Origin of the sequence: Paenibacillus xanthanilyticus, from assembly GCF_042682185.1 — a bacterium.
In the GTDB taxonomy this organism is placed as follows: domain Bacteria; phylum Bacillota; class Bacilli; order Paenibacillales; family Paenibacillaceae; genus Paenibacillus_Z; species Paenibacillus_Z xanthanilyticus.
Window position 1 is genome coordinate 2,130,688 of sequence record NZ_JBHUHA010000001.1, and the last position, 57,238, is coordinate 2,187,925.

At 56.8% G+C, this 57,238-nt stretch carries 53 protein-coding genes, 5 tRNA genes and 1 other annotated feature (2 of these 59 running past the window's edge); of the genes, 8 read left to right on the top strand and 50 right to left on the bottom strand.

The genetic code is table 11. The annotated features are described in order from the left end of the window. The 3 genes from ACFSKT_RS09040 to ACFSKT_RS09050 all read right to left on the bottom strand — a co-directional run. Positions 1–1,480 carry the start of an efflux RND transporter permease subunit gene (locus ACFSKT_RS09040; protein WP_377722425.1) on the bottom strand. It extends 1,529 nt beyond the left edge of the window, so 1,480 of the gene's 3,009 nt are visible here — the first part of the coding sequence; the start codon lies at positions 1,478–1,480; its stop codon lies off the left edge, out of view. Positions 1,481–1,732: 252 nt separating this feature from the next. Beyond that, positions 1,733–2,920, bottom strand: coding sequence for an MFS transporter (locus ACFSKT_RS09045; RefSeq protein WP_377722426.1), 1,188 nt, complete (start codon positions 2,918–2,920; stop codon positions 1,733–1,735). 19 nt (positions 2,921–2,939) lie between these two features. Then, positions 2,940–4,199: an MFS transporter gene (locus tag ACFSKT_RS09050; protein ID WP_465263320.1), complete on the bottom strand. Its 1,260-nt coding sequence runs from the start codon at positions 4,197–4,199 to the stop codon at positions 2,940–2,942. A 425-nt stretch (positions 4,200–4,624) separates the two neighbouring features. On the opposite strand from ACFSKT_RS09050, the gene ACFSKT_RS09055 reads away from it, so the two are divergent. Together ACFSKT_RS09055 and ACFSKT_RS09060 are read left to right on the top strand one after the other, a co-directional pair. Next, complete coding sequence (locus ACFSKT_RS09055) at positions 4,625–6,094, top strand: aminotransferase class I/II-fold pyridoxal phosphate-dependent enzyme (RefSeq protein ID WP_377722428.1); 1,470 nt, start codon at positions 4,625–4,627, stop codon at positions 6,092–6,094. Between the two features lie 122 nt (positions 6,095–6,216). After that, on the top strand, positions 6,217–6,639 hold the full coding sequence (locus tag ACFSKT_RS09060; RefSeq protein ID WP_377722429.1) for a DUF1885 family protein: 423 nt from the start codon (positions 6,217–6,219) through the stop codon (positions 6,637–6,639). A gap of 83 nt (positions 6,640–6,722) precedes the next feature. Here the strand turns inward: ACFSKT_RS09060 and ACFSKT_RS09065 are convergent, their stop codons facing one another. From ACFSKT_RS09065 to ACFSKT_RS09075, 3 genes are all read right to left on the bottom strand, one after another. Then, positions 6,723–7,031, bottom strand: a complete 309-nt coding sequence (locus ACFSKT_RS09065) for a DUF1292 domain-containing protein (protein WP_377722430.1) — start codon at positions 7,029–7,031, stop codon at positions 6,723–6,725. 118 nt (positions 7,032–7,149) lie between these two features. After that, entirely contained in the window at positions 7,150–7,713 is a 564-nt protein-coding gene (locus tag ACFSKT_RS09070) for a stalk domain-containing protein (RefSeq protein ID WP_377722431.1), read from the bottom strand. Between the two features lie 187 nt (positions 7,714–7,900). Continuing rightward, on the bottom strand, positions 7,901–8,113 hold the full coding sequence (locus tag ACFSKT_RS09075; RefSeq protein ID WP_377722432.1) for a hypothetical protein: 213 nt from the start codon (positions 8,111–8,113) through the stop codon (positions 7,901–7,903). Positions 8,114–8,311: 198 nt separating this feature from the next. On the opposite strand from ACFSKT_RS09075, the gene ACFSKT_RS09080 reads away from it, so the two are divergent. Then, entirely contained in the window at positions 8,312–9,025 is a 714-nt protein-coding gene (locus ACFSKT_RS09080; RefSeq protein WP_377722863.1) for an MBL fold metallo-hydrolase, read from the top strand. Positions 9,026–9,109: 84 nt separating this feature from the next. On the opposite strand, the gene ACFSKT_RS09085 is transcribed toward ACFSKT_RS09080, so the two are convergent. Then, the gene (locus ACFSKT_RS09085) at positions 9,110–9,355 is read right to left on the bottom strand and encodes a DUF3892 domain-containing protein (protein WP_377776330.1); all 246 of its coding nucleotides are present in this window, start codon (positions 9,353–9,355) and stop codon (positions 9,110–9,112) included. Between the two features lie 802 nt (positions 9,356–10,157). Between ACFSKT_RS09085 and ACFSKT_RS09090 the strand changes: the two genes are divergently transcribed. The 3 genes from ACFSKT_RS09090 (at position 10,158) to ACFSKT_RS09100 (ending at position 10,654) form a co-directional block, all read left to right on the top strand. Beyond that, positions 10,158–10,349, top strand: coding sequence for a DUF2524 domain-containing protein (locus ACFSKT_RS09090; RefSeq protein WP_377722433.1), 192 nt, complete (start codon positions 10,158–10,160; stop codon positions 10,347–10,349). 151 nt (positions 10,350–10,500) lie between these two features. After that, positions 10,501–10,576, top strand: a tRNA-Val gene (locus ACFSKT_RS09095). A 5-nt stretch (positions 10,577–10,581) separates the two neighbouring features. Further along, a tRNA-Val gene (locus ACFSKT_RS09100) sits at positions 10,582–10,654 on the top strand. 43 nt (positions 10,655–10,697) lie between these two features. Here the strand turns inward: ACFSKT_RS09100 and ACFSKT_RS09105 are convergent. Next, positions 10,698–11,000: a hypothetical protein gene (locus tag ACFSKT_RS09105; protein WP_377722434.1), complete on the bottom strand. Its 303-nt coding sequence runs from the start codon at positions 10,998–11,000 to the stop codon at positions 10,698–10,700. A 221-nt stretch (positions 11,001–11,221) separates the two neighbouring features. On the opposite strand from ACFSKT_RS09105, the gene ACFSKT_RS09110 reads away from it, so the two are divergent. Beyond that, positions 11,222–12,184, top strand: coding sequence for an S-layer homology domain-containing protein (locus tag ACFSKT_RS09110; protein ID WP_377722435.1), 963 nt, complete (start codon positions 11,222–11,224; stop codon positions 12,182–12,184). 114 nt (positions 12,185–12,298) lie between these two features. Here the strand turns inward: ACFSKT_RS09110 and ACFSKT_RS09115 are convergent, their stop codons facing one another. From ACFSKT_RS09115 to lspA, 20 genes are all read right to left on the bottom strand, one after another. After that, the gene (locus ACFSKT_RS09115; RefSeq protein ID WP_377722436.1) at positions 12,299–13,009 is read right to left on the bottom strand and encodes a uracil-DNA glycosylase; all 711 of its coding nucleotides are present in this window, start codon (positions 13,007–13,009) and stop codon (positions 12,299–12,301) included. Positions 13,010–13,345: 336 nt separating this feature from the next. Continuing rightward, positions 13,346–13,431 (bottom strand) — tRNA-Leu (locus ACFSKT_RS09120). Positions 13,432–13,451: 20 nt separating this feature from the next. Continuing rightward, positions 13,452–13,528 (bottom strand) — tRNA-Ile (locus tag ACFSKT_RS09125). A 22-nt stretch (positions 13,529–13,550) separates the two neighbouring features. After that, positions 13,551–13,627: transfer RNA gene (locus ACFSKT_RS09130), tRNA-Met, on the bottom strand. An 81-nt stretch (positions 13,628–13,708) separates the two neighbouring features. Next, complete coding sequence (locus ACFSKT_RS09135) at positions 13,709–13,876, bottom strand: hypothetical protein (RefSeq protein ID WP_187434105.1); 168 nt, start codon at positions 13,874–13,876, stop codon at positions 13,709–13,711. 295 nt (positions 13,877–14,171) lie between these two features. Further along, complete coding sequence (locus ACFSKT_RS09140; RefSeq protein WP_377722437.1) at positions 14,172–15,668, bottom strand: ABC transporter substrate-binding protein; 1,497 nt, start codon at positions 15,666–15,668, stop codon at positions 14,172–14,174. A 5-nt stretch (positions 15,669–15,673) separates the two neighbouring features. After that, the gene (locus tag ACFSKT_RS09145) at positions 15,674–16,558 is read right to left on the bottom strand and encodes an ABC transporter ATP-binding protein (protein WP_377722438.1); all 885 of its coding nucleotides are present in this window, start codon (positions 16,556–16,558) and stop codon (positions 15,674–15,676) included. A gap of 6 nt (positions 16,559–16,564) precedes the next feature. Continuing rightward, a complete protein-coding gene (locus ACFSKT_RS09150) occupies positions 16,565–19,486 on the bottom strand; it encodes an FtsX-like permease family protein (protein WP_377722439.1) in 2,922 nt (973 codons plus the stop codon). A gap of 3 nt (positions 19,487–19,489) precedes the next feature. After that, on the bottom strand, positions 19,490–20,575 hold the full coding sequence (locus tag ACFSKT_RS09155) for an efflux RND transporter periplasmic adaptor subunit (RefSeq protein WP_377722440.1): 1,086 nt from the start codon (positions 20,573–20,575) through the stop codon (positions 19,490–19,492). After that, complete coding sequence (locus ACFSKT_RS09160) at positions 20,541–21,347, bottom strand: ABC transporter ATP-binding protein (protein ID WP_377722441.1); 807 nt, start codon at positions 21,345–21,347, stop codon at positions 20,541–20,543. Before ACFSKT_RS09160 ends, ACFSKT_RS09155 begins: the two co-directional genes overlap by 35 nt. Positions 21,348–21,599: 252 nt before the next feature. Then, positions 21,600–23,339, bottom strand: a complete 1,740-nt coding sequence (locus ACFSKT_RS09165) for a methyl-accepting chemotaxis protein (protein ID WP_377722442.1) — start codon at positions 23,337–23,339, stop codon at positions 21,600–21,602. A gap of 214 nt (positions 23,340–23,553) precedes the next feature. Next, the gene (pyrE, locus tag ACFSKT_RS09170; RefSeq protein ID WP_377722443.1) at positions 23,554–24,201 is read right to left on the bottom strand and encodes an orotate phosphoribosyltransferase; all 648 of its coding nucleotides are present in this window, start codon (positions 24,199–24,201) and stop codon (positions 23,554–23,556) included. Next, positions 24,201–24,932: an orotidine-5'-phosphate decarboxylase gene (gene pyrF, locus ACFSKT_RS09175; RefSeq protein ID WP_377722444.1), complete on the bottom strand. Its 732-nt coding sequence runs from the start codon at positions 24,930–24,932 to the stop codon at positions 24,201–24,203. Before pyrF ends, pyrE begins: the two co-directional genes overlap by 1 nt. Before the next feature lie 102 nt (positions 24,933–25,034). After that, positions 25,035–28,244, bottom strand: coding sequence for a carbamoyl-phosphate synthase large subunit (gene carB, locus ACFSKT_RS09180; protein ID WP_377722445.1), 3,210 nt, complete (start codon positions 28,242–28,244; stop codon positions 25,035–25,037). Beyond that, positions 28,231–29,376, bottom strand: a complete 1,146-nt coding sequence (locus ACFSKT_RS09185; RefSeq protein ID WP_377722446.1) for a carbamoyl phosphate synthase small subunit — start codon at positions 29,374–29,376, stop codon at positions 28,231–28,233. Before ACFSKT_RS09185 ends, carB begins: the two co-directional genes overlap by 14 nt. Positions 29,377–29,517: 141 nt before the next feature. Then, positions 29,518–30,801 (bottom strand): dihydroorotase, encoded by a 1,284-nt coding sequence (locus ACFSKT_RS09190; protein ID WP_377722447.1) that lies wholly within the window; start codon positions 30,799–30,801, stop codon positions 29,518–29,520. 23 nt (positions 30,802–30,824) lie between these two features. Continuing rightward, the gene (locus tag ACFSKT_RS09195; protein WP_377722448.1) at positions 30,825–31,724 is read right to left on the bottom strand and encodes an aspartate carbamoyltransferase catalytic subunit; all 900 of its coding nucleotides are present in this window, start codon (positions 31,722–31,724) and stop codon (positions 30,825–30,827) included. A 17-nt stretch (positions 31,725–31,741) separates the two neighbouring features. Further along, a complete protein-coding gene (pyrR, locus tag ACFSKT_RS09200; protein WP_377722449.1) occupies positions 31,742–32,296 on the bottom strand; it encodes a bifunctional pyr operon transcriptional regulator/uracil phosphoribosyltransferase PyrR in 555 nt (184 codons plus the stop codon). Positions 32,297–32,744: 448 nt separating this feature from the next. Continuing rightward, positions 32,745–33,704: an RluA family pseudouridine synthase gene (locus ACFSKT_RS09205; RefSeq protein WP_377722865.1), complete on the bottom strand. Its 960-nt coding sequence runs from the start codon at positions 33,702–33,704 to the stop codon at positions 32,745–32,747. Next, positions 33,682–34,218, bottom strand: coding sequence for a signal peptidase II (lspA, locus tag ACFSKT_RS09210; RefSeq protein ID WP_377722866.1), 537 nt, complete (start codon positions 34,216–34,218; stop codon positions 33,682–33,684). Before lspA ends, ACFSKT_RS09205 begins: the two co-directional genes overlap by 23 nt. 198 nt (positions 34,219–34,416) lie before the next feature. Here lspA and ACFSKT_RS09215 point away from each other — a divergent pair, with 198 nt between their 5' ends. After that, entirely contained in the window at positions 34,417–35,127 is a 711-nt protein-coding gene (locus ACFSKT_RS09215) for a TraR/DksA C4-type zinc finger protein (protein ID WP_377722450.1), read from the top strand. A gap of 26 nt (positions 35,128–35,153) precedes the next feature. Here ACFSKT_RS09215 and ACFSKT_RS09220 read toward each other — a convergent pair whose 3' ends face one another. The 22 genes from ACFSKT_RS09220 to ACFSKT_RS09325 all read right to left on the bottom strand — a co-directional run. Further along, positions 35,154–35,459 carry a DUF5665 domain-containing protein gene (locus ACFSKT_RS09220; protein WP_377722867.1) on the bottom strand — a complete coding sequence of 102 codons (306 nt, stop codon included), beginning with the start codon at positions 35,457–35,459 and terminating at the stop codon, positions 35,154–35,156. A 183-nt stretch (positions 35,460–35,642) separates the two neighbouring features. Beyond that, complete coding sequence (gene ileS / locus ACFSKT_RS09225) at positions 35,643–38,738, bottom strand: isoleucine--tRNA ligase (protein WP_377722451.1); 3,096 nt, start codon at positions 38,736–38,738, stop codon at positions 35,643–35,645. A 56-nt stretch (positions 38,739–38,794) separates the two neighbouring features. Then, positions 38,795–39,079 (bottom strand) — a binding site (T-box leader). Positions 39,080–39,126: 47 nt separating this feature from the next. Continuing rightward, positions 39,127–39,624: a DivIVA domain-containing protein gene (locus ACFSKT_RS09230; RefSeq protein WP_377722452.1), complete on the bottom strand. Its 498-nt coding sequence runs from the start codon at positions 39,622–39,624 to the stop codon at positions 39,127–39,129. Positions 39,625–39,708: 84 nt separating this feature from the next. Further along, positions 39,709–40,488 carry a YlmH family RNA-binding protein gene (locus ACFSKT_RS09235; protein ID WP_377722453.1) on the bottom strand — a complete coding sequence of 260 codons (780 nt, stop codon included), beginning with the start codon at positions 40,486–40,488 and terminating at the stop codon, positions 39,709–39,711. After that, positions 40,485–40,763: a YggT family protein gene (locus tag ACFSKT_RS09240; RefSeq protein WP_377722454.1), complete on the bottom strand. Its 279-nt coding sequence runs from the start codon at positions 40,761–40,763 to the stop codon at positions 40,485–40,487. Before ACFSKT_RS09240 ends, ACFSKT_RS09235 begins: the two co-directional genes overlap by 4 nt. A 7-nt stretch (positions 40,764–40,770) precedes the next feature. Further along, positions 40,771–41,232: a cell division protein SepF gene (locus ACFSKT_RS09245; RefSeq protein ID WP_377722455.1), complete on the bottom strand. Its 462-nt coding sequence runs from the start codon at positions 41,230–41,232 to the stop codon at positions 40,771–40,773. 49 nt (positions 41,233–41,281) lie between these two features. After that, complete coding sequence (locus ACFSKT_RS09250; protein WP_377722456.1) at positions 41,282–42,007, bottom strand: YggS family pyridoxal phosphate-dependent enzyme; 726 nt, start codon at positions 42,005–42,007, stop codon at positions 41,282–41,284. Then, complete coding sequence (pgeF, locus tag ACFSKT_RS09255; protein ID WP_377722457.1) at positions 42,004–42,879, bottom strand: peptidoglycan editing factor PgeF; 876 nt, start codon at positions 42,877–42,879, stop codon at positions 42,004–42,006. Before pgeF ends, ACFSKT_RS09250 begins: the two co-directional genes overlap by 4 nt. Before the next feature lie 56 nt (positions 42,880–42,935). Then, on the bottom strand, positions 42,936–43,214 hold the full coding sequence (locus ACFSKT_RS09260; RefSeq protein WP_377722458.1) for a PRC-barrel domain-containing protein: 279 nt from the start codon (positions 43,212–43,214) through the stop codon (positions 42,936–42,938). A gap of 151 nt (positions 43,215–43,365) precedes the next feature. After that, positions 43,366–44,148, bottom strand: a complete 783-nt coding sequence (gene sigG / locus ACFSKT_RS09265; protein ID WP_183597804.1) for an RNA polymerase sporulation sigma factor SigG — start codon at positions 44,146–44,148, stop codon at positions 43,366–43,368. A gap of 203 nt (positions 44,149–44,351) precedes the next feature. Beyond that, entirely contained in the window at positions 44,352–45,074 is a 723-nt protein-coding gene (gene sigE / locus ACFSKT_RS09270) for an RNA polymerase sporulation sigma factor SigE (RefSeq protein WP_377491182.1), read from the bottom strand. 51 nt (positions 45,075–45,125) lie between these two features. After that, a complete protein-coding gene (spoIIGA, locus tag ACFSKT_RS09275; RefSeq protein ID WP_377722459.1) occupies positions 45,126–46,052 on the bottom strand; it encodes a sigma-E processing peptidase SpoIIGA in 927 nt (308 codons plus the stop codon). 472 nt (positions 46,053–46,524) lie between these two features. Beyond that, positions 46,525–47,658, bottom strand: coding sequence for a cell division protein FtsZ (gene ftsZ, locus ACFSKT_RS09280; protein ID WP_377722460.1), 1,134 nt, complete (start codon positions 47,656–47,658; stop codon positions 46,525–46,527). A 17-nt stretch (positions 47,659–47,675) separates the two neighbouring features. Further along, a complete protein-coding gene (gene ftsA / locus ACFSKT_RS09285) occupies positions 47,676–48,920 on the bottom strand; it encodes a cell division protein FtsA (RefSeq protein WP_148928424.1) in 1,245 nt (414 codons plus the stop codon). A gap of 252 nt (positions 48,921–49,172) precedes the next feature. Continuing rightward, positions 49,173–49,937, bottom strand: a complete 765-nt coding sequence (locus ACFSKT_RS09290; protein WP_377722461.1) for a cell division protein FtsQ/DivIB — start codon at positions 49,935–49,937, stop codon at positions 49,173–49,175. A gap of 121 nt (positions 49,938–50,058) precedes the next feature. Then, positions 50,059–51,339 carry a UDP-N-acetylglucosamine 1-carboxyvinyltransferase gene (murA, locus tag ACFSKT_RS09295; protein ID WP_377722462.1) on the bottom strand — a complete coding sequence of 427 codons (1,281 nt, stop codon included), beginning with the start codon at positions 51,337–51,339 and terminating at the stop codon, positions 50,059–50,061. Positions 51,340–51,354: 15 nt separating this feature from the next. After that, entirely contained in the window at positions 51,355–52,260 is a 906-nt protein-coding gene (murB, locus tag ACFSKT_RS09300; RefSeq protein WP_377722463.1) for a UDP-N-acetylmuramate dehydrogenase, read from the bottom strand. Between the two features lie 133 nt (positions 52,261–52,393). Then, positions 52,394–53,539: an undecaprenyldiphospho-muramoylpentapeptide beta-N-acetylglucosaminyltransferase gene (gene murG / locus ACFSKT_RS09305; RefSeq protein ID WP_377722464.1), complete on the bottom strand. Its 1,146-nt coding sequence runs from the start codon at positions 53,537–53,539 to the stop codon at positions 52,394–52,396. A gap of 10 nt (positions 53,540–53,549) precedes the next feature. Further along, positions 53,550–54,647 (bottom strand): stage V sporulation protein E, encoded by a 1,098-nt coding sequence (spoVE, locus tag ACFSKT_RS09310; protein ID WP_377722465.1) that lies wholly within the window; start codon positions 54,645–54,647, stop codon positions 53,550–53,552. A 44-nt stretch (positions 54,648–54,691) separates the two neighbouring features. Beyond that, on the bottom strand, positions 54,692–56,128 hold the full coding sequence (gene murD, locus ACFSKT_RS09315) for a UDP-N-acetylmuramoyl-L-alanine--D-glutamate ligase (protein ID WP_377722466.1): 1,437 nt from the start codon (positions 56,126–56,128) through the stop codon (positions 54,692–54,694). A 126-nt stretch (positions 56,129–56,254) separates the two neighbouring features. Continuing rightward, positions 56,255–57,211, bottom strand: a complete 957-nt coding sequence (gene mraY / locus ACFSKT_RS09320) for a phospho-N-acetylmuramoyl-pentapeptide-transferase (RefSeq protein WP_377722467.1) — start codon at positions 57,209–57,211, stop codon at positions 56,255–56,257. A gap of 17 nt (positions 57,212–57,228) precedes the next feature. Then, positions 57,229–57,238: the 3' portion of a UDP-N-acetylmuramoyl-tripeptide--D-alanyl-D-alanine ligase gene (locus ACFSKT_RS09325; RefSeq protein ID WP_377722468.1), read on the bottom strand. Its footprint extends 1,391 nt past the window's final position; only the last 10 of its 1,401 coding nucleotides appear in the window; its start codon lies beyond the right edge, outside the window; the stop codon is at positions 57,229–57,231.

Consider the following 57,238-nt stretch of genomic DNA (forward strand, 5'->3'; position numbering starts at 1 on the left):
TCGAGCCTTCATGCTCCACCATGCGCGTCCCCCTTAGGAACAAGGCGCTGAGCAGCGGCACGACCGTCAGGGCGACCAGCAGCGAAGCCAGGAGCGAATAGGTCACCGTCAGCGCGAACGGAAGCAGGAACGCTTGCAGCGATCCGCTGAGCAGCCCAAGCGGCATGAATACCGCGACGGTCACAAGCGTGGAAGACGTAATCGCCGACGCGACTTCCTTGGTCGAATCGATGATAAGCTGCGGCGAGAACGATTCCTTCTGCAGGCGGCGGTAGATATTCTCGATGACGACGATGCTGTCGTCGACAAGACGTCCGACCGCCACGGCGACGCCGCCCAGTGTAATGATGTTCAGCGTTACGCCCGAGACGTGCAGCAAATACAGGGTAATGCCGAGCGACAGCGGAATCGATACGATCGTGACGAGCGTCGCCCGAATATTGCGCATGAACAACAGGATGACGATCGTCGCGAACAGCGCGCCCATCAACACTTCCCGCATCATGGAATTGACCGAATGGACAACCTGTTCCGCCGTGCTAAGCAGCACTTTGGCCTCGACGCCTTTCATCTCCTCATTAATCTTCTCCACCAGCGCCTCCGCGTCGCTGCCGACCGTGACGGCGTTGGCGTTCGCCGTCTTGGAGATCGTCAGCATCAGAACGTCCTTGCCAGCCAAGCTGCTGATGCTCTCCAGCTGCTCGCTCTGCTTCACTTCCGCCACGTTGCCAAGCGCGACGCCAGGCGCGACCGGCAGCTTGCGCAGCGTCTCCAGATCGGTGATGCCCGCGCTGACGTTGATGTTGCTCGCCTCGCCGGCGATGTCCTTCTCCCCGACGGCGGCCTGCGCCGAGCGATTCTGCAGCACGCCCATGAGCGCTTGAACGGGAATTCCCTTCTCCGCCAGCTTCTTCGTATCCGGCACGATCGAGACCGAAGGCTGCGATTTGCCGCTCAAGCTGACCTCGCCCGCTCCGTCGATTTTTTTGAAATCGCTCACGATCTTCTTCTCGGCCTGTTCGCGCTCCGCCTTGCTCATGCCGGCATCGAACGCGAACGTGACCCACGAGATCGGGATCATCGACGTGTTAAATTGCACGACGTACGGCGGGGATACGTTCTCCGGCAATTGAACGGCCGCAACGGCGCGCTCGATCTCGGCTTTCGCATCTTTCATGTTCGTATCGGAATCGAAATTCAGATTCACCTGCGTAAATCCATTGCCCGTCGTCGACTCCATCGTCGTCTTGCCTTTCGTAAACTGAAGCGCCTCCTCCAGTTTGGCCGTGACTTGGGTTTCCATCGACTTCGCGTCGTACCCTTGCCCGATCACCGCCACCGTCACCTGCGGATTGTCCGCCTCCGGCAGAAATTCCATCGGCAAACGAAAATAGCTGACGACCCCCATGATCAGCGCCATCAGCACGACGATGATCATCGCCGCCTTGTTCTTGAACGCCCACTTCGTAATTGCTTGCATGCCTTTCTCGGCTCCCTTCAACATCGTTCTACTCGGAGAACTTCTTGCTAAAGCTTACCGTTTTCGCGGAAACGTCAAAAACGTCTGCAGACTAATCTTTGCCCCCGTCTCGGGACGGAGGCCTGCTTCCGGCTAAAGGTTGAATTGCGCAGCAAAAAAACCGTTATTCGGCCTGCCCGGGTAGCGGGAAAGCGGAATAACGGTTAAGGATGACGACGAGCGCTATGCAGCGTATAGAATGCCGAGCCGCTTCTATGAAGCGGCCGTCGTCTTGGCCGGCGCAGCCGAACGGTCGATCATCCGGAAGCGCATGAGCAGCAGCAGCGCAGCCAGCGACAGCAATCCGCCGGCCAGGAAAGGCAGCTGCAAATTAAACTTGAACAAAAACGTGCCCAGCAGCGGGCCGATAATCCGGCCGAGCGAATCCATCGAGGAACTGAGACCGGATGCGGCTCCCGTCCCTACGGTCGTCTTCTGCGTAATCAGCGACGTCACGCACGGGCGAATTAACGCGTTGCCGATGCCGAATATCGCCAGATAGGTCGTCGCCGTCCAGAAGCTGTGCGCCGTCATCAACAGCAGAAAGCCTACCGCGGATACCACCAGTCCGATCGCGATGTACTTGGGCTCGTCCCCTTTGCGGATCATGCGTCTGACGACGCCGCCTTGAATCAGCGCGCCGACCAGCCCGCAGATGAGGAACATGATGCCGACGTCAAGCGGCGTCACGTCGAAGCGTACGATGCCGAAAAGCTGGAGCGTCGACTCGAGACCTGCCAGCGAGAAGGAGACGAACAGCGCCAGCACGTACAAATATTTGACCGAACCCGTGAACGCCGACCAGCGCGACGCCTTGCGTTCGCCTTGCGTCCTAGCCTCCGGCGGATGCGATTCCGGCAGCTGCGTAACGGCCAGCAAGAAGGTGGCGAGCGCCAGCGCCGACGCGGCGTAGAAGGGCGTATTATTGGAAACCAAGCTTAGCAGTCCGCCGAAGCCCGGACCGATCGTAAAGCCGAGGCCGATCGACATGCCGACCAATCCCATGCCCTTCGTCCGCTGATCGGGCGGCGTAATATCGGCCACGTAAGCGACGATGACGGACGTCACCGCGCCGGAGAACAACCCGCCCACAATGCGGGAAACGTACATCAAGAGCAAATTGCCGTCGGCAATGCCGAACACGAGGAAGCTCGCGGCAAAACCGAGCACCCCGACGAGTATGACGGGACGCCGTCCAACCCGATCGGACAATCCGCCCCACAGCGGCGAAAGCAAGAACGAAATCGCCGAATAAATCGATAGCATCCATCCGGTATGCAGCTCGTAGGCACCCGGACTCGAGGCTTTAATCAGCTCCGGTAATACCGGGATGATGATCCCGAACCCGATGAAGGTCGTCATCAGGATCAGCATGACAACGAGAAGCCGTTTATCCTTCATTATCCATTCCTCCACCCATTTATCGTACCACAACCGCCGGGCGTCTGGTTATGAACAAATGAAGAACAAACAACAGCAGCATGACCGATCCGCTGACTAAGAAAGGCGCGTGCGGACCGAACGAATCGAATAATCTGCCCGACAAAATGCTGCCCGCGACGACGCCGAGTCCTTCAATTGTAAGGAAGAACCCCCATACCGCGCCGCGTTCGGATTTCGGAATCGCATCGGCGATCAGGGCGTTCCACGCCGGAATAATCATCGCGTAGCCAAGCCCGACGACCGCCACGATCGCAAGCACGAGCGGAAGAGAGCGCGTATAACCGAGCATAGGCAGCGAGATCGCGGACAGAATGAAGCCGACATGAAGAAACCATTTGGTTCCGACCTTGTCGACCCATTTGCCCACCGGAATCAGTCCCAACACCGTCACCGCGCCGCCCGCCACCAAATACATGCTGTACTGCTGCGGCGTAAGATGCAGCACCGTGCGGGCATACAGTGTCAGCACCGGCGTCAGCAGGCCGAGCGCGAAGTTCTGAATGAACATCGCCGGATAAAGCAGCCAGCTGGCGTGCATGGAGGCGCTAACTTGCGCAAAGTAGCTTCGGATGCGCTCTCCCAGCGGCGCTTTGCGCTCCGCGCCCGCATGAACGATCGCCGGCGCTTCGGTCCCTTCGATCTCGCGGGATTTGGAGCGGCCCGGCAGCAGCAGCGCGACGAACACGACGACGACCATCATGCCGATCAACAGCCGAAATGCCGGCGCGAAGGATTGTAGAATGAAAAAATTAATGACGACCGGTCCGATCCCGACGCCTGTCAACCATGCCATGTAGACGACGCTCATGATCGAGCCGCTCGCTTCGTTGCCCGCTACTGCCGTCGCACCCGTGATGACGCACGGCCACAACGGCGATGTACCCACGCCCAGCAGGAGACACGCCAATACGATCCAGCCTACGCCCTCGGTCAGTGACACAATCGCCACGGACGCGAAAGTCAGTATAACTCCGAACAACATAACCATCCTATAGCCTAGACGGTCGATGATCCACCCGAGCGGGCTTCGAAATGCGTTGTCGCCGATGTATTGAAGCGCAAGCGCCCATCCAATGGCGTAAGCCGAGAATCCGAGCACCGTCCCCATATAGACGGGCAATATGGACACCATGAGCGCGCCCTTGACGAACTCGACCAGAAACATGATGACAAGCAGTTGGAGGACAAACGGCGAACTCAGCACCTTTTTGCCTGCCCAGCCGGTGGAAATTTTCATATGAACTCCCCTTTCGGTACGATCGAGGCGAAACGGTTGTCGACGTCTTTTAACGGCGATATTCGTTTCGTTCCGTAGAAATACAAGATGACTTATAGGTGTGAAACATATAAATTCTTGTATTTCGAGGCGAAACGGTTGTCGCCGTCTTGTAGCGGCGATATTCGTTTCGTTCTGCAGCAATACAAGATGACTTATAAGTGTGAAACTTATGCATTCCTGTATTTCGGATAGAACGCGGACGACAAACGATCCGGTTCCGTCCGGAAACAACGGGGAAAGCCGCGCCGCTGCTGAAACTGCGCGATTTCCGATTCTCCTTCAGTGTCAACAAAAAAGTTGCTTGCAATCCCCCCTGATTTTGCTATACTCAAGCTTGTTTGCGAGTTAGACGATAATTTGACGAAAGGCTGGGATGAAGCGAAATGGATCATACCCGGACCCCGCTGTTCAGCGCGCTGCGCGAACATGCGGCACAGAACCCCGTGCAATTCCATATTCCCGGACATAAGAAAGGCCAGGGCAGCGACCCTGAGTTCCGGGCATTTATCGGCGATAACGCGCTGTCGATAGATCTAATTAACATCGCGCCCCTTGACGACCTGCATCAACCGACAGGCGTCATCGAAGAAGCGCAAAAATTGGCAGCCGATGCTTTCGGAGCCGATTATACCCTTTTTTCCGTTCAAGGAACAAGCGGCGCGATCATAACGATGATCATGTCGGTCTGCTCGCCAGGCGACAAAATCATCGTGCCGCGCAATGTGCATAAATCGATCATGTCGGCCATCATCTTCGCCGGCGCAAGACCGGTCTTCATCTCGCCGGCGCGCGACGCCAATCTAGGTATCGACCACGGCATTACGACGCGCTCCGTCAAACGCGCCCTGGAGAAGCATCCAGATGCGAAAGCCGTATTGGTTATTAACCCGACCTACTTCGGCATATGCGCGAACTTGAAAGAAATCGTCGATCTGGTCCACAGCTACGACATTCCCGTCCTGGTCGACGAGGCGCACGGCGTGCTGATCCACTTCCATGAAGATCTGCCTATGTCGGCGATGCAAGCCGGCGCGGATATGGCCGCCACCAGCGTGCATAAGCTCGGCGGCTCCATGACGCAGAGCTCCGTGTTGAACGTTCGCAAAGGCCGGGTCAACCAGCACCGCGTGCAGACGATCATCAGCATGCTGACGACGACTTCAACGTCGTACATCCTACTCGCTTCGCTGGACACGTCCCGCCGCCATCTGGCGCTGAATGGACATGCCATCGCCAGCAACGCGATCGAGCTGGCGGAAACCGCTCGCGCGCAAATCAACGAGATTCCGGGTCTTTACAGCCCGGGTAAAGAAATTCTCGGCGGGGAAGCGACGTTCGATCTCGATCCGACGAAGGTCATCGTCCATGTCCGCCATCTCGGCATTACCGGCTACGAATGCGAGAATTGGCTGCGCGACAACTACAATCTCGAGGTCGAATTGAGCGATATGTACAACATTCTCGCCCTCGTTACGCCCGGAGATACCCAGGACTCCGTGAATACGCTCGTCACGGCGCTTCGCGCTATGGCCGACGCGCACAATGGACGCAACGAAATCCAGGAACTCGTGGTCAAGATTCCCGAGATTCCACAGCTTTCCCTCACCCCGCGCGATGCGTTCTACGGCGATACGGAGGTCGTGCCGTTCAAAGAATCGGCGGGACGGATCATTGCCGAGTTTATCTACGTCTACCCGCCGGGCATTCCGATTTTGCTGCCGGGCGAGGTTATTTCGCAGGAGAATATCGATTACATTGTTGATCACGTCGAAGTGGGCCTGCCGGTCAAGGGACCGGAAGACCGCAGCATTCAGTTCGTGAAAGTGATCGTGGAAGAAGAGGCCATTTTCTAGGCCGGCCTTCATGGACTTGATCCGCCAGCCGAGAGCGCGATGCTCTCGGCTTTTTTGCGCGCGGCTCTCCATATTGTATCCTTTCGATACCTCGTGTAAGATGAGAAGGGGGTGAGGTTGGAATGAGTCAAAGCGCTTACATAACCTTGGTTAGCGGCTCCGCGATGGATCAGCTATCGCTAGAAGACGTGAAGGAACGACTGCACGCGTATCGCCAGCAGCTTGCCTTGACCGGCCGTCAGCTAGGCTGGTCCTATGCGGATGCGGCCTTCCCGTACACCATCGAGACGAAACCCGGCGAGGCTTGGTTTTATTTGAAAGGCTCCGACCCGCTTTACCGGTATATTGTGTTCGGCGTCGGCACCCGCTCCGATACGGAGGACACCACGCCGTCCGCGCACTATATTCAAGTGCTATTGCCCGACGATGCCACCCATGGCGACAAAGCCAAAGGCAATGAGCTATGCAAGTATCTGGCCAAAAGTTTGAAGGCGGAACTGCGCCTCTTCAACGGCCGTACCATCTATTACAATCCGCGCAAATAAACGTCCCCCTATCTGCCGCTCACGCGGGGACGACAAAAAACACCGGGAACCTGGGTTCCCGGTGTTTGCTGTTGTATCGCCTATTAAGCCTGTCCGTTCTCGCGCGCCGCGATTTCGTCGTAGATCGCCGTTACGCGATCCCACTCCGCATCGTCTTCGATACCTACGAGGAACGCTTCGTCATTCTCTTCTTCAATACGGAAAATAACGCCGTCAGCCTCCGGATCATTGCGGTCGATCAAGACAGCATATGCTTGCTCTTCCGATTCAAACGTGTAGACCATAACCATCTCACGCTCGGTTCCTTCTTCATCGGTTACGACAAAGACATGCTCCTCATGCTCGTGGTCTTCGCCACATCCGCAATTGTCGTCATGTTGATGTTCGCTCATGGTATACCCTCATTTCAAAGTCTGATTGCCTTTCTTTCGTATCGTAACATGAGACGCGTCGCCTGGTCAAACAAAAGAGCCTTCGCGGATTGCTCCCGCCAAAGGCTTGAATACCACGCTATTGCGCGGTAATAACTTTCTCCGATACCAGCTTCCAATCGTCGCCCGCGTTCAGTTTCATATAGAAACGTACCGCGTATTTGCCCGCTTGGTCGAAATTGTACTTCACGTCTCCCGTCCGGAACCAGAAGTTGTCCTTCGAAATCTTCTCGTTCTCGGATTGGATCACCTTCTCCGTGCCTTCGGGATCGAAGATCGACACTTTCACGGCTGCGATGTCCGTTGTCAGGCTGTCCACCTGCGCAAACACTTTGAACGTGTACTTGTTGCCTTTGTTGACATTGCCGAATATCGTAGAATCCTGAAAAAGGAACATATGCACATTCGGTTTAAAAATGGAAACCTTCTTCGCGTTCTCATCCCAAACGACGATCGACTGCAGCGTATTGGCTAGCTGTCTGACGGCTAAGTAAGTCTTACCCTCCGACATGATGCCCGCATCGTCCAATTCCGTACCGTTGAGGATGACTCTTACCTTTTGTGCTGCCGAGTCGGCAAAAATCATCGTACCGCCCCATAACGACATCACCAGCAGCAAGACGAGAAGCCTTCTGAACTTCATGATCGTAACCCTCCATCCCGTTTGTCTGGATGAAAGGTTATACTCCGGCGCGTCCCTAAAGTTGCGCGGCGACCAAACTTTTTTATTGTAAAATGCCGCCGCGGAAGACGCATATTCCAGTTGTAAACAAGTCTGGGCGGCCGATCCTTTACATGCACAATATTCCGTTATTTCTCGCCCCGGCAACCTACACGTAAGTGCGCGTTAAGATACACGGCACGCCCTTGCCGACCGCCCCCGGCTGCTTCATGCTTTCCAGGTAACGCATGCCTCTCGCGCAAGGCGTTTTGCATACCTCGCACGTACTCGATAATACGACCTTCAACACCGCTTGTTTCCGCTCATTGGCATGCTGATTTTTTTTCGCGGCTTTCGTGTTTTTTCCTTTTGTTTTGCTCATGACGCGCCCACCACCTGCCCCGGTTTCAATGAAAAGCTGATGTATTGTATGCGAGGGGGGACAATTGCGTACCGGGGCGGGGATGTCGACACGATCATTTATTTCTCGACAATTAACCTTTTCAATTTGCTGAGGAAATGATAAATTGGGTAATAATGCCCAACGCTCAAGGGGGAGCCATCGAAGTTGAACATCCAAATGCTCGGCACCGGATCGGCGTTTGCCAAACGCTACTATAATAACAACGCGCTATTGTTTTCGGATGGACAAACTGCCATGTTGGACTGCGGAATTACCGCGCCGATGGCCCTCCATCACCTCAACAAGACGTTTAACGATATTCATGCGCTCGTGATCAGCCACATCCACGCCGACCATGTGGGCGGCATGGAGGAATTCGCCTTCCAAATGAAGTTCGTGTTCAAGCGCAGCGTGCCCCTGTTTGTTCCCGCTCCGCTGATCGACCCGCTTTGGGAAACGACGCTGAAAGGCGGTCTGATGCAGGAGGAGTTTCAGTCTCTGGACGATTACTTCGATGTGCGTCCGCTTCAGGAGGGCCTTAGCTGCGAGATCCTTCCCGGTCTCGCCGTCCGTCCGATTCGAACGAAGCATATTGCGGGCAAGCCCAGTTATTCGTACTTAGTGAACGGCACCTTCTTCTATTCGGCCGATATGAAATTCGATGCCGACTTGCTCCATACGCTCGTCGATGAGGGCTGTCAGGTCATATTCCACGATTGCCAGCTGAAGCCGCCCGGCGCCGTTCATACGACGCTTGATCAGCTGCTAAGCCTGCCTTCCGCTTTGCAGGAGCGGATATGGCTGATGCATTATGACGATACAATGCCGCATTACGAGGGGAAAACGGGAGCCATGCGATTCGTCGAGCAGCACCGCGTATACTCGTTCTAATGACAAGCAGTCTGCGCTGGATCGCAGACTGCACACGAAGAAGGCCCGCGCCAAGGGTGGCGCGGGCCTTCTATGCGTCGAACGTTAGAACATCGGCAAGTTATCCAAATTGTTGGACGGATCGCCATCCGCGTCGCCGCGAATATACGTCTCTCCGTCTCGTCCCTTGAACGCGTTCACGCCCGCAATTCGGCCGGCCTGTACTTCTTGCAGCGCTTCGTTATACGCGAGCATTCTGCCGGACGACGTTTGAAACGCCGTCAAATCGCCGTCCCCGTTTTTTTGCACCGCCACGAAGGTCTCCCGGTTGTCTGCCGGAACGGCCCCCATAGCCGCCTGTGGGAAAGGATTGTCGCCTGCTTGCATCGTAATCTCCTCCTTCGGCCCGCAGCATTTCGCCGCTCGAGCTTCCATGAGTTAGGTTCCCCTATCGGCGCTTCTCTTATCCGATGGTTTCAAGTATGATAAGAGGAACATCGTTCACGCGCGTAAGGAGTTGAGATTCCGTTGACGACCGTATATGTGCTGGCCATCGTCCTTGTGTTGGGCTTGACCGGCCTTTTCCTCTGGGTCACCAGAAAAGCCTACTCCCGCAAATGGGAGGATGACGAATAAGTCCGAATCCGGTCTTCCTCCATGGATGCCGGATTTTCTCTTTTCACCCCGCAAGTGAATGTTCTTGAAGGCTGCACGTCACCTTGCGCTCTTAACTCTCTAGATCGCTGATCGCCAATCGATGCTCTCCCGCATGAAGGACGGGATCGTTCACGCGAGCACGCACGATCGACGATCCGCGGACAGAGCCTTACTTTCTGCTGCGCGTCTTCTGAGCACTCGTTACTTTGCGCCGCCATACGAATGCTTCATCATAAGAGAACGAGTCCCGGATGACCACCCTAGCCACGCCCCAGCTCACAACCCCGACAATGCCGAACAGCGCTATAAGCCAAACGACCAAATGGGCTGCTTCCTTCACCGCACCAACCTGCCTCTCGCCGCCGATAGTTGTATATGCATATGAGGGGCCCATGGAATTTAGTATTGGGCGAGACGTTATAGAACGTACATATTTGAACATTTTGCGACCATACTATGCGGGAACCCATTCTTACACAGGTCAGGAGGCTTTTTCGTGGTGGACCAATTGGAGAGCAATTACGATTGCGCGAACGCATCGGGCGATCTTCATCAACTGAAGCAGCAGCTGGATTCGCTGTATGCGGCAGGAAGCAGCTCGTCTGAGCAGCAAGAAGAAATCAACCGGATTGAAAATCAAATCCGTTTCATCGCCAACAAATGCGATATTCCAAGCGCCAAAGGCTAACGTTCTTTCCGTATCGCAAGGGCTCCGGCTGCAGATTTTTCTGCGGTCCGGAGTTTTTTATTTTTTCGTTAAAAAAGTGTTGACTTCGACTTTCGAACTTGATATATTATTACTTGTCACTGCGGAACACGCACAATTGAAGATACGAAATGATCTGTTAGCTCAGCTGGGAGAGCACCATCTTGACAGGGTGGGGGTCAGTGGTTCGAGCCCACTACAGATCACCATATTTGATCTGTTAGCTCAGCTGGGAGAGCACCATCTTGACAGGGTGGGGGTCAGTGGTTCGAGCCCACTACAGATCATATGATAACAAAACCCTTGATCATCAAGGGTTTTGTTTTTTTATTACCGCGGCAATAAACCAAACCACGGTTTCTCGTTCTCGCGTTCCGCAACCAAAACGCCCGCGACGATTTGCTCCATATGCACGATATGCTGCGCGATCGTATCCTCCTCGTCTTTGACACGCCCCGTCGCTTCCCTTCTTCTCCACAGCATATTCGACGTATCGAAATCCAGCAGCTTCCGGGCAAGCGTCCGCGCAGGATCCCGCTTGGCGGCCAAATCATGGAGCAAGTATCGATATTCCGGAATAATGCCGACGATGATTGCGTTCTCCTCCAGCGTCCAATGGGTATTTCCTGGCATTGACGTTACCTCTCCCCCATCATTTTTTCGTATTATAAACCGAATCGGAATATTTATCTACCTCTATCAGGACACCGTAACTATTCTGGTACGAATTATAGATGTCCTCTTTACAGCTGTTAGACACCAAATGACTAGTTAATTTTTGCAACATTCCCCGCCTCGCTCGCGTCTAAAAGTTACATTCGAATGGAAAACCATATAGATGAAGAGGTGTACGTATGAAAAAAACACTAATGACCGTCAGCCTCGCGCTGCTTGCATTCGCATCCGCAACCAGCGCCTTCGCGTTCTCGGATACGAAACAGGATCCCAATTCGGCTAAAATCGCGCAGCTCCAGCAGCAGGGCATCGTATCGGGAAATAAAGACGGGAAGTTCCTCCCGAAAGAGAGTCTTACCTTTGCCGCAGGGCTAACGCTGATCGCCAAAGGCCTGAAACTAGACTACGGCGATAAAGTATTCGTGAAGGCGCCGCAAGCCTCCGATTACTTTGATTCGGTTGCTAATAATGCCTGGTATGCGAACGCCTTCGTCTTGGCCGGCATCAACGACCTCGGCATTCCCCGCGACGTTAATCCGTCTGCCACGATGACTCGCGAGCAATTCGCACACTATCTGTTCCGTGCGATGATCGCCAAGCAAGATTTGGCTTTCATTGAAATTTACAAGCTCATTGGCGATGAAGAACAGATTACGGCAGGCTACAAGGGCAGCATTCAAAATTTGCTCATTGCGGGCATCGTCAAGCTCGACGCCAAACAAAACTTTTATCCGAATCAGCCGGTTACGCGCAGCGATGCGGCCGCTTGGACGCACGATGCTATCGCATATTTGAAGAAACACGGCGAGCATGGGCCTAAGGAAGAGGAAACGCCTCCATCTCCGCTGCATGATCTCGCGCTATCGACCAAAGCCGTGAATGAACGCGTTAACGAAGTGACGCTTACGGCTCAAGTACCTCATCCCGGATATGGCATGCGCATCGCCTCGATCACGTTCGAAGGCAAGCGGGCGATCATTCGGGTCGAACCGGTCCTGCCGGAGAAAGGTAAAATGTATCCACAGGTCATCTCTGACGTTCACGTTACAACGTACGTCGACGCTGCTTACAAACCTGAAGTCGCGGGCGGTTCAAGTTCTGCTTCTTCGTCAGCCGCGAGCAGCGACCTCACCACCCAATAATCAGACTCACGCGTAATTGCCAGCCAACGCGAATAACCCCCGATATCTGCTGCCATGCACAGATCGGGGGTTATTATTATGTAGAGGAGCTATTCGCTGACGATGATTCTCCTTCTACCCTTCTTCGCCTGCAGCTGCTTCCAGCTCCGCGAGCGTGGGTAGGCACCAATCGATCTCCTCCTGTCCGGTCTGACGCAGGAATGCATTCGCCCGCGAGAACGGACGGCTGCCAAAAAATCCGCGGTGCGCGGCGAACGGGCTCGGATGCGCCGAAGCAATCACGCAGTGCCTCGTTTTATCGATCGAAGCCGCCTTCTCCTGCGCGTGCTTACCCCATAACATGAACACGAGCGGCTTCTCCCGTTGATCCAATGCGGCGATTACCGCATCGGTGAAAGCTTCCCATCCGATTCCTTGATGCGATGCCGGCTTACCGGCCACAACCGTAAGGACATTATTGAGGAGCAGCACGCCCTGTTTCGCCCAAGGCAGCAGATGTCCATGATCGGGGATCGCACAGCCTAAATCGGCGTGAAGTTCCTTATAGATGTTCTGGAGCGACGGCGGCGTCCGAACGCCAGGCTTGACGGAGAAGCTAAACCCGTGCGCCTGCCCTGGCCCATGATACGGATCTTGGCCGATGATGACGACGCGCGCGTTCGAGTAGGAGGTATAATGCAGCGCGTTGAAGATATCGTGCATGTTCGGATAAACCGCCTCCGTTCGATATTGCTCCGCCAGAAACTCCCTCAGCTTTTGATAGTACGGCTTGTCGAGCTCCCCATTCAACACGGGAGCCCAGTCGTTTTTGAAAATCGCACTCATGCCGGCATCTTCCTTTCAACAAAAAACTCCCTCGCCTCTGAAGGCGTTCAGATCGGCGAAGGAGCAGTATGAATGATGAGTATTGCGTATGTAACGATACCGGACTTGTCCAAAAATGTCAATCGCGAAACGGACTCCGGCAGCGCGTTATAACGAATCCCAAAGTTCCCCGACCTGCTCCTTCTTCTTCTGAAGCTGGAGGCGCTCGACGGTCTGGAACGTACATTTCAATTGTACTGTTCCTCGGGAAGCTAGCATTACCCTTGCGCACTTACCGCCCTTCATTAAAGCACAAAAAAATAGAAACCTTGATTTCTCAAGGTTTCTACTTCGTGATGCCGAGGACGGGGGTCGAACCCGTACGGTGGTCACCCACCGCAGGATTTTAAGTCCTGTGCGTCTGCCAATTCCGCCACCCCGGCAAAGGTAAACGTTCTCTAGATGGTGGGCCCTGAGGGACTCGAACCCCCGACCAATCGGTTATGAGCCGACCGCTCTAACCAACTGAGCTAAGGGCCCTCGCGATATAATATCGAAAGGTTGGTTGCGGGGGCAGGATTTGAACCTGCGGCCTTCGGGTTATGAGCCCGACGAGCTACCGAGCTGCTCCACCCCGCGATAGTACCAACAAACTAGAACGTCATCAATGGCGACAAGATTAAATATACAACAGACGAAGCATGAAAGTCAACCATTTTTTCACGGCACGAAACGGACGCCGTATCTCCCTTTGCGGGACTGGAACACCTCGACTTCTTTCGGGCAGTCGTACCCGTACACCCACCAATCGTTCTCCATCCGCCGCACGAGGCATCCCGCTTGGAATTTCGTTTCGTACAACCGGACCCAGTACACCCAGCGCATCATACGCTTATCCCTCCTCTTCTTCTTGAGCTTAGATTACCCCAAGATGCGGAAAAACAAGCACTTATGCCCTCAATTCAATCGATCCCGATATCTCCCTCCATAGTGCCCCTAAGGGTTGGAATACGGCCTTCCACCGTGAAGTACCCGCGAATGGACTGCGACGGTCCTAACAGCGCGGCTAACGGGCTAACGGGCATATTAACGCGAGTACCCTCCGTTTAAAGAAAACGAGAAGACCGCGCTTGCGCGCGGTCTCTCGATAGGGCTGTATTGATCAGCGATGATCCGTTTGGGCTTAGCCGAGCGGCCGCGCGATCCCCTCGCCGGTTCCGTCGTTCGTCCGCTTAAGCGCCTCATTGCCTTTGGTCTCCCAATCCTTCAGCGCTTGCTGTACGGACATTTTGCCTTCGATTACCTGCTGGAGCGATTGGTTGCCCAAGTATTGCGCCTCATAGATGCCCGGCTTCTCGCGATACAGCTTCTCCAGATCCAGGCTCGTCGGCGGTACCGGCTTCAGCGTGTAGAAGGCCTCCACGTTGTAATCATGACCATCACGCGGCTTGATCATCGACTTGCGCGCGATGAGTTCATACGTGCTGCGGGACTTCAGCTTCGCCCATTCCTTGCTGTTATTGAACGAGATGAATTCCCACGCGTCGTCCGCATTCGCCGCTTTCGTGTTGATGCCCATAAGCGCGCTCAGATTGATCGCACTGCCATAGCCTGGATTCTCGGTATGCTGCGGAATCGTAACGACGCCCCAATCGACGGAAGGCACTTTGCTGTTCTTCGCGTTTTGTTCCTTTGCTCTCGTCAGCTCCGTAATATAGTCGTAGCCGGCGACGGTCATCGCAGCACGCCCGTTAATGAAGAGATCGCCTTGGTACGGATTCCATACTTGCTTGCCGTCGGTCGCTCCGTTATCGTACATGTCTTGGCCCGTCGGAATGATTTTGTCCTTGTAGAGCGGCGCGAATGTGTTGAAAATTTTCTCCCATTGCGGACCGGTGACGGTCATTTTCTCGCCTTTGTCGTCGAACATTTTGAGCTGCAGCGCAGGGAGGTAATACTGCTGCATGTCGTTGAACGCGTCGCCGCCCCAACGGTTCATTTGCAAGCCGAATACCCGTTTCGCGCCTTCGCCTTTGGCCAGCCGTTTCGCATCCGCGAACACATCGTCCCACATCATGCCGTCCTTCGGCACTTCGACGCCCGCGTCGGCGAAAATCTTCTTGTTGTAGTACAACGCCGCCGAGTTGAATGTCGGGGTCAGCGCATAGATGCCGTTGTCGCCCGCTTCCTTGATGCCATTGATGACGGTCGGGACGTAATCGTCGATATCGAATTCCTTCTCCTGGATGATCGTATCGAGCTGCTTCAGCATGTTGTCTTGGACAAGACGCTTCAGATAGTTCGTGCCCGAAGAATCGAGAACGACGACGTCAACCGGATTCGTCCCGTTCAGCATTTCCTTCAGCTTTTCGTATGGGTCCGGCTGCGCCACCGGCTTGCTAGGGTCCGGCTGCTCCTGGAAGCGCTGGTCGTCGTAGTTCAATGCGCTCACGATTTGAATATCGAGCTCGGGATGCATCAGCTCGTAGCTGTCCGTATACTGCTGGCGAAGATACTGTTCGCTGTCCTGGCTGGAATACAGGAACCCGATCCGCAGCACCCGTTTCTCCGCGCTCGTGTCCGACCCTTTGCTGCACGCCGCTAGCGCCGACCCCATCAGCGTCAGCGACAAGCCCAGCACTGCCGTCTTGCGCATTCTTGCTCCCCATGTCGTGTTCATATGCTTTATCCCTCCAATGATTTCGGCGTCGTGATAATAATCCGCTCGCCGTCGAATTCCATCGATGCTTTATCCGTAATGTTCAGCGCCGTCAAATAATGCTTCGGGATTTGCAGTCTCCCGACGCGGTCGACGACGACGTATTCCTCGTGCACCTCGCCGATGCCGCCGTGTCCGCCGTTACCGAGCGCCTCCGCCTCATCCAGATTCGGATTGCGTTTGATAAACTCGGTGCTCGTGAGACCGTCGCGGATCGCCACGACGCGGTCCACCTTGCCTGCCAGCGACAAATCATGCGTGACGATGACGATGGTAATTCCGAGTTCGCGGTTCAGCCTGCGGAAGATGTCCATAATCATGTCCGAAGTCCGCGAGTCCACCGAGCCGGTCGGCTCATCCGCCAGCACGAGCTTCGGCCGGTTCGACAACGAGATCGCCATCGCGACGCGCTGCTGCTCACCCCCGGAGAGCTGATGCAGCTTGTTGTGCATCCGTTCCTTGAGGCCGACCCACTCCAGCAGCTGGCGGGCATAAGCCCGGTCCAGTTTGCCGGAGAGCATCATCGGCATCTCGACGTTCTCGATCGCGGTCAGATATGGCAGCAGGTTGCGCGCATTATTCTGCCAAATGAAGCCGACCGTGTCGCGCTTGTACTCGACAAGCTGATCGTCCGTAATTTTGAGCAAATCCCAAGGTCCGACCTTAACCGAACCAGCGGACGGCCGGTCCAGGCCTCCCAGAATGTTCAGCAGTGTGGATTTGCCGCTGCCGCTGTTGCCGATGATCGCCATCATCTCGCCGTCCTGCACGTTCAAGTTCAAGCCTTGGAGCGCAACGACTTCCAGATCGTCGGATTTGTAAATTTTAACGAGTCCTTCGCATTCAATCACTTCGTCTTAACGCTCCTCTCCCATCTTCACGGCCTGATGCACGCGAAGACGGCGAATATGAACGAGCAGCAGCGACGCGCCCATGAGCATCATGCAGGCGACGACGATATACAGTTGATTCGTATCCTGCGAATCGAACACGACTCGGAATGGCGGCACCGAATTGGTGACGTTCTCCGCCGTCTGCAGGAATGGCAGGAACAGCAAGCTCGTAATTTTGCCGATGACGATACCGAGGATAATCGATAAGCCCGCGGTGAAAATTTGTTCGAGCAGCAGCATGCCGGTTAACTGCTTCCGCGACAAGCCCATCGCCCGCAGGACGCCGAACTGCACGATCCGCCCCGATAAATTAAAGAACCAGTACAGAATGTAGCCGACAAGCGAGATCAGAATCGAGACCAGGAAGCCTAAGCTCAAAATGCCGAATACGCCGCCGCGCGTCGGCAGCTTCGATTGCGTCACGAGCTCCTGGCGCACGTCCTGCACCGATGCAAGCTCGATCCCTTTGCCTTGCAGCGCGGTAATGATCGGCGCGGTCTTCGCGTCCGGCTTCATCTTCAGCCAGACGTCGTACTGGATGATCGGCACCTGATCGTAAATGTAATCCAGGTTCGCGATGACGAACGGCGACTGCTCCGGGTATTGGCTCGGCCAGTACGGCACGATGCCGACGATGACGAATTCGACCATGCCGTCGGTCAAGCCGACCGATACGCTGTCGCCCAGCTTCAGCTGATATTTCTCCGCGACGTTGGAGGGCACGATGGCCGCATGTTCATATAGCCCCAAGTAATTCAAGTAATGGAACGGATGCCGTTCGTATAAATCATTGCGGAACCAAGCTACTTTGGAGAAGTCGACGTTATCGATGCCGACCAGCGTGCCTTGACCAACGGATCGTCCGGACACGACCACGTTGCCTTTGGTCTGCAGGACGCGGGCAGCCGCCTCGACGCCGTCCAGCTCGCGGAAAATCTCAAACGGCGGTTCGGAGTAAATCGTGCGGGTCGGCACTATGCTGCCGCCACCTTGACCGCCTTGACCTCCGCCATTGCCTCCGTTACCGCCTTGCCCGCCGCCGTTGCCCCCTTGGCCTCCATTACCGCCTTGGCCGCCGCTGCCTCCTCCGCCTGGATTCCCCCCGTTATTCACGAGCTCGGTCGTCCCCTCCCAGACGGTCTGTACGACGACGTCCGTGCCGAACTTGTATAACGTGCGCTCCGTGGAGTTGAGATCGATCGTGCGGGCGGCAGAGGCGTTATAGACCCCAAGCCCGAGCGTTAGAATCAACAGAATCATGAGCGGATAATAGCCCTTGGACGAACGCGACAGCTGCGTAAGCGTCAAATAAAGCGGAACCGGCAGAAGCCTGCGTCCAAGCCAATTGAACAACTTCAGCATCCACGGGAAGATCCGCAGAAAGAATAATCCAAGCGCGAAAATCGCGATCGCCGGCACGAAGAACAGGAACGGCTGCACGTTCAGCTGATCTGTCGTCATGCCGCTTTTGAACGTGATCATTTGGCGTTCGTTGAAGAGGTACCAGCCATATGCGGCAACCCCCAGCAGCAGCACGTCGATGAACCAGCGCTGCCAGCCCGGCTTGCGGTCCGACCTTGCCAGCGCCTGCTTATAGCCGACGATCGACGAGCGCGCGTAAATGATGGCGGGCACGATCGTCGCCAGCATTGCAAGCACGACCGCGCCGATCCCCGCCACGATCGCTTCGATGCCGAAACCGATCGGAATCGATTTGCGGTCGACGAACGCGAGGAATCCGTTCGCCGAACCGATGCTCTTGGCCATGAACCAGCCTAGCGCCGGACCGATGACGAGCGCGATTATGCCTAGCAGCAGCCCCTCCAGGAAATAAATCCGGATGATCTGCCCCGTGCCTGCTCCCCGGCTTCGCAGCACCGCAATATCGCTGCGCTGTTTATCCAGCGATTGTCTGGCGTTCATGGCGATAAAGTAGAACACCATCGCGATCATCGGCGCGGCAAGGGTGAAAAGCAGCGCCTGCAGCTGCAAGCTTTGCGTCCGGAACTGGCCCAGCAGCTTCGCGAACGAAATCTCGACCTTCGTATCCTTCAGCTTCTGATATAGCTCTACGTTCAGCCTGTCAAGCGTGCGGCCGAGCGGGGATAGCTGACTCGTCTGAATGTCTTTCAGATCGAACGCATAATACCAATTGGCGGTATGCACCGGAACTTTGCGCTCCGTCACCAGCCCTTTCGTAAATGCGTTCTCGCCGATGATGAGCGTATTCATAATGCCTTCCAGTCCCTGATACCAATAGGCGCTCGTATCGTCGAGGGGCTTGTAAGCGCCGACGATCTTGACTCTCAGGTTCAGGTTGAGCCCGCCGTAGATCGGATAATTGAAGACGTCCCCGATATGGATATCGCTGCGATACATGGCCTCTTCCATCATGACCGCCTCGATCAAGTCGCCTTCGCCTACGGAGTCCGCGAACCAGCGCCCCTGCGCCAGCTCCGCGTTCTTCTCCAGCTCCGACATCGTCATGATCGACATCTGTCTGACCCGGCTCGCATCGACCTTCGCGGGATCCTCTGGCGTAATCTCGGTGCTGCGAATCAGCATGTTCTGCACGAACATGTGCTGCGGGAACCCGATTTCCTTTGGTACATCCTCCTTGATGTAGCGCGTTACCTCGGCGAGACTGGCCGGATCCGTCTTGGCGCCGCCTACCGACTGGTAACGCATCAGCAGCGACCCTGCGGGCAAGCCGCCGCTCTCCTGCTTCAGCGATTCGCCGACGACGCGCTTGAGCGCGCCGTCGGCATACATCGGGATGCTCGTCGCGAACGCTACCGCGATGATAAGGCCGACGAGGGAACTAAGCGTCAGCCAACGGGTATTCCACATTTTGCGAAACAAAAATCGGATTAACGGCATCCCCATCAGCTATCGACCTACCACTTTCTGCCCTGGCGTCAAGCCTTTCACGATTTCGATTTCCGTCGCGGTTTGCTGGCCAACCTCCACGTCGACTTCCCGTTTGCCCTCCGCCTCCACGACTTGCACGTAGGTGCGCGAGCCAATCGTACGCAGCGCAGATGGCGGAATGACGATCGCGTTCTCTTTACGCTTTGTAATGATATTGAGCGACAGCAGGCTGCCTCTCGTGACGCCGGCCGGGATTTTATTCAGGGAGACGAGCAAATATTTCTCCGGACGTTCAATGTTCTGGCCGTTATTGCCGCCGATGCCTCCATTGCCGTTGCCGTTCCCGTTGCCGTTCTCTTCCGTAACAATCGGCAGCTGCTTCACTTTGCCCTCGACCGTGCCACCGTTATTGATTTCGACGGAAGCCGGCATGCCGACGGTGACGCCTTTCAGCTCGTCTTGCGTCATGTTCACGGCCGCCACGAGGTCGCTGCCATCGGCAATGATGCAGATCGGATCGTAGGCTTTGATCTGATCGCCCTTCATGACGTTGAGCTGCACGACCGTCCCGGCGAACGGGGCGACCAAGGTCGCCTTGTCGATCTCTTCCTGCATGTCGGCGAGCTTCTGGCGATTCTCCTCGAAGTTAATGACGGCCATCTCGTACGCGATCGGATCCATCGTATCGCGCTCGCGCAGCGTCTTCTTCATCTCGACTTCGGCTTTCTTGAAATTCAGCTGCTCGGTTCGCAGCGTTTTCTTCAAATCATCGACGTCGAGCGATCCGATCACCTGCCCTGCGGTTACCTTCTGGCCGGCCTTGATGTTCAGCTCCTTCAGCCGCTTGCCGTCGAGCGTAAAATAGAGCGTCTCCTCTTTCAGCGAAATCAGCTTGCCGCTGCCCAGCACCTTCGTCTCGAGCGTCGTCGTCGTTACCTCGTACTCCGGTTTCTTCGCGATCGCCGGCGGGTTTATCTCGGGCAGCACTTCCTCCTCCGCCTCCTTCGGCAGCAGCGAACAGCCGCTGGCCAGCAGCATGGACGCGCCGAGCAGCACGGCAGCCGTTCGCTTAAATGAATTTTCCGTCAACCATTTCGTAAACATGATCGGCAACCTCCAAAATCGTGGGATCGTGCGTAGTCATACAAATCGTAACCTGCTCCGTCTGGATGATCGTCCGAAATACGTTCATCACCTGCGCGGCCATTTGCGAATCGAGTTCGGCCGTCGGTTCGTCAGCCAGCAGCAGCTTCGGCTTATGCGCGATGGCTTTGGCGATCGCCACCCGCTGCTGCTCGCCCCCGGACAGCTCGAAGGGACGGTGGTGCATCCGCTTGGCCAAGCCGACCAGCTCCAAGCATTCCGTCACCCGCTCCTTCCACTGGTTCCCCGGCACGCCGGCCATGCGCAGGGACAGCTCGACGTTCTCGTAAGCGGAGAGCAGCGGCATGAGCGCGAAAGCCTGGAAAATAAACCCCATCTGCTTGCGCCTGACGACCGTTCGCTCGTCGTCGCTCATGTCATGGAACGGCAATCCGCGAAAAAATATATGCCCCTTCGACGGCTGGTCCAGCCCGCCGATCATGTTCAGCAGCGTCGTCTTGCCCGACCCGGAGCGTCCGCGCAGCATCACCAGCTGTCTGGGTTGAAGCTCCATGTCGATTCCCTTCAATACATGCAGCGGCGATCCGCCTACTTGGAAGGTACGCTCGACCGCTTCCACGGTCAGAATCGGCCCGGTCTCGACGGACGATTCCTCCATCTGAGGCAGCATCGCCGTCGCCGCCGTCTCCACAGCCGCGGCGGGTTCCGTTTCAGATGTGCTCGCGTTCTGGGCAACCGCCATTTGCGCCTTGCTTTTCTTGAACCATGCCATGGCTGTATCCCAGGACTCCCTTCGCATTAAAATTTTTTCATAAAATGAAAACTATCTCTTAGACGGTCCAATTACCAAAAAAGTTACGCTAGAAGAGAAAAGAAAACATAAATATTTGCTAAAGCAAACTTTTGTTGCCTTAACCGCCTCGATTCGACAACGATCGACCAGGACTGGTTTTTGACGGACGTAAAAAAGCCCGGGCAGATCAGAACGGCTCTTGCCATTCGTTTCTACCAGGGCAAATGTGAATTAATTCACTTTAAAAGAAGCGACGGATTCTGTCAGCTGTGAAACGATTTGCTGAAGCTGGTCCGCGGCCGACGTAATGTCGTCCATGAGCGCCAGTTGCTCCTCGGTCGCCGCAGCCACGTTACGCGTGCTGTCAAGATTTTGCTGCGCCGTTTCCGCCGTTTGCTCCATCGTGGCGCTCACTTGCTCGGAACTGGCCGACATTTGCTCGGTGATCGCCGAGTTGTCGTGAATCTGCGAAGCGATGTTCTGAATCGAGCCGCGAATTTGCGTGAAGCTCTCCGTCACATTCGCGAGCAGCTTACTGCCCTGCTCGACTTCCGCCAGCGTCTTGGTCATGACGCCGGTCGCGTTCGTCACTTCTCCCTGCGTCGCCGCAACCAACTCGTTAATCGTGGAAGCCGATTGCAGCGAGGCTGCCGCCAAATTGCGGATCTCGCCGGCCACGACCGTAAAGCCACGGCCGTGCTCGCCTGCCCGCGCCGCCTCGATCGAGGCGTTCAGCGACAAGATGTTCGTTTGGTTCGAGAAGGACGTAATCTGTGCGGCGATCTGGCCGATCTCCCGGGAACGCTCGTTCAAGCTGTCTACGATGCCCGAGAGGCTCTGAATGACGTTCTTAACGCCTTGCATCTGGCTGACGAGCTGATCGATTTGATGCTGCCCTTGTTCCGCCTTCTGCGAGGTCGAAGCCGAATATTCCGAAATCGACGACGTATTCTCGGCGACGCGCGCGATGCCGACGGCCATCTCTACGATCGCCCGCGCGGATTCCTCGGCTCCTCTCGTTTGCGATTCCATGCCGTCAGTTACGCTCTGGATGTCCACAGCAACGCTGGAGGCCGCTTCCGTCGATTGCTTCGATACCAATTGCATTTGGATCGAAGAGGCACTAACATGCTTGGCATTCTCCGAGATCGTGCCGATCAAGTCGCGCAAGTTGCCTGCCATCTTCTCAATCGATTCGGCGATTTTGCCTAATTCGTCATTCCCCCGCTTCAAGGCCGGACGCGGTCTCAAATCGCCTTCGGCTACCGAACGTGTTAGACTCATCATATAATCCACCACGCGGTACAGGTTACGGATAATGAAGTAGCTGACCAGGCCGATCACGATGATGCAGACCGCGATCCCGACATACATTTGAAGTTTGAAATCTTCCCGATGCTGACTAGATAAATCAACCTGCGTGGCCGCATACTCGTCCAATATCTCGCCGATCGTATCCAAGCTGCCCCGCAGCTCGTTGAATCGGTTCAGGAAGTCCTCGCTCGGTGCGGTGCTGTCCTGAACCGCGAGTGAAGTCCCCAGATCGTCCACCCATGCCTTGAATCCGTCTGCGAAGGAAGCGATAACCTCTTTGACCGACGTATCGCCGGCGCTGTTCTTCAGGTCCATCATACCCGCGGCCTTCGCGGCCTCTTCCGCCTTCTTGAGCCGTTCGGACGCCTGCTTCACGTTGTTCAGCATGTCTTCTTGCGCGAGGGCAGCCCGCTCCTGGTTCAGTCCGCCGGATTTCAAGAGCTGGTAGGACGAGATCGCCTGATAGAGATCCCGATCGGCATTCAACACGTTCGCGGTGATTTCGTTCGTCTGCTCGAATAACCGGTTGGCGTCGGTCATATCCGTGTCATACGTGTTCAAAATATAGACGTTGCTTCCGGCGTACATGGATATCGGGAGCGCGATCAAGAGCAGCAGCTTGGCCCTCAAGGAGAGAGAAATACGTTTTTTCGGCATTGCGGTTCATCCTCTCGTTAGCGTTAGACTTGAAAAACATCATTTACTAACTACATCGGAATAACGGCTAGGATTGATAATAGCAATAGTCGAAAAACGATGAATTTTGTCGATAATTCTGAAAATCATTCCACTAAAAAACTCCTTTTCCGCAAAACGGGAAAAGGAGTAGGTATAGGTTCTTTGCCTAAAATGCATCATTCTCGGATTGGGATTACAGGCCGAATGCCTGCGGATTCTCGCGCCACTTGCGCAGCAGCGACACGTCCGCCTCTACGATTTTGCCTGCGGCCAGCGCCGAATCGATCAACGCCGAGTAGTTCGAGAGCGTGAAGAGCGGAATTTGCTGCTCCGCGAACGCCGCTGCCGCCTGCGGGAATTCATAGGTGAAAATCGCGACGGTACCGAGCACTTCACAGCCGGCTTCGCGTACGGCCACGGCCGCTTTAAGCGAGCTGCCGCCCGTCGACACCAGATCCTCGATCAACACGACTTTCTGGCCGGTCTTGAAGTGACCTTCGATTTGGTTCGTTTTCCCATGCCCTTTCGCCTTATCGCGCACATAGAGCATCGGCAGGTTCAGCTTGTGCGCCACCCAAGCGGCGTGCGGAATGCCGCCCGTCGCGATGCCCGCTACGGCTTCGCAATCCGGGAATTGCTCGCGAATGACGGTGGCGAAGCCTTCGGCGATCGCGTCGCGGACTTCCGGATACGACATCGTCAAGCGGTTGTCGCAGTAGATAGGAGACTTCATGCCCGAAGACCAGGTGAACGGGTCGTTCGGACGGAGCGCAACTGCTCCGATTTCCAGCAGGTTAAGCGCAATATGCTGCGGCAATTGTTCCAGTTTGATCGTTGTCATTAGCGAATCAGCTCCTCAATAATCGATTCCATGGCTGCGCGCGGGTCCGGCGCTGCCGTAATCGGACGTCCGATGACCATGAAGTCCGTTCCTTGGTCAAGGGCTTGCCTCGGCGTAAGAATGCGCGATTGATCGTTCACATCGGCCCCTGCCGGGCGAATGCCGGGCGTCACCGTCTTGAACGCGGCGCCGCATGCGTTTTTGATCGCCGTTACCTCTTGCGGGGACGACACTACACCGTCCAGTCCGGCCGCAAGCGCCAGCTTCGCGTACCGGATCACCGCGTCTTCCACACTGCCTGCGATGCCGATTTCATCGTTCAATACGGCTTGATTCGTGCTCGTCAGCTGCGTCACCGCGATAACCAATGGCCGTGCCGTTCCTCCGCCCAGTGCGTTGTCGACGCCTTCCAACGCCGCTTCCATCATGTGTCGTCCCCCGGCTGCATGAACGTTGAACATATCGACGCCAAGACGCGCAATGCTGTTCGCTCCGCCTTTGACGGTATTCGGAATATCGTGCATCTTCACGTCTAGGAATACTTGATAGCCGCGCTCTTTCAAGCTCGCTACGAAAGCAGGTCCCGCAGCGTAAAATAACTGCATGCCCACCTTCATATAACAAGGAATGCCGCCGAGGGAATCCAGCAATCGTTCGGCTGCCGAAGCGTCCGGATAATCCAACGCGACCATGATTTTACCTGCCGCATCATTTCGTGTAAGGCCGCTCATCGTATCCCTCCTCATCCAAATGTCCATAAAAAAGGCGTCCCGTAGCGGGCATTGCCGGTTGGCAGATGCCCGCGGCCAGGACGGCCCGTTGATCGTTCAAAATTAAGGCTGCAGCACTGGCATCGGACGCGAGGAGAAATTGATCGCCTCGAGCATGTTGAGCAGCGCGCGAACCGTATCCAGGCTCGTCATGCAGACGACACCGTTCTCGACCGCCTCGCGGCGGATGCGGAAGCCGTCGCGCTCCGGCGTTTTGCCTTTCGTCAGCGTGTTGACGACGAAGTGCGCCTGCCCGTCGCGGATGAGATCCAGAATGTTCGGCGTGCCTTCCGTCAGCTTGTTGACGCGCTTCACGCGAAGTCCCGCGCCTTCCAGCGCATCGGCCGTGCCGCCCGTAGCGATGATGTTGTAACCCAGCTCGTAGAAGCCGCGGAGAATCTCGATCGCTTCCGGTTTGTCCTTATCGGACACCGTGGCAATGATCGCGCCCGTAGGCGGAATGCGCATGCCCGCGCCGATCAAGCCTTTGTACAACGCCTTCGCATATTGTTGATCGCGGCCCATGACTTCGCCCGTCGATTTCATCTCCGGCGTCAGTGTTGGATCAACGCGGCGCAGCTTCGCGAAGGAGAATACCGGTACTTTGACCGATACGTAATCCGTTTCTGGCGCGAGTCCTTCTTGGTAACCCAAGTCGGCCAGCTTCTGCCCGAGGATCGCTTTGGTGGCCAGATTCGCCATCGGGATATTCGTTACTTTGCTCAGGAACGGTACCGTACGCGAGGAACGCGGGTTGACCTCAATGACGTATACTTGATCCTGGAAGATGACGAACTGGATGTTGACCAGACCAATTACGCGCAGTTCTTTCGCGATCTTGATCGTGATGTCAACCATTTGCTGCTTCAACTCGGCGGACAGATGCTGCGGCGGGTACACCGCGATGGAGTCGCCGGAGTGAACCCCCGCGCGCTCGATATGCTCCATGATGCCCGGGATGAGCACCGTCTCGCCGTCGCAGATCGCATCGACTTCCGCTTCCTTGCCCAGCATATAGCGGTCGATCAGGACCGGATGCTCCGGATTGATCTTTACCGCTTCGACCATGTAGCTCAGCAGCTCCTCGTCGGAGTAGACGATTTCCATCGCGCGGCCGCCAAGGACGTACGACGGGCGGACGAGCACCGGATAACCGAGTTTCTGCGCCGTGCCTACCGCCTCATCAACCGACGTTACCGTGCTGCCTTCCGGCTGCGCGATATTCAGTTTGCGAAGCAGCGCTTCGAATTTCTTCCGGTCTTCCGCCGCATCGATGCTCTCGAGATCGGAGCCGAGGATGCGCACGCCGGCCTTGGTCAGCGGAGCCGCGAGGTTAATCGCCGTTTGGCCGCCGAACTGCACGATGACACCGATCGGCTTCTCTTGCTCGATAACGTTCATGACGTCTTCGAAGAAGAGCGGTTCGAAGTAAAGGCGGTCGCTCGTCGAGAAGTCCGTCGAAACCGTCTCCGGGTTGTTATTGATAATGACCGCTTCGTAACCTGCATCCTGGATTGCCCATACCGCGTGAACCGTCGAGTAATCGAACTCGATGCCCTGACCGATACGGATTGGACCAGAGCCCAGTACGAGCACCTTTTGCTTCGTCGTCTCGGTGACTTCGTTCTCGGTCTCGTAAGTCGAGTAGTAGTAAGGTGTTGTCGCTTCGAACTCGGCCGCGCACGTGTCGACCATTTTGTAGACCGGCTTCAAGCCTTGCGACAGGCGCAGTGTGCGGATGTCGTGTTCATTCAACGCATTGCCGCCTTCCGTCCGGATCTCAGCGATCGAACGGTCGGAGAAGCCTTTGCGCTTCGCTTGGTACAGCAGTTCCGGCGTCAGGCTTGCCGCCGCGCGAAGCTCGTTCTCGAACTTCACGATGCCTTCGAGCTTATCGAGGAACCACCAGTCGATCTTCGTCAAATCCTGGATTTCCTGCAGCTGGTAACCGCGGCGGAACGCTTCCGCCACCAGGAACATGCGCTCGTCGTCGGGCTTCTGCAGACGGGTACGCAGCACGTCTTCCGACAGCTCGTGCGCATCTTTCAGGTGAATGCGGTGCACGCCGATTTCGAGCGAGCGTACCGCTTTGTGCATCGATTCTTCGAACGTGCGGCCGATCGCCATGACTTCGCCCGTTGCTTTCATCTGCGTCCCAAGTTTCCGGTTCGCGTTAATGAATTTATCGAAAGGCCAGCGAGGGATTTTCGATACGATATAGTCGAGCGTCGGTTCGAAGCAAGCATACGTTTGACCGGTGACCGGGTTGACGAGCTCGTCGAGCGTGTAGCCGATTGCGATCTTCGCCGCCATCTTGGCGATCGGGTAACCAGTCGCTTTCGAGGCTAGCGCGGAAGAGCGGCTGACACGCGGATTCACTTCGATGACATAGTATTGGTAGCTGAACGGATCCAGTGCGAACTGCACGTTACACCCGCCCTCGATGTTCAGGGCGCGGATGATCTTGAGCGACGCCGAACGGAGCATCTGGTACTCGCGGTCGGACAGCGTCTGACTTGGCGCCACGACGATGGAGTCGCCCGTGTGCACGCCGACCGGGTCGAAGTTCTCCATGTTGCAGACGACGATACAGTTATCGTTCGCATCGCGCATCACTTCATATTCGACTTCTTTCATGCCGGCGATCGATTTCTCGATCAGACACTGGCTGATCGGGCTGTAGCGAATCCCGGAAGCAACCGTCTCCAGCAGTTCCTCTTCGTTCGCACAAATGCCGCCGCCCGTGCCGCCGAGCGTGTACGCCGGACGTACGATGATCGGGTAACCGATTTCGTTCGCGAATTCAACCGCAGCTTCGACCGTCGTGACGATCGTGCTCTCCGGAACCGGTTGCTCCAACTCGCGCATCAGCTCGCGGAACAGGTCGCGATCTTCCGCTTTCTCGATCGCCGTCAGCTGCGTGCCGAGCAGCTTCACGTTCTCGCGCTCCAGCACGCCGGCGCGCGCCAGCTCAACCGCCATGTTCAAGCCTGTTTGGCCGCCGAGCGTCGGCAGCAAGCCATCCGGACGCTCTTGGCGAATGATTTGGGTGACGAAATCAAGCGTAATCGGCTCGATGTAGACTTTGTCGGCCATGTTCGTGTCGGTCATGATCGTTGCCGGGTTGCTGTTAATCAGGACGACCTCGTAGCCTTCTTCCTTCAGCGCTTGGCAAGCTTGCGTGCCGGCATAATCGAATTCCGCCGCTTGACCGATAACGATCGGACCGGAACCGATAACGAGAATTTTTTTGAGTTCATTATTTTTGGGCATATTGCAGTTCTCCTCTCCATGCCTGTGCAAGCTGTGCTTGACGCGGTTGTTGCGGGGTGCTCATCTTATGGTTGCGGATCATATCCAGGAATTGATCGAACAAGTAGCTGGAGTCGAAAGGCCCCGGCGCCGCCTCTGGATGGTATTGCACCGAGAATGCCGGGAATTCCGCATGCTTCAAGCCTTCGATCGTCCGGTCGTTGTTGTTGATGTGCGTCACTTCGAGCTTCGTGCCGGCAATCGTGTCGTCGAGAACCGTGTAACCATGGTTCTGCGAAGTGATGTAGCAGCGGTTGGTCGCCAGCTCCTTCACCGGATGGTTGCCGCCGCGATGGCCGAACTTCAGCTTCGACGTATCAGCGCCGCATGCGAGGGCGAACAGCTGATGGCCAAGACAGATACCGAAGATCGGATATTCGCCAAGCAGTTCTTGAATCATCTTCACCGCGTAAGGAACGTCTTTCGGGTCGCCAGGTCCGTTGGACAGCTGGATGCCGTCCGGATTAAGCCGGCGGATCTCGTCGGCCGTCGTATCATGCGGCACGACGACGACGTCGCAGCCGCGTTTGGTGAGCTCGCGCAGAATGCCGCTCTTTGCGCCGAAGTCGACCAGGACGATCCGCTCACGGTCGCCAGGGCTCGAGAAGACGCTCTTCGTCGACGTCCGAGCGACCTGATCGCGCATCAGCGTCGTGCCGAGCAGGCGTTCTTGCAGCTCTTCAATGCGCTCGTTGCCCGTTGTGAGCAGGCCCTTCATCGTACCAAAGTGACGCAGTTTGCGGGTCAGCATGCGCGTGTCGATCTCGCTAATGCCGGGAATGCCGTATTCTTTGAGCAGACGTCCGAGCGTGTACTCCGCGCGCCAGTTGCTCGGCACCTCTTCGTGACGGCGCACGACAAAGCCGTGGATGAACGGGCGAACCGCTTCGAAATCATCGCGCGTGATGCCGTAGTTGCCGATAAGCGGGTACGTCATCGTGACGATTTGACCGCAGTAGGAAGGGTCGGACAATACCTCCTGGTAGCCTGTAATCCCCGTATTGAATACAACCTCGCCTGCGGATTGCGCTTCGGCGCCAAACGAAGTGCCTGTGAACAGCGTTCCGTCTTCGAGCAGCAGTCTTGCTTGCATGCTTATCACTCCTTCTGATTTCTGTGCCTGCTTGTTATGCACGCCTTGCCCGGAGCGGCGCTCCGCCCGGCACTCGGCGCTTTTGTACCCATTTCATCTATAAGGACTGCCGTTGCCGGCTAAATCTTGAATCGTTCAACCTTACTCGGACCAAACCAGCTTTCCGTTCACGATTGTTGCCGTCGGCCAGCCTTGCAGCTTCCATCCCCCGAACGGCGTGTTCTTCCCTTTCGAGAGGAACGTCTCCGGCTGCACCTCGCGCTCGCTCTCCAGATCGACGATCGTCAGATCCGCGGGCGCTCCCGCCGCAAGCTTGCCTTCAGCCAAGCCGAATACGCGAGCCGGGTCTTGCGTCATCCGCTTGAGCAGGAAGCCGAGCGTCCATTTGCCCGTGGCAACGAACTTCGTGTAGAGCAGCGGGAACGCCGTCTCGAAGCCCGTGATGCCGAATGGCGCCAACTGCATCCCGCGCGCTTTCTCTTCCGCGCTGTGAGGCGCATGGTCGGTGACGACGATGTCGAGCGTGCCGTCCTCCAACCCTTCGATGACCGCTTGCACGTCGCGCGGCGACCGAAGCGGCGGATTCATTTTCCAATTGGCGTCCATGCTCGGGATGTCCTCGTCCGAGAGGATTAAGTGATGCGGGCAAACCTCGGCCGTGACATTGATGCCGATCGCTTTCGCTTGGCGGATCAAGCGAACCGACTGCTCGGTGCTGACGTGGCAGACATGGTAGTGCACGCCCGTCGCCTCCGAGAGCAGAATATCGCGTCCCACGTGAATCGCTTCGGATTCATTCGGGATTCCTTTGAGGCCGTGCTTCTCGGCGAACTTGCCTTCCGTTACGGCAGCGCCTTCCACGAGCGAATCGTCCTCGCAGTGCGCGATGACCGGCATCCCCATCGAGTGCGCCAACTTCATGGCGTTCTTCATCATTTGGGCATTCTGCACGCCTACGCCGTCGTCCGTAAAGCCGATCGCGCCCGCTTCCTTCAATGCTGCGAAATCGGTCAGCTCGCGGCCGAGCTCGTTCTTCGTGATCGCCGCGTACGGCAGCACCTTGACGATTCCTTCGCTCTTCGCTTTGTCCAGTATGTACCGAATCGTCTCCGGCGTGTCGATGACCGGCCGCGTGTTCGGCATGCAGGCGATCGTCGTGAATCCGCCTTTGGCGGCCGAGCGAGTGCCGCTCGCGATATCTTCTTTATACTCAAAGCCTGGTTCGCGAAGATGGACGTGCATATCGATAAATCCGGCCGATACGAGCTTGCCGGCCGCGTCGATCGTTTCGTGCCCGTTCGTATCCGGCGCCTCGCTGCCCTCTACGATCGCTTCGATCATGCCGCCTTCGATGCGCACATGCTTCTTTACCAGTTTCGCTTCATTCTCGTCCCAGATGCTTCCGTTCAATACCCAAAGTGCCATGCTTGTCTATCTCCCTTCCTTAATTAGCTGAGCGCCCGTTCAATGACGGCCATTCGGATCGGCACGCCGTTCTGCATTTGCGGGAAGATTCTCGACTGCGGCGATTCGACCAGCTCGTCGTCGATTTCGACGCCGCGGTTGATTGGGGCCGGATGCATTATAATCGCGTGCGGAGCGATCCGCTTGGCGCGTTCAACGGTTAGACCGTACTGCTGGCGGTATTCCTCCGCGGACTTGATCAAGCCATTCTCGTGTCTCTCCAGCTGCACACGCAGCATCATGATCACGTCGGCTTTCAGCGCTTCGTCGATCGAGATATGCGGCGCATCAAGCTCCGCGGCCGTCATGCCTTCCGGTGCGCAGAAGGAGACGTTGGCGCCGAATTTGCGCAGCGCCCACAGATTCGAGCGAGCTACGCGGCTGTGTTGTACATCGCCGATGATCGAAACGTTGAGGCCGCGAAGTTCGCCGAACTGCTTGCGCATCGTGTAGAGATCAAGCAGCGCCTGCGTCGGATGCTCGTTGTTGCCATCGCCTGCGTTAATGAGGGGAATGCGAATCTTCGTTGCCAGATCCGCGAGGACGCCGATCGGCTTCAGCCGGATGACGCCAGCGTCGATGCCCATCGATTCGAGCGTACGCACCGTATCATAGATCGATTCGCCTTTCTGTACGCTCGAGACGGCTGCGGAGAAATTCAGCACTTCCGTCCCTAGACGCTTCTCGGCGACTTCGAAGGAGAAGCGTGTTCTCGTGCTGTTCTCGAAGAACATGTTAGCGACGAATTTCCCGGGCAATACTGGTTTCACCTTTTCCTGCTGCGCTTCCCAATAAGCGGCCCGGTTGAGGATGGAGAGAATTTCTTCCCGATCAAGTTCTTTTAAACCGAGTAAGCTGCGTTGTTTCAATTGTGTCGTCGTCATCTTCAGCTTGCCCCCTTTTAATGCAGTATCGTTACTTTATCTTCTTGGTCGATTTCCATCAGCGACACTTCGATTTCCTCTTGCTTGGAGGTCGGCACGTTCTTCCCGACGTAATCCGGTCTGATCGGCAGTTCCCGGTGTCCCCGGTCTACCAGCACGGCCAGCTGGATCGTCTGCGGACGGCCGCAGTCCATGACGGCATCCATCGCGGCGCGAATGGTTCGTCCCGTGTACAGCACATCATCGAACAGGATAACGCGCTTGTCCTGCACATGATTACGACGCATGGCTTGCTCGGATGCAGCGGCCGTCTCTGCCGAAGCGGAGCTGCCAATTCCGGAGTTGCGGTCGTCGCGATAAGAGGTGATGTCCAGCTCGCAAACCTCGATCGGAAGGCCTTCGATTTCTTGAATCCGTTCGGAGATCCGCTGCGCCAGATAAATGCCTCTTGTCCGAATGCCGACCAGCACGCAGCCCTCGATGCCTTTGTTCTTCTCCACGATCTCATGCGCGATTCGCGTTAGCGCCCGCCGGATTGCCGTTTCGTCCATCAGAATGCGTTCATTGCTCAATGCATTCCCTTCCTTCCGTTCTTCTGCTTGGTCTGGAAACTTATTCACTGCTTGCTTACGCGCGAACAAAAAACTCCTTGCCATATCGGCAAGGAGTGTGCGAGTCAAATCTGAGCATGCGAGGCAGACAGAATACACCAATGTACGAGGGTTCGACAAAGGAATCTGCCATGTCGCCGCAGGGGCTCAACTATTCACGCTACCTTGCCAGCCTCTCTGGACTGATCTTAAAGGTACTGAAGTTCATTACTGGAATTATGCCATGGTTCGTTAGGGATGTCAACTATATCATCCCCTCAATTTCGACAAACTCTTGCAAGCGAAATGCTGGGCGCCTCTTCTTCCCTTATAAGTTAAAAGCCTCCAATCAGCCGATTTCTCGACGATTAGAGGCTTGCTTGCTTCACAACTACGTATTGATCCTACCTTCATGCACGTGTTGCCACGATTAACGTTTGCGGAGAATATCAAGCTCATGTTCCATATCAGCCGGCATTGGCGCTTCGAAGACAAGTTCCTCCCCCGACCGCGGATGGACAAAGCCCAGTACCGCGGCATGGAGCGCTTGACCTTTCAGCCCGATCGTCTTGCTGCGGCCATACACCGGATCGCCCGCCATCGGATGACCGATATATTTCATATGGACGCGTATCTGATGCGTACGTCCCGTCTCGAGCTGCAGCTCCATCAGCGTATAATCGCCGAATCGCTCGACGACCATGAAATGCGTCACCGCGTGCTTACTGCCCTTCTCCGTAACCGTGAACAATTTGCGGTCTTTCGGATCCCGGCCGATCGGCGCGTCCACGGTCCCTTGATCATGCGGCACGTTGCCATGGACGAGCGCGATATACTTCCGCGTCACCGAATGCTCCTTCAACTGAGCCGCGAGCGAAGCATGCGCAAGGTCGTTCTTGGCCACCATGAGCAGTCCAGACGTATCCTTGTCGATGCGATGCACGATGCCTGGACGCAAAACGCCGTTAATGCCGGACAGGTCCTGGCAATGGTGCATCAGCGCATTGACGACCGTACCGGAGGAATGGCCGGGCGCGGGATGGACGACCATGCCGCGCGGTTTGTTGATGACGATCACATCGCGATCTTCGTACACGACCTCAAGCGGAATCGCTTCCGGCTCGATGACCGCACTCTCCGGCTCGGGAACCGTCACCACGATAACGTCGCCATCCGCAATTTTGTAATTCGGTTTCACGGTACGGCTGTTCACGAGCACATTCCCGTTTTTAATCCAATCCTGTACCTGCGTGCGGGAGATGGCATCATCGTACATGTTCTCCGTTACGAATTTATCCAGGCGTTCCCCGGCTTCTTCGCCGCGAATGACGAACTCGACCGGTTCTTCGCCGATGTTGTCATCTTCATTATTGAATAGGTTGCTGTCCATCATGTTCACGCGTGTCACTCGTTTCTTGGTTCTCATTCTTCATCGACAGGAACGAATCAAGCAAAATCAGGCCGACGCCTACGCAAATGCCGGTGTCCGCAATATTGAAGATCGGAAATACATAGCTGCCGAACGTAAACTGTAAAAAGTCCACGACTTCGCCATAAAGCGCGCGATCCAGAAAATTGCCAACCGCGCCCCCAAGGACTAGCCCCAGGCCGACCAGCAGCAACGGACGCCCGTTCCGGTTACGGTGAATATACCAGACGATCGCGCTTACGACGACAAGGGTTATCGCAATAAAGAAAAATCTTTGTTCCTGAAGGATGCCGAATGCCGCGCCCCGGTTACGGATCGAAGTAATGACGAAGAAATCGCCGATTACCGGAATGATCTCGTGAAGCTCCAGCTTGTTTTCGATCACCTTTTTGGTCACGTAGTCAATGACAAATACGAACAATGCGATCCAGTAGTAATAAAACCGCAAGACACCACTCCCCCTCGTCCCAAACATTGTAGCATAATCATCAGTCCATCGACCAGCGATTACCGGGCTGCGGAAGCGAATTCGGCTTATTTTCGTCGATAGGCGGCAAAATCCCCCTGCCATGCCTTCAATTGAGGGTGCTGCAGCATTCTAAAACGAACCGGCGAAGACCAGACTAACCATCGTAACGAGTTCCGCTACGCCCGACGAAAGGAAGTGCTTCGATTGACGGATTTGACGGCTGTTCAGCTAAGCGAACTTAGAGCCCGGCTCGAAACGGAGAAACGCCGGATCGAAGAGAGGCTCGCCAATAATGAACATTACGGGCTCGCCGGATCGCAGCGCGACGAAAGCGGCGAGCTGTCGACCATCGATAACCACCCCGCCGACGTGGCGACCGAAACGTTCGAACGCGCTAAAGACATCGCCCTGCTGGAGCAGGAGGATCTTCGCTTAGCTCGGATTACGGCCGCGCTGGCCGCCATGGACAACGGGACGTACGGCGTGTGCCTGGCATCCGGCCAGCCGATCCCCTACGAACGTCTGCAGGCGATACCCGAGACGCTGTATAGCGTTGAACACGCACCGCGCCAGGAGCTGTCGTCCAATCGTCCGGTGGAGGAAGAGTTCTTATATCCGCCGTTCGGACGGTCGAGTCTCGATGAACATGAATACAACGGCTTCGACGGCGAGGATGCCTGGCAGATCGTCGAAAGCTGGGGCAACTCCGATTCGCCTGCTTATTCCGAGAACCGCGACGTCGACTCGTATGATTACGTCGGCATCGAGGCCGGCGAGCCGGATGGCTATGTCGAGGCCATCGAGAGCTTCTTGGCGACGGATATTACGGGCAGCCAAGTGAGCGTCATCCGCAATCGGGAATACTACAATTATATGGAGAACGACGAGGGCGATCACGGTCTCGAATCTTCGTAACAGTAGGCCGGGCAGGCAAGCCCGGCCTAATACGTTTTGACATCCAGTTGATGCTGCACGATTCGCACGATATCCGCGATGTAGTCGCCAATAATCGGCAGATTCAATGCGCCGAGCAGCTGCAGGACGTAAACGATCGTGGCGGCGAAAAACGTAAATCCGACCGCGATACCGACGCCTCTTGCCGTACCTGCCAGCACATTGCGCCAAATCAGCGAGAACGGCCGATTAAGCAAGTCCACGTAGTCGGCCATCTGCGACCGCTCCATGTCTTCAGCAATCTTCATTAACCTGCGGTCCAGCAAATCCATCGAACGCCGAATCGCGCTCATATCCTTTACTTCGTCGGTCAAGCCAAGCTCCCCTCCCGCCAAAAAACGCCCATGCCACCATGCCGCCGACGGCCTCTTGCCGCGGGCAGGCATCGTAGCATGGGCGTTCGTTATCCCTGGCCTCCGATGATATGCATAAGACGGTCGACCGGAGCCTGGTTGTTACAGGTTACTATGCCCGGATTAACCGATTTGAATCCCGATTTCTTTGTCGCCTGCCTGCACACGCTCCATAGCTTCGGCTTTCTCGTAACGAACGCTGCTTAGCAAGACGTTCTCGAACAACACCGTCTCGAACGCTTCCAGCGCGCTGCGCAGCTCGCCGTCCACGTCCAGCACGAGATCAATCCGCTTCTCGATCGGCAAATCCAGCTTCTTGCGCGTATCCTGTACGGCGCGGATGACTTCGCGGACATGGCCTTCTTGCACCAGCTCCGGCGTGATGTCGGTGTTGAGCGCAACGGTCAGCTGATAACCCGATGCCGAGGCAAAACCGGCCTTCGCCTGTTTTTCCACCAGCAGCTCGTCAATCGCGATCGTCAACTCCTCACCATCTGCCGCCGCGTAAGCAAGTTCTCCGGCTTTGACTACAGCGGATGTTTGCTCGGACGAAAGCGACTTCAGGTATGCTTGGATCGGTCCGACGTGTTTACCGTACTTCTTGCCGGCGACCTTCAGGTTCAGCTTGAAGGCAAAATCAACGAAGCCGCTGTCGCCGCTTGCGATCGTGATGGTCTTGACGTTGATCTCATCCTTGATGATCGCTTCGTATTCGGCAAGCGCGAAATCGCGGTCGAGCGCGACGATCAGCTCGGAGAGCGGCTGCCGCGTCTTCAGTCCCGTCTCGTTGCGGACGTTGCGAGCCAGCTCGACGATTTGGCGCGCGGTCTCCATGTCCTGCTCGAGCGCGGCGTCGATCGCCGACTCGTCGGCTTTCGGGTAGTCGGTCAGATGCACGCTGCCGCCGCCGCCCAGGTTCGTGTATACGTCGTCCGCCACGAGCGGCGCGAACGGCGCGATCAGCTTGGCGAGCGTCACGAGCACATGCTGCAAGGTCGCGTAGGCATCCAGCTTCTCGTCCGTTAAGCCGCTTCCCCAGAAACGGTCGCGGGAACGGCGGATGTACCAGTTGCTGAGCTCGTCGACATACGCTTCGATCGCTTTGGCCGGGTTGAGGAAGTCGTTCACGGCCAAGCCTTTCTCCACGGTCAGAATCAGGCTGTTCAAGCGCGACACGATCCATCGGTCGAGCTTCGCGTTCGACACGCGAGGAGCCGCAGTCGCCGGATCGTACCCGTCGATCGACGCGTACAGGGCGAAGAACGCGTGCGTGTTCACGATTGTATCGATGACTTTGGACTTGGCCTCCCCTACGATGCCCCGCGAGAAACGCTTGCTGTTCCATGGCGCGCTATCGGCGAGAAGCGCCCAACGGAACGCGTCCGTGCCGTATTCCTCAATGATCTCCCATGGATCGATGACGTTGCCTTTGGATTTGGACATCTTCTGGCCGTTCTCATCGAGAATATGTCCCGTCGAGAGAACCGCTTTATAAGGCGCTTTGCCATTGAACAGCGTCGATACCGCGAGCAAGCTGAAGAACCAGCCGCGCGTCTGGTCGATGCCTTCGCAAATAATGTCCGCCGGATATTGCTCCTCGAACTTGGATGCGTCGCCGAACGGGTAATGCTGCTGAGCGAACGGCATCGAGCCGCTGTCGAACCAGACGTCGATGACTTCGGATGTGCGCGTCATGACGCCGCCTTCGCAATGCGGGCAATTGAGCTTCACGTCGTCCACGTACGGTTTGTGCAGCTCGATATCCTCGGAGATCGGGTGAACCGAGCGCGCTACCAGGTCGGCCCGGCTGTTCGGCGCATGCTCTTGGCCGCAGCTGTCGCACACCCATACGTTGAGCGGCGTTCCCCAATAGCGGTTGCGGCTGATGTTCCAATCCACCAAATCCTCGAGGAACTTGCCGAAACGCCCCTCGCGCAGATGGCCCGGGTACCAGTCCACCGTATTGTTGTTGGCGATCAGCTGATCGCGAACGGCCGTCGTCTTGATGAACCAGCTTTCCGTCGCGTAGTAGATGAGCGGCGTTTTGCAGCGCCAGCAGAACGGGTAGCTGTGCTCGTAACGCTCCTTCGAGAACAACAGGCCGCGCTCGCTGAGCATTTTGACGATCTCAATGTCCGTGTTCGGGTCCTTGACGAAGCGACCGGCCAGGTCGGTCACGACGTCCATGTACTTACCGGCGTTGTCGACCACGTTCAGGAATCCTACCTCGCTCTGGCGGCAAACCTTGTAATCATCATCGCCGTGCGCAGGCGCGATGTGGACGATGCCCGTACCGCTCGATTCGGTGACGAATTCGCCCGGGATGATGCGGTGTCCGTTCTCGACCGTAGCATATTTGAACGGCGGCTCATAAGCCAGACCGATCAGGTCAGCGCCTTTCACCGCGGAAAGCACTTCGTGCTCGCCTTTAAACACGCTCTCGACGAGTCCCTTCGCCACGATATACGTCTCGCCATTCGCCTGCACGCGCACGTAATCGAGCGCCGGGTTGACGGCAAGCGCCACGTTCGCCGGGAGCGTCCACGGCGTCGTCGTCCATGCGAGCACGAACGCGTCTTCGCCCGCCAGCTTGAACTTCGCCGTCGCGCTCAGGTCCTTCACGTCCTCGTAGCCTTGCGCCACTTCGTGCGAGCTAAGCGTCGTTTGGCAGCATGGGCAGTATGGGCTTACGCGGTGGCCGCGGTACAGCAAGCCTTTACCGTGAATCGTCGAAAGGATATTCCATACGCTCTCGATGTAGTTGTTGTCGAGCGTGATGTATGGATCGTCCATGTTCGTCCAGTAGCCGATCGCCTCGGTCAGCTCGCGCCATTGACGCTCGTATTCGAACACGCTGTCCTTGCACTTCTTGATGAAGGCTTCCACGCCGTAGTTCTCGATGTCCTGCTTGCCGGAGATGCCGAGCTGCTTCTCGACGCCCAGCTCGACCGGCAGGCCATGCGTATCCCAACCTGCTTTGCGGACGACCCGGTAACCCGACATCGTCTTGTAGCGGCAGATGAAATCCTTAATGACGCGACCGAGCACGTGCCCGATATGCGGCTTGCCGTTCGCCGTCGGCGGTCCTTCGTAGAAAACGAAATTCGGTCTTCCTTCGCGGTTATCCACCGATTTCTTGAATGTGTCGTCCTGCTTCCACTGCTCCAGTACCCGAAGCTCGCGGGCTCTGGCTTTCTCTTTCACGTCTACGCGCTGCATGATGTACAACTCCTTTGACCATTTTGCTTTCCGGGCATAAAAAAAAGCCCATCCCTAAAAGGGACGAGGCTTGGCTCGCGTTACCACCCTTGTTCCGGCGCGTCTGCACTCGTTAATTATTGACGAGACGCTTGCGCACGGCACCTTAGCAAGAAGACCGCAGTCTTCCGTTCCTTGTAACGGCGGACACCCGGCATCGCTTACTCCCATGCCCGTGGCACGGCTTCGGCGACGCGTCTCGGAGAGGATATTCGGCCACGGCTTGAACGCCGGCTCACAGCAGCTGCCGGCTCTCTGGGGATCAAACCCATTGGCGTACTCGTTCTCGTCATCGACGGTAATTATTATTGTTATTTATACGTTATTCTTCGTCAAAAGTCAATGCGGATTAGCCGCGCGTAAATTCGCCGGCGCCGGCCGCAGGGCCCGCGTCAAGCGAGTCCCAGCCCTCTTGGCTGAGCAAGTCCAGCTGTGCTTCGACCAGCGTGCGGAATCTCGCGCGGTAAATCGAAGCCTGCTTCTTCAGTTCGTCGACTTCAAGCGAGACTTTGCGCGACTTGGAGAGCGATTCGTTGATGATCCGGTCGGCGTTCTTCTCCGCTTCCTTCACGATCAGCTGCGCTTCCTTCTTCGCGTTGTTCTTCACCTCGTCGGCAGCTTCCTGCGCGACGATAATCGTCTTGCTGAGCGTCTCTTCGATATTGCTGAAGTGGTTCAGCTTCTCTTGAAGCGCAAGCGCCTGATTCTGTAATTCCTTGTTCTCCCGAATGAGCGATTCATAATCTTTAATGACCAAATCGAGGAACTCGTTCACTTCGTCTTCGTCGTATCCGCGAAAACTTCTGCTAAATTCCTTGTTATGTATGTCCAACGGCGTAAGCGGCATTGGCGCACCTCCAGAATGTGATGGGCATAAATCCGAATTTTACCTGTAGGATTCGACAGATTCATTCAAATTCCTGCATCTGTCTTATAGATATTTGCCCACGTTGACGCGCTGACGGCCTTTTTTCGTCATCCCTTCGACGCTCAGGATCTTGAATCGACCCAGCCCTTGCATCGAGACGACATCGCCTTCCTTCAGCGGCGTCGACGGATCCTCTTCCACTTTCCAGTTCACGCGGCAGCGTCCCGCCCGGATCGGATCGACGATTTTGGTCCGGCTAATCCGGTGTACGTCGCTGGCGATTCCGTCTAATCGCATCGACGCCACGGATAAGCTCATCGTCTCCAGCTGCGTCTGCGCCGGCTGCAGCCGAGCAAGCGGGAGCAGCTCCGTCAAGACATGGACCCGGTGCACCTGGCGCAAGTGAATGTTGACGTATTCCGCTATCGCTTCGTCCAGCAGACAGTGGCAAAACTCCGGATGCACGTGAAGATCGCCGACCCGGTCTCGTTTAATGCCGAGTCCGAGCAGCGCCCCCAAGTAATCGCCATGATCCAGCTCCAAATGACCTTGCGTGTCGCTCGTAATCTCGAGCAGCGCGATGCCTTCCGGCTCATCGTCCAGAAAACGGTAATCCGGCGCGATCAGCGCCCTGCGCCGCTCCGCGTCCTCGTAGCCTCCGGACAATCGGACGGTCACATCGTACCGGTTAGCAATCGAGCTTACGATCTCGATTTGCCGCGGATCGAGGAAATCCGTTCGTGTCAGCTCGTGACCATGCGCGGCCCGCTCCATCCATTCGACGACGCGATCCACGAACGGACGCTCATCCGGATGAAAATGAACGTAGGCTTCCTGCTTCATACGAACAAATTCGCGATGAACTGCACGATCGCGATAATGCCGTACGTCACGAAATGAAGCGCGAACAAGGCGACGATGGGTGAAATATCGAGCATCCCGCCAATTGGCGGAATAATCCGCCGAAACGGCGTCAAGTACGGCTCGACAAGCTTAGCCAACCATTCGCCGATGAAGCTCTCGCGCGCGTTAGGCAGCCAGGAGAGCAGAATATAACCGATGATCATATATCGATAAATCGTTTCTAGATAATAAATAACTCTTACGACATCTTCCAATCCAAGGTCACCTCATTTTTTTGTAGTCGGCCTCTTCCGTCAGCATTTCCGATATGGTGCCTTGAATATCAACCGAATCCGGCGTGCACAAGAAAATATTCGGGCCCAGCTTCGACATGTTGCCGCCGAGCGCATACACGGTACCGCCCAAGAAATCGACGATCCGTACGGCGATGTCCATTCGAACCCGCTGCAAATTCACGACAACGGAACGGCGGCTCTTCAAATGGTCCGCGATGTCCTGCGCTTCGTCGTAGGACCGCGGTTCATTCAGCACGACACGGACGTTCTTCTGCGAGTGAATGCTGACGACGTTGTTCGCCTTTGCAGTATGTCTACGCGCTTCGAACGGGGTGGTTTCATGTTCCGACTCCTCCTGATCCGCGCGCGCGTCTACCCGCTCCTTCTCGATAATCTCTTCTTCCTCCTGAAGCCCGAGAAAATTCATAAATCTATTAATCATGCTCATTCACGCTCCTCCTCCGGTTAACGGAAGTGTAATAGTCCTTGTTCCCTCATTACCCGTTCTTGCCCACGAGTACCGTGCCGAGCCGCAGCCAATTCGCCCCTTCTTCTACCGCAACCTCGAAATCGCCGGACATCCCCATCGACAGCCCGCGAATGGGCTCGCGGAGCAATGCTTGTCCGTTCAGCGAATCCCGCAGCTCGCGCAGCGCGCGGAAGTAAGGCCGCGATTGTTCCGCCTCCGCATCCAGCGGCGCCATCGTCATTAACCCGACAGGCTGGATATGCCTGCAATCTGCCAATTGACGGGCAAAGGCCGGAAGCGCTTCCGGCGTCAGACCATGCTTGCTTTCTTCTCCGGAGACGTTCACCTGGATGAAGCAGGGCACGACGATGCCCAGCTGCTCCGCCCGTTTGTCGATGGCTTCCGCCAAGGATTCACGGTCCAGGGAATGTATGTATGTGAATTTGCCTATGACGTCCTTCACTTTGTTCGTCTGAAGCGAACCGATAAAATGCCAAATCGCCTGCTCCCCGGCAGCCTCGTATTCCGCGCCGCCATCCCCTGCTCCGCTTATCTCGCGCCACTTCGCGGATGCATCCTGCCAGCGGTTCTCGCCCAGATGGCGAAGTCCCTGCCGAAGCGCTTCCCGGGTCGTGTCCACGCCAACGTATTTCGTGACGGCGATCACCTCAATCTCTTCCCGTTCCCGGCCGCTTCTGCGGCAAGCCTCGACGATCCGGCGCTCTACCGATTCGATCCGCTCTGCCATTGTCATGCGCGTGCTGCACCTCTTCCTAATCCGATCCAACTGGCCATCCGGCCGGTTCGCCCCTGCTCCGTTCGATGCGAATAGAACAGGTCCGTCCGACAGCCGGTACACCACTGTGTTATTTCGATATGGGTCGGCAAAATTCCTGCTTTTATCATAATCTGTCGGTTTATTTCTTTCAAGTCGATCCGCGCCTTGCCCGGTGACGACGGGAGAACAGCCCGCTCCTGGCTGTCTGCCTCCACGATGCCCAGCGCGCTCAGCTCTTCCAACAAAGGCCGGACATGCCGAAGCACGTTCTCGTCCACTTCGTAGCAGCAGCCCCCGATAGAAGGCCCGATCGCAGCCCGAATCTCCGCCGGCTTGCTTCCGAACGCTTCCGTCATCGCTTCCGTCGTCCGGACGGCGATCTCAGCTACTGTTCCTTTCCAGCCCGCGTGGGCGAGCGCGACGGCCTCCCGCTGCGGATCCCAGAAATACAGCGGCACGCAATCGGCATAGAAGGACGCCAGCAAGATGTCCTTCTCGTTCGTCATCAACGCATCGGCATCGCCGATCGCGCTCTCGCGGCTCTCCCGCCCGCGTCCACGGTCTTCTGCCGTCACGCGGTGCACCCGGCTGCCATGCACCTGCTCCGCGCATGTCCACGCTTCGAACGGCCACCCGAGCGCTTCGGCGATCACCTCGCGGTTGCGCACGACGTCTTGGGCGCGATCGCCTACATGCAGACCGACGTTAAGTTCGTTCCATGGCGAGGCGCTGACGCCTCCCATACGGCTGCTGAAGCCTGCCGTTAATCGGTCGTCCGCCTTCATCCAAGACGGCAATAAAAAAAGCGAGGGCGACTTCGCTGCAGTTGTCGATATGAACGGTTCCATCTCTCTCACCTCTTGCCCAGTGTACCATACCGCCCGCATTGCCCGCGAGCACGCCGTTACCGCGCTTCCTTCTCTTCTTCGTCGCCCCGGTAGGCTTTCGCGTCGTCAATGCGCACGAGCACGACGTCCGTCCCGATCTTGACGATGTTGCGCCAAGGGATGACCATGTCGGTTCCGCCGCCGCCAAACAAGCCGAAGAACTTCGTGTAATTCGGCACGACGATGGAATCGATTCGGCCCTGCCGCAGATCCAGCTCCAGATCGCTGATTTGGCCGAGCTTGCGCCCGTCCACGATATTAATGACGTCTTTCGTTTGAAAGTCGGATATTTTCACGCGCCCGTCACCACGCTTCCATGGGGAATATCGGCTTATGCCCGCTTTCTTTTATCATATGTTCCATTTGGGCAATATGTCCTCCCCGCGAGACAAAAAGAAAAGGCGGCATCCGCGGATGCCGGCCTTAAGCTCGCCCTGCCAGGGCTGTTCACGTTTTGACGTGTTTTTGCATTTGCTGGATGGCCGATTTCTCTAACCTCGAAACCTGCGCCTGCGAGATGCCGATCTCGTCGGCGACCTCCATTTGCGTCTTGCCTTCGAAAAACCGCATCGATAAAATCATCTTCTCGCGTTCGTTCAGCTTGTGCATCGCTTCGCGGAGCGCGATTTCCTCGATCCATGACACGTCTTTGTTCTTGTCGTCGCTGATTTGATCCATGACATAGATCGGGTCGCCCCCGTCGTGATAAATCGGTTCAAACAATGAGACCGGGTCTTGAATCGCATCGAGCGCAAACACGACATCTTCCTTCGGGACGTTGAGCGCTTCGGATATTTCGAAGATCGTCGGCTCCCGGGAGTTTTTGTTCGTCAGGCTGTCTCTGACTTGCAGCGCCTTGTACGCGATGTCCCGAAGGCTCCGCGAGACGCGGATCGGGTTATTGTCGCGCAAGTAGCGGCGGATTTCTCCGATGATCATCGGGACGGCATACGTGGAGAATTTGACATTCTGGCTGAGGTCAAAGTTGTCGATCGCCTTCATTAAGCCGATGCAGCCGACCTGGAACAAATCATCGACGAATTCACCGCGATTGTTGAAGCGTTGGATGACGCTGAGCACCAGTCTCAGATTGCCATTGACCAATTTCTCTCTTGCTGCCCATTCGTTGTTCGTTTGAAGCGCGGTAAACAGCTCGCGCATTTCGGCATTGGTGAGAACAGGCAGTTTCGCGGTATCCACTCCACAAATCTCGACTTTGTTTCGGGTCAACGTGATTACCTCCCAAGGAGAAACATTAATGTTCATTATCTCCCCGCCCCCCCAATTTATTCCGAACGCCAAAACGGCCTCCCGTCCATCGTGGCGATGGCGGAAAGCCGTATGAATGCTGTCGTTGTCGGGCGTTGACCGTCTTCGCGGGCCGCCTTTCTTGACAAAATATTTTCGCTCGTTCTCGCGTTTTCATCCTTGTGTTAGACCATTTTGTTGAACTCCTTGCGCAGCCGCTTGATGATCCGTTTCTCCAGTCGAGAGATGTACGATTGCGAGATGCCGAGCAAATCCGCCACATCCTTCTGCGTCTTCTCTTCGCCATCGGCCAAGCCAAAGCGCAGTTCCATGATAATGCGTTCGCGCTCGGTCAATTTATCCAGCGCCTTGTGCAGCAGCTTGCGGTCGACTTCTTCCTCGATGCCCCGGTAGATCGTATCGTTCTCCGTGCCGAGCACGTCGGAGAGCAGCAGCTCGTTGCCGTCCCAATCGATGTTAAGCGGTTCGTCGAAGGATACTTCCGTTCTCGTCTTGCTATTGCGCCGCAAATACATGAGAATCTCGTTCTCGATGCACCGGGAGGCGTAGGTGGCCAGCTTGATCTTCTTCTCGGGATCGAAGGTATTGACCGCCTTGATGAGGCCGATGGCACCGATCGAAACCAAGTCCTCGATATGAATGCCGGTATTCTCGAACTTCCGGGCGATGTAGACAACTAGACGCAGATTGCGTTCGATGAGCATGGCTCGAATCGCCGTATCCCCCGATGGCAGCTTCTCCAGCAGGTATTCTTCCTCTTCCCGGGTGAGCGGCGGCGGCAGCGCCTCGCTTCCGCCTATATAATAAATTTCTTCGCTCTTCAGGCCGAATAAAAACAAAACGCGATAATAATATAACTGCAGGATCAATTTCCATTTGACGAGCATGGTGCTCCATCCCTCCCCGAAGTACTGTGGCTAAAGTGCAGACGCGCTCGGTTATCCGAGCAGTGACGGATGGATAATTGCCTGGTAGGCCCCATCTGCGACTAATTTGCCGGCGTCCAGGCCGACTAACACCTTGGTCGATTCAAAGGTTTCTCCCTCGCGTTCGATGACGACGAGATCGGGCTTGAGCGCCAGCATGAACTGCGCACCGCGGTTCACGCCCCGGAAAGGAACAAGCCGGAGCCGGTCCTGCCATTCGAAGACGTCGCCGCTCATTCGCGCGATCAGTTTATCGACCTGCGCTTCCCGAATGCCCTTCATCCAGGAATCCGGCAAATCATCCTGCCACAGCGAGGCTTCCATGACCATGACCGGTGTCCGCGTCAGGGGCTCGTAGAGCTGATTGCCCGTATCGATCAAACCCACGCATTGCTGCCGTCGTCCGCCGATCGTGACGGTCACGCTGGCCAGATGCTGCTGAACGAGCGCCTTCTCCTTGCGAAAGGTGATCACCGATCGCAGCACATAGAGCGATACGCAGGCAACGCTGAACACGAACACCGCGGCGACTTTGATTTCCGGCTGCGCCGAGCCCGCCAGAAACCCAAGCACATGACGGTAGCTGCTGCCGGCATCCATCAATAAATAGTGTAGTCCGTAGACCGCGCCGCCCGCCGCGAAATTCACCATATAAAACGAGCCGATCAGCCGCATGAACGTCTGCAGGCTGCCGTAGCCGAACGCGATCAGCAGCATGGCCAGCGAGAAAAGCACCTTGACGGGAACCGAAAGCATCACATCCAACTGAGGAAACAGCACGACGGCCGCATAGAGAGCGCCGCACGACGCGCCAAGCAATGTCCGCCACCACGAAGCTTTAACCCCTCGTATCCAGGCTGTCATCAGCAAAGCCCCGCCGTTAAACAACAAGTTCACCATGAAATACACGTCAATATAAACAGGAGCCAGGGCGTTCACCTTCCTGCCAAACAGGCCCTTGGTTGCCGCTTCTGCGCCACGCTAGGAAGGTGGGGCGGCTTGTGTCTAGTATAGTTAAAGCCTATTACAATGTCTGTCTAAACATGCCGTCAGGAGCGATCTTTTTTTGTCGAGGTAGAAGCCCGCGATCATGCCAAAGACCGGACAAGCATGGACGCCGCATTTCCACAGCCTGCGCGGCGTTCGCTTGCATGGCGTGCGGTTGATGCCTTGTCCGTCGGCGCTCGGATCGTGTCTGACCCTCTCGAATTAAGCGGGTGTCCCCCCGATAATCTGACAGATGGCCGCGCGAAAGCGAGCCTGGCGCGAGTCTTGAAGCGATATTCGCGCGCTTGTCTTGCTAGAGTCTCTCAATAGCTGGACACGTTCGCGGAACACAAAAAACGCTCCCTCTTAAGAGGGAGCGTTCATCCTACCACGCTATGCTACGAGCATACTGCGGATCCTAGGTTTAGCGATCGTTGTTGCGGCGGTTGCGCAGGAAAGCCGGGATGTCCAGCTGGTCGCTCGATACGGAGCCGCTGCCGCTGAACGGCTTCGGCGCCGCTGTGCCTGCGGACGCGCCACGGGCATCCGCTGCCGGCTCGGCTGCCGTCTGGGCGCCTGGAGCGCGGCGGATCGGAGCCGCATTGCGGTGTTCGAAGCCGGTCGCGATAACCGTGACTTTAATGTCTTCTTTCAAGCTCTCGTCGATGCTCGCGCCGAAAATCATGTTGACTTCTGGATCGGAAGCGGAAATGACGATCTCTGCCGCTTCGTTCACTTCGTACAGGGACAGGTTCGCGCCGCCCGTGATGTTCATGATAATGCCGCGCGCGCCGTCGATAGATGTCTCGAGCAGCGGGCTCTGAATCGCTTTGCGCGCTGCTTCCGCTGCGCGGTTCTCGCCGGTCGCCGACCCGATGCCCATCAGGGCCGAGCCGCGTTCGGTCATGATCGTCTTGACGTCCGCGAAGTCCAAATTGATCAGACCCGGCACGGCGATCAAGTCGGAGATGCCTTGCACCGCTTGACGAAGCACGTTGTCCGCTTCGCGGAACGCCTCGAGCATCGGCGTCTTCTTATCGACGATCTCAAGCAGACGGTCGTTCGGAATGACGATAAGCGTGTCGACTTTCTCCTTCAGCGCTTCGATGCCGAGCTCGGCTTGTCCAGAACGCTTGCGGCCTTCGAACGTGAACGGACGCGTGACGACGCCTACCGTAAGGGCGCCGCATTCGCGCGCGATCTCGGCGATGACTGGAGCAGCGCCGGTACCCGTGCCGCCACCCATACCTGCCGTTACGAATACCATGTCCGCGCCCTTCAGCGTATTGCTGATCGCCTCGCGGGATTCCTCGGCCGCCTTCTTGCCGACTTCCGGATTGGCGCCAGCGCCGAGCCCGCGCGTCAGCTTATCGCCGATCTGCAGCTTCTGCTCGGAACGCGCCATATGCAAGGCTTGCGCATCCGTGTTCACCGTAATGAATTCCACGCCTTTGACACCGTTCTCGATCATGCGGTTTACCGCGTTGCTGCCGCCGCCGCCAACACCAATGACTTTAATCTGCGCGAGCGTTTCGTTTTCAAAATCAAACTCCAACATTCTATAATTTCCCCCGATCAAATGAATTCGCTAAACATGTTTTTCAGTCGTTCGATCAATCCTGGCTTGGACGATGTGGCGGCAGCCGCCTTGCGCGGCGCGCTCTTCTTAGGAGCTGCACCCGAAGCGCGTATCCCCATATATTTGGAGACGTATTGAATAATGCCTACGCCGCTTGTATACGCTGGGTCTCGAACGCCGATGAAATCGGGGACTGCAATACGGACCGATGATTCCAGCTCGCTCTGCGCGAGCGCCAGTGTGCCGGGCATCGAAACCGACCCGCCCGTCAGCACGTAGCCGTTCACTTTATCGCCATAACCCAGCCGTCTCACTTCCATGCGGATGAGGTGAAAAATCTCCTGCATCCTCGGCTCGATGATATTCGCCAAATCCACCTGCGTGAATTCTTTCTCGACATTGCTGCCCATGCGCATCACTTTGAACTTCTGATCCTCGGCCGCGTCGCCGACCATGGCGCAGCCGAATTTCAGCTTGATCTTCTCCGCGTGCTCCGTCTGCGTGCGCAGACCATAGGAGATATCGCTCGTCACGTATTCGCCGCCGATCGGAAGCGTCGACGTTGCCGCCAGACTTCCGCCGTCGAAGATGGCGATCGTACAGGAGCCAGCGCCGATATCGGCCAGCACCGTGCCCATCATCTTCTCGTCCTTCGTCAGCGACATCTGGCCGGAAGCTAGCGACATCAATACGATGCCGGCGATCTTCAGGTCCGCCTTCTCGACGCATCGGACGAGATTGTGGATGGCCGTCTTGGCGCCCGTGACGACGGTTGCCTCGACCTCTAACCGGACGCCGATCATGCCGCTCGGATCCGATATACCTTCCAACCCGTCCACCAAAAACTGCTTTGGCACGAGATTGATAATTTCGCGTTCGGGAGGCAGGGCAACGACCTTCGCGGCTTGAAGCACCCGCTCGATGTCGTCATCGCCAATTTCCCGATCTTCATTCGACACCGCCACTACGCCATGGTTCGTCTGAAGCCCGATATGATTCCCTTGAATGCCCACGTATACGTCGCTTATCTCAATGCCGACCATGCGCTCGGCATGCTCAATCGCGTTGCGAATCGATTGCACGGTCTGGTCAATATCAACGATTGCGCCTTTTCGAATACCTTCCGAGTCGGCAGATCCAACTCCGATGATATTAATGGAACCGTTCGTCACTTCCCCAATAATAGCCCGAACCTTGGATGTACCGATGTCCAAACTGACGATGATGTCGTTGCTGCTCAACCCGCGGCACCTCCGTTTCAACTAATGGATTTCTGTTCTTGATTGATTCATATTGTAAAGTTTATATGAGCGCATTGCGATCTGCTTTCAACCATATTCAACGCGTTTTATATTTTCCCTCTTTTTTCTACATTTTTTTCGGCGCGCGTAAATATTTCCAGCCCGGAAAAGCTTACTCCCGGCGGGTTGAAATCGAATGCAGGATCAGGTCCGCGTAAACTTGCATAACTAAAATTCTATCATTCTTTAGGGCTATTGAGTAGTCTCTTTTTGGTCCGAATCCTCATTTTCCGGCGTTTCCGGATCGAAAGAGACATAACTATCCGCCAGCAGCATCGTCACGACGCCGGGGTTTTGCGACTCTACGACGGCGTTCAGCGTGCCGATCTTCTCTTTCAGCAGCGATACCGCCGTAATGACTTCGAACCGGCTGCGGGTATAAATCTTAATGCGGTCCGGATACGCCTTCGACGGGAGCGGAATGATCTCCGAGAGGTCTGACAGCTGCTCGGCCGGTATTTGCGCCAGAGCAAGCCCTAACTTGCCCTTGTTGGGGTCATCGGCCTTCCAGCCGGTGAGCACCGGCTTGTCGACAACATTGTCGGATCCTGCTGGAATGCTCGTTCCGTTCGACAAAATCGCGGTCAGTTCACCCTTGGCGGACAGCTCGTAGGCGACAGCGGGATGCTCCGTGACCGACACATGGACACGCCCCGGGAACGACTTGGTCACCTTGACGTCCTTGACGGAGGGTAATGCCTTCACCCGGCTTGCGATCGTGCTCTCCATCGTGCCGAAGAATGCATCGCCCGCCTTCACGCCGGCCGCCTCCAGAATGGCGGTCTGGGAATTGAACCGTACGCCTTCCACGGTCACTTCCGATATTTTGCTAATGGAGGAATTAAAGAACAGGACGCTTAATATAACAATAAATAGCAGCACTAGCACGGTCAAAAGCTTCTTGCCGCCGCCTCGCCTGCGGATGGGTTCTTTCAGAACCGGTATTTTCTCTTGCATGGCTTGTCCTCATTTCGCGGGAACGGAAACGGCCGAAAGGCGCCTGCGCCGCCCCCCGTCTTACGGGAGGCGGCAGCGTCTTCCCTGCCGGCCGCGATTTCTCGTTTAGTGAACGGACTGCTTAGGGCAGTGCCGGGTTATTCGCAATCGCCTTCACGCGCGTAATCCGTGCTCCGAGCTGCTCCAACATCGTCTCGATGCCGTCGTAGCCGCGATCGATATGATGGATTTGCTCGACGACGGTCTTGCCTTGCGCGGCCAGCCCCGCGATCACGAGCGCGGCTCCAGCCCTCAAGTCGGTCGCTTCCACCGTCGCCCCGTACAAGCGCGGCACCCCGCGGATAATCGCCGCGTTCAAATCGACCCGGATATCCGCTCCCATGCGGGCCAGCTCATCAACGTGCTTGAAACGGCCCTCGAAGATCGTCTCCTTCATGACGCTGACGCCGTCCGCCAGCGCCAAGAGCACCATGACTTGGGACTGCAAATCGGTCGGGAATGCCGGATACGGGCTCGTCACCACCCGATCGATCGACCTTGGGCGGCTCGCGCTTCCGACCCTAATTATATCACCGTCGACCGCGATTTGAACACCTGCGCGCCGGAGCACGTGTATGAGGGAGGTCAAATGGGCGGGGTGCGTGTTGCGAAGCGTTACGCTGCCCTTCGTCGCCGCCGCGGCCACCATGATCGTGCCGGTCACGATCCGGTCAGGAATGACCGTATACCGGCATGGGGTCAGTTTCTCGACGCCTTCCACCGTAATGGTATCCGTCCCGGCTCCGTTCACTTTGGCTCCCATAGCGTTAAGGAAATGCTGCAAATCTTGAATTTCTGGCTCGCGCGCGGCATTCGTAATCGTCGTGACGCCATCGGCCAGCACGGCGGCCATCATGATATTCTCCGTCGCCCCAACGCTCGGGAAGTCCAGGTGCACGTCGGCTCCCTTCAAACGTTTGGCGTAACAGACAATTCGGCTGCCCTCTTCCACGATGTCGGCGCCAAGCGCCATAAGCCCTTGCAAATGCAAATCGATTTTGCGTTCGCCGATCGCGCAGCCCCCTGGCTGATAGATCGTCACTTCCCCGTAGCGGGCAAGCAGCGGTCCCATTAGAAAAATGGAGGAGCGCATCTGCCGCATTAACGTCTCCGGAATATGCGAGGAGTTCGCCTCCGACGTATCGAGCGTAACCGTCTGGTCTACATGCTCCGCTCTGCACCCGAGATCGCGTAAAATGTTAAGCATGACTTCGATATCGAGCAATCGCGGTACTTGATCGATCATTACTTTCCCCTCTACCAGCATGCTGGCAGCCAAAATCGGCAAAGCGGCATTCTTCGCCCCTTGGATTGCAATGGATCCTGACAGGGGTCTCCCGCCTTCAATCACCAATTTGTCCAATTTATCACCTCCGAGTTACCGCTCACCCACCACCAATACTTCAGGTTTGAGTTGAATGCCATAGCGGGCTTCAACCGTGGACTGAACTTTCGCGATGAGGGTGAGAACGTCCTCAGCCGTCGCTTTCCCGATATTAACGATGAAATTGGCATGCTGCGTGGATACTTCGGCCCCGCCGACGCGGAAGCCCTTGAGTCCCGCCTCTTCGATCAGCCTTGCGGCATGGTCGCCCGGCGGATTGCGGAATACGCTTCCCGCGCTTGGCAGCTGCAGCGGCTGCGTTCGGCGGCGGCGATCCTTATGCGCGGCAAGCGCCGCGGCGATCTCTGTGCGGTCGCCAAGCGCCAGCTTGAACGTCGCCGAGACGACGATTCCAGGCTGCTCCTGAAGCACCGTGTGGCGATAGGAGAACTTCATGTCCTCCGCTCCGTATTGCACCAATTCCCCTGTCTCGAGCACGATATCGGCCGATTGAAAGATACGTGACACATCCGACCCGTGAGCTCCCGCATTCATATAGACGGCGCCGCCTACCGACCCTGGAATCCCCCCTGCAAATTCCAGGCCCGACAATCCCTCTTTGCCCGCCAAGACGGACAATTTGATGAAGGAAAAAGCGGCTCCCGCATGAACCAGCGTTCCATCGAACTTCGCATAATCGAATTCTTTGCCCGGCTGGATGACGACCCCGCGGATCCCCTTATCGCTGACGAGCATGTTGGAGCCTCTTCCGAGGTTGGTCCATGTCATGTCGTGTTTACGCAGCAGCTTGATGACCCGAATCAGCTGCTCCGTCGTATGCGGAACAATAAGCACGTCGGCCGGCCCGCCGATTTTCCACGTCGTGTAGCTGGCCAGCGGTTTATTGAAATGCACATCTCCGGCTTCCGTTTGCCCAAGTTCCGTTATGAACTGCTCCATCTGTCGTACCTCCTTATGCTCCGGCGATTGTCGCGAGGACTTCGCGAATCGTCCACCCTAGGCGGAAGGCGCCAAACTTCCGAAGCGGCCCCTGCCGGGTGACGGTCACGATTATGAAGTATTCTATGCCCTCTCACACGGGTGTGTGACAATCGCCCATTTCCATTGCTTTTCGTATATTCGCCAACTTGCGAATCTCGCTGACGAGCAGCGCGGCCGAACGCGGCTCGCCCATTTCCAGGGCTGCCGCTCCCATGCGCGCCAACCGGTCGCCATCCTGAAGAAGGGCTTGCAGACGCGCGAACAGGTCTGCACCGTTTAACTCCCGTTCGGCGACCATCTCGGCGGCCCCCGCCTCGACCATGCTGCTGGCGTTCGCGATCTGGCGGTGATTCGCCGAGTTCGGCGACGGGACCAGGATGGCCGGTATGCCAAGCGCCGTAAGCTCCGCCAGCGCAGAAGCGCCCGACCGGCATACGGCAATCGTCGTCGCCGCCAGCACGTCGGGCATATTATGCAAATACGGCTGCACGTGGATGTAGTTGGAAAGGGCGGGCAGCACCCTTTTCATTCGCGCCATCGTGCCTTCGTAATAGCTTTCTCCCGTTACAAATACAAAATGGACGTTCGGCAGCCGCTGCAGCAGCGGCGCCATGTCCACCATCGCGTCGTTGATCGTCTTCGATCCCCGGCTCCCCCCGTATACCAGCGCAATTACGCTTCCGGGGGGGATGCCAAGTGAAGCGTATCCTTTGATGCGGTTCGCGCACAGCACGTTCGCCGCGCAAGGGTTGCCGGTCGCCAACACCCTGCGCGCGCCCTTGAACGAATCCGCCGAATCCTTGAAGCTGACCGCCACCACGTCCGCATACCGGGATAATGCCGCATTCGCGCGTCCCGGCGCAGCGTTCTGCTCATGAAGCAGCGTAGGTATGCCCAGTTTGGCCGCCGCATAAATAACCGGGCCGCTCACCGAGCCGCCCGTGCCAACGACGACGTCGGGCTTGAATTCGCGCAGCAGCGTCTTGGAACGCCTTACGCCGCGAATGAAACGAATAAGGCCTCGCGCGTGACTTAAGGAAAGCCTTCGCCCGACGCGCACCTCATCCACCGTCTCGAACCGCATGGGCGAAGACGGCACGATGGCGGCCTCCGCGCCCCTCTTCGAACCTATGTATAACACTTCGCTGCCCCGCTCCTCTTCCAGCAGCTGTCTGCCGATCGCGAGCGCCGGATAGACATGGGCGCCGCTCCCCCCGCCGGTCAGTACGATTCGCATGCGATATTCGTCACCTCGAGTATCGGGAAATGTTGAGCAGAATGCCCAGCGCCGTGAGCAGCAGCGTCAGCGAGGAACCGCCGTAGCTGACGAGCGGCAGCGTAATGCCCGTAACCGGCATCATACCTATGACGACGCCAACGTTAATAAAGACTTGCACCGCGATAATGCCGACGATACCGACGGCAAGCAGGCTGCCGAACGAATCGGGCGCGGCCATGGCCGTACGCATCCCCCGCCAGACAAGAATCGCGAACAGCACAATGATCGTCGCGCCGCCGATAAAGCCCAGCTCCTCGGCCACGATCGCGAAGATGAAGTCCGTCTGCGGCTCGGGAAGATAGCTGAACTTCTGCCGGCTCATGCCAAGTCCCAGCCCCACTAATCCGCCAGGTCCTATCGCATATAAGGACTGAATGATTTGGTACCCTGTCCCGAGCGGATCCGACCATGGATCGAGAAAGCCGGTTATTCGCTTCATCCGATACGGCGCCGCCAAAATCAGCCCGACTAAGCCGACGACGCCGATCATCGCGAGCGACCCCAAGTGACGCGTGCGCGCGCCCGACGTATAGATGACGATCAGCGTCGCGCCGACCATGACCGCGGCCGAACCCAAATCCGGCTGCATCATGATCAGACCGAACGCAAGGCCGAGAATGCCGAGCGGCGGCAGCAGCCCTTTCGTAAAGCTGGTCACCATCTGCTGCCGTTCGGACAGCAGCTTCGCCATGAACAGCACCATCGCGAGCTTCATGAACTCCGAAGGCTGTATACCGAACGAACTGATGCCGAGCCAGCTTCGCGCGCCGCCGCGCACGACGCCGACGCCCGGAATGAGGACGATGAGAAGCAGGCCGAAGCAGATGATAAGACCGAGCTTCGCCCATTTCTTCCACACCCAGTAATCCGCGTTCATCGTCAGGAACATGGCGCCGATGCCAAGGGCGGCGAACAGCGACTGCCGCTTGACGTAATAAAACCGGTCGCCGAATTCATGAAAGGCGAGCACCGCGCTCGCGCTATAGACCATGACCAGTCCAAGCGCGAGAATAAGAAAGATGGAGACGATCATCCAGACGTCCGGTGCGGACCTGGCTTTTGCCATAGCGCAAACACCTCTGCAAGCGTAAGTAGGGACAAGCCCCCTACTTACAACGTATGCGCCGTTTGTTTAAAAATGCGCCCCCGGATCTCGTAAGATTGAAACATGTCCCAACTGGCGCAGGCCGGGGAAAGCAGCACGATATCCCCGGGCTCCGCCATGGAGGCGGCCTCGTGCACCGCTAGGCGCAGCGTGGCTTCGGCGTCCTCCTCAGGTTCGACGATTTTGATAGCCGATAAACCCGCGAGCTCCGCGACATGAGCAATTTTGCCCCGCGTCTCGCCGAGGGCGACCACGCCCTTCACCTGCGTGCGCAAATGAGGGACCAGCTCCGCATAGTCCGAGCCCCGGTCGAGACCGCCCGCGATCAGCACGATATTTCCCGGGAAAGCATGCAGGGAGATGATCGTCGCCGCCGCGTTCGTCGCCTTGGCATTATTGTAGTACTTCACGCCGTTCTTCTCCGTCACGAATTCGAGCCGGTGCTCCACGCCACGGAATCCGCGCAGCGGCGCTGCCAATAGATCCGGCTCCGCTCCGGCCGCGATGCAGGCCGCGACGGCCGCGACCGCGTTGGATGCGTTGTGCCGGCCCGGAATGCCCAGCTCATCGACCCCGATAATCGTTAGGTCCTCGCCGCTTTGGTCTACATACCGAATGCGGCGCTTCTCGTCACCGGCCGGATCGGCCAGATCGGATGGGAACGGCGGATCGACGAATACGCCGTAATCCAGGCGCTGCGTGACCGAGAACGGAAGCACCCGTGCGCGAAGCGTCCCGCTAGCCATCAGCTCCCGGCAAACCGGATCGTCGGCATTCAGCACGGCCGTATCCTTGAACGTCTGGTTCGCGAACAGCTTCGCCTTGGAAGCCACGTAGTCGTCCATCCCGCCGTGATAGTCCAGGTGCGTCTCTGAAAGGTTGAGCAGCACCGCGACATGCGGGCGAAACGCCTGCGTGCCTTTCAGCTGGAACGAGCTCAGCTCGGCGACGATCCAGTCGTCCGGCCGTGCCGTTAGCGCGACCTCGCTGAGCGGGGTCCCGATATTGCCCGCGACGATCGCGTTCATATCGCACGCCTCCAGCATCTCGCCGATCCACGTCGTCGTCGTCGTTTTGCCGTTCGAGCCTGTTATGCCGATCAACTGCGCGGAAGAGAGCAAATACGCGACTTCCACCTCCGTCACGACGTCCAGCCCAAGCGCCAGCGCCTGCTTGACGGGCGGCGCGGTATACGGGATGCCCGGATTCTTCACGACGAGCGCCGTCTCCGGCGTGATTAAGTCGTCGGGATGTCCCCCGCATAGAACAGAAACACCCAAAGCGTCCAGCTCGTCCGCTTCGGGGCATAATTGACGTTCCTTTTGATCGTTGACCGTGACAATCGCGCCTAATTTATGAAAAAGCTTGGCGACGCTGAGGCCGCTCTTGGCCAAACCCAGCACGACGACGCGCCTGCCTTTGTACGCGGAAGGATGTTCCATGATGTACCCCCAACTCTTCGACATAGTTTATCTCTGGTACGTAAAAGCAAAGAGGCCCCGGGATGTAAAGGACAGTCTCCTTTACCTATTCACCCGCCGCGCCTCTCGCGAAACAGCTTAATCCCCTTATCTGCCGAGCAGGACGCCGATAACCGCCAGCACGATGCCGACCGCCCAGAACGTCGTCACGACCCGCCACTCGTTCCAGCCCGAAAGCTCGAAATGATGATGGATGGGGCTCATTTTGAATATCCGCTTGCCGCGCAGCTTGAACGAGCCGACTTGCAAAATAACCGAGAGCATCTCGATGACGAACACGCCGCCGATTATGACGAGGAGAAACTCGGTTTTGGTCAAAATAGCCACGGCCGCCATGCCGCCCCCGATTCCGAGGGAGCCGGTGTCGCCCATGAATACTTTGGCCGGATGCGCGTTGAAGACGAGGAACCCCAACAGACCGCCAATCATCGCCGCCGAGAATACGGCCGACTCGTGCTCGCTCGCATGCATCGCCAGCAGCGTGAAGGCGCCGAACGCCACCGCGCCGGTGCCGGCCAGCAGGCCGTCGACGCCGTCCGTGAAGTTCACGGCGTTCGTCGTACCGAACAGCATGATAACGACGAGCACGTAATACAGCCAGCCCAACTCAATCACCGTATCGGTTCCCGGAATCGAGACCGCCGTGCTGTGGTGCATCTGGATCAGCAGGACACATACGATGATGGCGAATACAAGCTGTCCGATTAGCTTCTGCAGCGCGGTGAGGCCCAGCGAGCGTTTGAACACGATTTTGATATAATCGTCGAGAAAACCGACGAGCCCGAAGCCGAGCGAGGAGACGAGCAGCACCCAGAACTCCGCGGTTTTGTCGGAAAATTTCAGGAAAGCGAGCAGAACGGCCAGCATGATAATGATGCCGCCCATCGTCGGCGTCCCCTTCTTCTTCAAGTGGCTCTGGGGACCGTCCGTCCGAATTTGCTGGCCGAATTTCATTCTTCGCAGCAGCGGGATGAACAAAGGTCCGAGCAGAACCGCGAGCAAGAATGAAGCGCCGATTGACAGTAGAATGACCTTGATGTCCATGACCTAATTCTCACCTCTTATCCGCGC

What these genes read in the sequence shown, in the direction of transcription:
- ACFSKT_RS09245 (WP_377722455.1), bottom strand. Translation starts at nt 41,232, where the DNA reads ATGAGCATGATTAATAGATTTATGAATTTTCTCGGGCTTCAGGAGGAA.
- ACFSKT_RS09140 (WP_377722437.1), bottom strand. Translation starts at nt 15,668, where the DNA reads ATGAACACGACATGGGGAGCAAGAATGCGCAAGACGGCAGTGCTGGGC.
- ACFSKT_RS09205 (WP_377722865.1), bottom strand. Translation starts at nt 33,704, where the DNA reads ATGGACAGCAACCTATTCAATAATGAAGATGACAACATCGGCGAAGAA.
- ACFSKT_RS09230 (WP_377722452.1), bottom strand. Translation starts at nt 39,624, where the DNA reads ATGCCGCTTACGCCGTTGGACATACATAACAAGGAATTTAGCAGAAGT.
- ftsZ (WP_377722460.1), bottom strand. Translation starts at nt 47,658, where the DNA reads ATGTTGGAGTTTGATTTTGAAAACGAAACGCTCGCGCAGATTAAAGTC.
- ACFSKT_RS09155 (WP_377722440.1), bottom strand. Translation starts at nt 20,575, where the DNA reads ATGTTTACGAAATGGTTGACGGAAAATTCATTTAAGCGAACGGCTGCC.
- ACFSKT_RS09045 (WP_377722426.1), bottom strand. Translation starts at nt 2,920, where the DNA reads ATGAAGGATAAACGGCTTCTCGTTGTCATGCTGATCCTGATGACGACC.
- ACFSKT_RS09160 (WP_377722441.1), bottom strand. Translation starts at nt 21,347, where the DNA reads ATGGCATGGTTCAAGAAAAGCAAGGCGCAAATGGCGGTTGCCCAGAAC.
- ACFSKT_RS09080 (WP_377722863.1), top strand. Translation starts at nt 8,312, where the DNA reads ATGCTCGGCACCGGATCGGCGTTTGCCAAACGCTACTATAATAACAAC.
- spoVE (WP_377722465.1), bottom strand. Translation starts at nt 54,647, where the DNA reads ATGGCAAAAGCCAGGTCCGCACCGGACGTCTGGATGATCGTCTCCATC.
- murD (WP_377722466.1), bottom strand. Translation starts at nt 56,128, where the DNA reads ATGGAACATCCTTCCGCGTACAAAGGCAGGCGCGTCGTCGTGCTGGGT.
- ACFSKT_RS09250 (WP_377722456.1), bottom strand. Translation starts at nt 42,007, where the DNA reads ATGACAATGGCAGAGCGGATCGAATCGGTAGAGCGCCGGATCGTCGAG.
- ACFSKT_RS09105 (WP_377722434.1), bottom strand. Translation starts at nt 11,000, where the DNA reads ATGCCAGGAAATACCCATTGGACGCTGGAGGAGAACGCAATCATCGTC.
- ACFSKT_RS09115 (WP_377722436.1), bottom strand. Translation starts at nt 13,009, where the DNA reads ATGAGTGCGATTTTCAAAAACGACTGGGCTCCCGTGTTGAATGGGGAG.
- ACFSKT_RS09065 (WP_377722430.1), bottom strand. Translation starts at nt 7,031, where the DNA reads ATGAGCGAACATCAACATGACGACAATTGCGGATGTGGCGAAGACCAC.
- pgeF (WP_377722457.1), bottom strand. Translation starts at nt 42,879, where the DNA reads ATGGAACCGTTCATATCGACAACTGCAGCGAAGTCGCCCTCGCTTTTT.
- ACFSKT_RS09235 (WP_377722453.1), bottom strand. Translation starts at nt 40,488, where the DNA reads ATGAAGCAGGAAGCCTACGTTCATTTTCATCCGGATGAGCGTCCGTTC.
- mraY (WP_377722467.1), bottom strand. Translation starts at nt 57,211, where the DNA reads ATGGACATCAAGGTCATTCTACTGTCAATCGGCGCTTCATTCTTGCTC.
- ACFSKT_RS09190 (WP_377722447.1), bottom strand. Translation starts at nt 30,801, where the DNA reads ATGGCACTTTGGGTATTGAACGGAAGCATCTGGGACGAGAATGAAGCG.
- pyrE (WP_377722443.1), bottom strand. Translation starts at nt 24,201, where the DNA reads ATGACAACGATCAAACTGGAACAATTGCCGCAGCATATTGCGCTTAAC.
- ACFSKT_RS09290 (WP_377722461.1), bottom strand. Translation starts at nt 49,937, where the DNA reads ATGCAAGAGAAAATACCGGTTCTGAAAGAACCCATCCGCAGGCGAGGC.
- ACFSKT_RS09085 (WP_377776330.1), bottom strand. Translation starts at nt 9,355, where the DNA reads ATGGGGGCCGTTCCGGCAGACAACCGGGAGACCTTCGTGGCGGTGCAA.
- ACFSKT_RS09055 (WP_377722428.1), top strand. Translation starts at nt 4,625, where the DNA reads ATGGATCATACCCGGACCCCGCTGTTCAGCGCGCTGCGCGAACATGCG.
- lspA (WP_377722866.1), bottom strand. Translation starts at nt 34,218, where the DNA reads ATGTTTGGGACGAGGGGGAGTGGTGTCTTGCGGTTTTATTACTACTGG.
- ACFSKT_RS09150 (WP_377722439.1), bottom strand. Translation starts at nt 19,486, where the DNA reads ATGGGGATGCCGTTAATCCGATTTTTGTTTCGCAAAATGTGGAATACC.
- sigE (WP_377491182.1), bottom strand. Translation starts at nt 45,074, where the DNA reads ATGCTCGTCAAATGGAAATTGATCCTGCAGTTATATTATTATCGCGTT.
- ACFSKT_RS09135 (WP_187434105.1), bottom strand. Translation starts at nt 13,876, where the DNA reads ATGATGCGCTGGGTGTACTGGGTCCGGTTGTACGAAACGAAATTCCAA.
- ACFSKT_RS09060 (WP_377722429.1), top strand. Translation starts at nt 6,217, where the DNA reads ATGAGTCAAAGCGCTTACATAACCTTGGTTAGCGGCTCCGCGATGGAT.
- ACFSKT_RS09195 (WP_377722448.1), bottom strand. Translation starts at nt 31,724, where the DNA reads ATGACGACGACACAATTGAAACAACGCAGCTTACTCGGTTTAAAAGAA.
- pyrF (WP_377722444.1), bottom strand. Translation starts at nt 24,932, where the DNA reads ATGAGCGGCCTTACACGAAATGATGCGGCAGGTAAAATCATGGTCGCG.
- murB (WP_377722463.1), bottom strand. Translation starts at nt 52,260, where the DNA reads ATGGAGCAGTTCATAACGGAACTTGGGCAAACGGAAGCCGGAGATGTG.
- carB (WP_377722445.1), bottom strand. Translation starts at nt 28,244, where the DNA reads ATGCCCAAAAATAATGAACTCAAAAAAATTCTCGTTATCGGTTCCGGT.
- ileS (WP_377722451.1), bottom strand. Translation starts at nt 38,738, where the DNA reads ATGCAGCGCGTAGACGTGAAAGAGAAAGCCAGAGCCCGCGAGCTTCGG.
- ACFSKT_RS09165 (WP_377722442.1), bottom strand. Translation starts at nt 23,339, where the DNA reads ATGCCGAAAAAACGTATTTCTCTCTCCTTGAGGGCCAAGCTGCTGCTC.
- ACFSKT_RS09185 (WP_377722446.1), bottom strand. Translation starts at nt 29,376, where the DNA reads ATGCAAGCAAGACTGCTGCTCGAAGACGGAACGCTGTTCACAGGCACT.
- ACFSKT_RS09075 (WP_377722432.1), bottom strand. Translation starts at nt 8,113, where the DNA reads ATGAGCAAAACAAAAGGAAAAAACACGAAAGCCGCGAAAAAAAATCAG.
- ACFSKT_RS09110 (WP_377722435.1), top strand. Translation starts at nt 11,222, where the DNA reads ATGAAAAAAACACTAATGACCGTCAGCCTCGCGCTGCTTGCATTCGCA.
- ACFSKT_RS09220 (WP_377722867.1), bottom strand. Translation starts at nt 35,459, where the DNA reads ATGAGCGCGATTCGGCGTTCGATGGATTTGCTGGACCGCAGGTTAATG.
- ACFSKT_RS09070 (WP_377722431.1), bottom strand. Translation starts at nt 7,713, where the DNA reads ATGAAGTTCAGAAGGCTTCTCGTCTTGCTGCTGGTGATGTCGTTATGG.
- murG (WP_377722464.1), bottom strand. Translation starts at nt 53,539, where the DNA reads ATGCGAATCGTACTGACCGGCGGGGGGAGCGGCGCCCATGTCTATCCG.
- ACFSKT_RS09050 (WP_465263320.1), bottom strand. Translation starts at nt 4,199, where the DNA reads ATGAAAATTTCCACCGGCTGGGCAGGCAAAAAGGTGCTGAGTTCGCCG.